The sequence below is a fragment of the Mesoflavibacter sp. CH_XMU1422-2 genome (assembly GCF_037029245.1).
GTDB lineage: Bacteria > Bacteroidota > Bacteroidia > Flavobacteriales > Flavobacteriaceae > Mesoflavibacter > Mesoflavibacter zeaxanthinifaciens.
Window position 1 is genome coordinate 1 of the sequence record NZ_JAYMEE010000015.1, and the last position, 50642, is coordinate 50642.

The 50642-nt window shown below is 30.5% G+C and carries 47 protein-coding genes, 1 tRNA gene and 1 pseudogene; 16 read left to right on the forward strand and 33 right to left on the reverse strand.

The window, feature by feature from the left end; genetic code table 11:
• Positions 1 to 127: 127 nt before the first annotated feature.
• From WA340_RS03440 to WA340_RS03535, 20 genes are all read right to left on the reverse strand, one after another.
• Entirely contained in the window at positions 128 to 370 is a 243-nt protein-coding gene (locus WA340_RS03440) for a DUF6095 family protein (RefSeq protein WP_027879695.1), read from the reverse strand.
• Complete coding sequence (gene murQ, locus WA340_RS03445; RefSeq protein WP_336127280.1) at positions 360 to 1178, reverse strand: N-acetylmuramic acid 6-phosphate etherase; 819 nt, start codon at positions 1176 to 1178, stop codon at positions 360 to 362. The genes WA340_RS03440 and murQ overlap by 11 nt, the downstream gene beginning before the upstream one ends.
• 112 nt (positions 1179 to 1290) lie before the next feature.
• On the reverse strand, positions 1291 to 2103 hold the full coding sequence (locus WA340_RS03450; RefSeq protein ID WP_336127281.1) for a DUF4249 domain-containing protein: 813 nt from the start codon (positions 2101 to 2103) through the stop codon (positions 1291 to 1293).
• Positions 2103 to 4478: a TonB-dependent receptor gene (locus WA340_RS03455; RefSeq protein WP_336127282.1), complete on the reverse strand. Its 2376-nt coding sequence runs from the start codon at positions 4476 to 4478 to the stop codon at positions 2103 to 2105. The genes WA340_RS03450 and WA340_RS03455 overlap by 1 nt, the downstream gene beginning before the upstream one ends.
• 79 nt (positions 4479 to 4557) lie before the next feature.
• The gene (locus tag WA340_RS03460; RefSeq protein ID WP_336127283.1) at positions 4558 to 6783 is read right to left on the reverse strand and encodes an NADP-dependent isocitrate dehydrogenase; all 2226 of its coding nucleotides are present in this window, start codon (positions 6781 to 6783) and stop codon (positions 4558 to 4560) included.
• A gap of 154 nt (positions 6784 to 6937) precedes the next feature.
• Positions 6938 to 7510 carry a pentapeptide repeat-containing protein gene (locus tag WA340_RS03465; RefSeq protein WP_336127284.1) on the reverse strand — a complete coding sequence of 191 codons (573 nt, stop codon included), beginning with the start codon at positions 7508 to 7510 and terminating at the stop codon, positions 6938 to 6940.
• Between the two features lie 675 nt (positions 7511 to 8185).
• Positions 8186 to 8536, reverse strand: a complete 351-nt coding sequence (gene rplS / locus WA340_RS03470) for a 50S ribosomal protein L19 (protein ID WP_336127285.1) — start codon at positions 8534 to 8536, stop codon at positions 8186 to 8188.
• A gap of 195 nt (positions 8537 to 8731) precedes the next feature.
• A complete protein-coding gene (gene trmD / locus WA340_RS03475; protein WP_336127286.1) occupies positions 8732 to 9409 on the reverse strand; it encodes a tRNA (guanosine(37)-N1)-methyltransferase TrmD in 678 nt (225 codons plus the stop codon).
• Between the two features lie 127 nt (positions 9410 to 9536).
• Positions 9537 to 9671, reverse strand: coding sequence for a hypothetical protein (locus WA340_RS03480; protein ID WP_304145493.1), 135 nt, complete (start codon positions 9669 to 9671; stop codon positions 9537 to 9539).
• Between the two features lie 111 nt (positions 9672 to 9782).
• Positions 9783 to 10763 (reverse strand): Gfo/Idh/MocA family protein, encoded by a 981-nt coding sequence (locus WA340_RS03485; RefSeq protein WP_336127287.1) that lies wholly within the window; start codon positions 10761 to 10763, stop codon positions 9783 to 9785.
• A complete protein-coding gene (locus WA340_RS03490; protein WP_336127288.1) occupies positions 10756 to 12456 on the reverse strand; it encodes a sodium:solute symporter in 1701 nt (566 codons plus the stop codon). The genes WA340_RS03485 and WA340_RS03490 overlap by 8 nt, the downstream gene beginning before the upstream one ends.
• A 110-nt stretch (positions 12457 to 12566) precedes the next feature.
• Positions 12567 to 13460, reverse strand: coding sequence for a carboxypeptidase-like regulatory domain-containing protein (locus WA340_RS03495; RefSeq protein ID WP_336127289.1), 894 nt, complete (start codon positions 13458 to 13460; stop codon positions 12567 to 12569).
• 42 nt (positions 13461 to 13502) lie between these two features.
• Positions 13503 to 16031, reverse strand: coding sequence for a PIG-L family deacetylase (locus WA340_RS03500; RefSeq protein WP_336127290.1), 2529 nt, complete (start codon positions 16029 to 16031; stop codon positions 13503 to 13505).
• Positions 16032 to 16299: 268 nt separating this feature from the next.
• Complete coding sequence (gene corA / locus WA340_RS03505; RefSeq protein ID WP_336127291.1) at positions 16300 to 17379, reverse strand: magnesium/cobalt transporter CorA; 1080 nt, start codon at positions 17377 to 17379, stop codon at positions 16300 to 16302.
• A 2-nt stretch (positions 17380 to 17381) separates the two neighbouring features.
• On the reverse strand, positions 17382 to 17909 hold the full coding sequence (locus WA340_RS03510; protein WP_336127292.1) for a mechanosensitive ion channel domain-containing protein: 528 nt from the start codon (positions 17907 to 17909) through the stop codon (positions 17382 to 17384).
• A gap of 40 nt (positions 17910 to 17949) precedes the next feature.
• Positions 17950 to 18852, reverse strand: a complete 903-nt coding sequence (locus WA340_RS03515; RefSeq protein ID WP_336127293.1) for a septum formation inhibitor Maf — start codon at positions 18850 to 18852, stop codon at positions 17950 to 17952.
• A gap of 33 nt (positions 18853 to 18885) precedes the next feature.
• A complete protein-coding gene (locus tag WA340_RS03520; RefSeq protein ID WP_304145477.1) occupies positions 18886 to 19479 on the reverse strand; it encodes a Maf family nucleotide pyrophosphatase in 594 nt (197 codons plus the stop codon).
• A 2-nt stretch (positions 19480 to 19481) separates the two neighbouring features.
• Positions 19482 to 20390, reverse strand: a complete 909-nt coding sequence (locus tag WA340_RS03525; protein WP_223076467.1) for a geranylgeranylglycerol-phosphate geranylgeranyltransferase — start codon at positions 20388 to 20390, stop codon at positions 19482 to 19484.
• 44 nt (positions 20391 to 20434) lie between these two features.
• Positions 20435 to 20965 carry a KdsC family phosphatase gene (locus WA340_RS03530; protein WP_106678714.1) on the reverse strand — a complete coding sequence of 177 codons (531 nt, stop codon included), beginning with the start codon at positions 20963 to 20965 and terminating at the stop codon, positions 20435 to 20437.
• Positions 20955 to 21716, reverse strand: coding sequence for a Rossmann-like and DUF2520 domain-containing protein (locus WA340_RS03535; RefSeq protein WP_336127294.1), 762 nt, complete (start codon positions 21714 to 21716; stop codon positions 20955 to 20957). The genes WA340_RS03530 and WA340_RS03535 overlap by 11 nt, the downstream gene beginning before the upstream one ends.
• 59 nt (positions 21717 to 21775) lie before the next feature.
• Between WA340_RS03535 and WA340_RS03540 the strand changes: the two genes are divergently transcribed.
• The 3 genes from WA340_RS03540 (at position 21776) to mscL (ending at position 26294) form a co-directional block, all read left to right on the forward strand.
• Positions 21776 to 22183: a group III truncated hemoglobin gene (locus tag WA340_RS03540; protein ID WP_336127295.1), complete on the forward strand. Its 408-nt coding sequence runs from the start codon at positions 21776 to 21778 to the stop codon at positions 22181 to 22183.
• 75 nt (positions 22184 to 22258) lie between these two features.
• Positions 22259 to 25471: a cytochrome c biogenesis protein CcsA gene (gene ccsA, locus WA340_RS03545; RefSeq protein WP_336127296.1), complete on the forward strand. Its 3213-nt coding sequence runs from the start codon at positions 22259 to 22261 to the stop codon at positions 25469 to 25471.
• A gap of 364 nt (positions 25472 to 25835) precedes the next feature.
• On the forward strand, positions 25836 to 26294 hold the full coding sequence (gene mscL / locus WA340_RS03550) for a large conductance mechanosensitive channel protein MscL (protein ID WP_336127297.1): 459 nt from the start codon (positions 25836 to 25838) through the stop codon (positions 26292 to 26294).
• A 27-nt stretch (positions 26295 to 26321) separates the two neighbouring features.
• Here mscL and WA340_RS03555 read toward each other — a convergent pair whose 3' ends face one another.
• The gene (locus WA340_RS03555; protein ID WP_336127298.1) at positions 26322 to 26693 is read right to left on the reverse strand and encodes a hypothetical protein; all 372 of its coding nucleotides are present in this window, start codon (positions 26691 to 26693) and stop codon (positions 26322 to 26324) included.
• 142 nt (positions 26694 to 26835) lie between these two features.
• Between WA340_RS03555 and WA340_RS03560 the strand changes: the two genes are divergently transcribed.
• The 4 genes from WA340_RS03560 to WA340_RS03575 all read left to right on the forward strand — a co-directional run bounded on the left by WA340_RS03560 (position 26836) and on the right by WA340_RS03575 (position 29763).
• Complete coding sequence (locus tag WA340_RS03560; RefSeq protein ID WP_336127300.1) at positions 26836 to 27990, forward strand: trans-sulfuration enzyme family protein; 1155 nt, start codon at positions 26836 to 26838, stop codon at positions 27988 to 27990.
• 4 nt (positions 27991 to 27994) lie between these two features.
• Positions 27995 to 28885, forward strand: coding sequence for a 23S rRNA (adenine(1618)-N(6))-methyltransferase RlmF (rlmF, locus tag WA340_RS03565; RefSeq protein ID WP_336127301.1), 891 nt, complete (start codon positions 27995 to 27997; stop codon positions 28883 to 28885).
• Between the two features lie 4 nt (positions 28886 to 28889).
• On the forward strand, positions 28890 to 29606 hold the full coding sequence (bshB1, locus tag WA340_RS03570; RefSeq protein ID WP_304145455.1) for a bacillithiol biosynthesis deacetylase BshB1: 717 nt from the start codon (positions 28890 to 28892) through the stop codon (positions 29604 to 29606).
• An 81-nt stretch (positions 29607 to 29687) separates the two neighbouring features.
• A tRNA-His gene (locus WA340_RS03575) sits at positions 29688 to 29763 on the forward strand.
• Between the two features lie 46 nt (positions 29764 to 29809).
• Here the strand turns inward: WA340_RS03575 and WA340_RS03580 are convergent.
• From WA340_RS03580 to WA340_RS03600, 5 genes are all read right to left on the reverse strand, one after another.
• Positions 29810 to 30262: a hypothetical protein gene (locus tag WA340_RS03580; protein WP_304145453.1), complete on the reverse strand. Its 453-nt coding sequence runs from the start codon at positions 30260 to 30262 to the stop codon at positions 29810 to 29812.
• A 135-nt stretch (positions 30263 to 30397) separates the two neighbouring features.
• Positions 30398 to 31957 (reverse strand): M28 family metallopeptidase, encoded by a 1560-nt coding sequence (locus WA340_RS03585; protein ID WP_336127302.1) that lies wholly within the window; start codon positions 31955 to 31957, stop codon positions 30398 to 30400.
• 95 nt (positions 31958 to 32052) lie between these two features.
• The gene (locus tag WA340_RS03590) at positions 32053 to 33087 is read right to left on the reverse strand and encodes a M28 family metallopeptidase (RefSeq protein ID WP_336127303.1); all 1035 of its coding nucleotides are present in this window, start codon (positions 33085 to 33087) and stop codon (positions 32053 to 32055) included.
• A gap of 160 nt (positions 33088 to 33247) precedes the next feature.
• Positions 33248 to 33580 (reverse strand): FUSC family protein, encoded by a 333-nt coding sequence (locus WA340_RS03595; protein WP_336127304.1) that lies wholly within the window; start codon positions 33578 to 33580, stop codon positions 33248 to 33250.
• 3 nt (positions 33581 to 33583) lie between these two features.
• On the reverse strand, positions 33584 to 34375 hold the full coding sequence (locus WA340_RS03600; RefSeq protein WP_027879728.1) for a DUF3108 domain-containing protein: 792 nt from the start codon (positions 34373 to 34375) through the stop codon (positions 33584 to 33586).
• Between the two features lie 132 nt (positions 34376 to 34507).
• Here WA340_RS03600 and WA340_RS03605 point away from each other — a divergent pair, with 132 nt between their 5' ends.
• The 4 genes and pseudogenes from WA340_RS03605 to WA340_RS03620 all read left to right on the forward strand — a co-directional run bounded on the left by WA340_RS03605 (position 34508) and on the right by WA340_RS03620 (position 38299).
• Positions 34508 to 34900, forward strand: a complete 393-nt coding sequence (locus WA340_RS03605; RefSeq protein WP_336127305.1) for an HYC_CC_PP family protein — start codon at positions 34508 to 34510, stop codon at positions 34898 to 34900.
• Positions 34901 to 34966: 66 nt separating this feature from the next.
• Positions 34967 to 35692, forward strand: a complete 726-nt coding sequence (locus WA340_RS03610) for a heavy metal translocating P-type ATPase (RefSeq protein ID WP_336127306.1) — start codon at positions 34967 to 34969, stop codon at positions 35690 to 35692.
• A gap of 1 nt (position 35693) precedes the next feature.
• Positions 35694 to 37930 (forward strand): annotated as a pseudogene (locus WA340_RS03615) (TonB-dependent receptor).
• A gap of 12 nt (positions 37931 to 37942) precedes the next feature.
• Complete coding sequence (locus WA340_RS03620; RefSeq protein WP_304145439.1) at positions 37943 to 38299, forward strand: heavy-metal-associated domain-containing protein; 357 nt, start codon at positions 37943 to 37945, stop codon at positions 38297 to 38299.
• Positions 38300 to 38345: 46 nt separating this feature from the next.
• Here the strand turns inward: WA340_RS03620 and WA340_RS03625 are convergent, their stop codons facing one another.
• Entirely contained in the window at positions 38346 to 39740 is a 1395-nt protein-coding gene (locus WA340_RS03625) for a TlpA family protein disulfide reductase (RefSeq protein WP_336127307.1), read from the reverse strand.
• A gap of 191 nt (positions 39741 to 39931) precedes the next feature.
• Between WA340_RS03625 and WA340_RS03630 the strand changes: the two genes are divergently transcribed.
• A complete protein-coding gene (locus WA340_RS03630; RefSeq protein ID WP_336127308.1) occupies positions 39932 to 41551 on the forward strand; it encodes an ABC-F family ATP-binding cassette domain-containing protein in 1620 nt (539 codons plus the stop codon).
• 9 nt (positions 41552 to 41560) lie between these two features.
• On the opposite strand, the gene WA340_RS03635 is transcribed toward WA340_RS03630, so the two are convergent.
• On the reverse strand, positions 41561 to 42562 hold the full coding sequence (locus tag WA340_RS03635; RefSeq protein WP_336127309.1) for a hypothetical protein: 1002 nt from the start codon (positions 42560 to 42562) through the stop codon (positions 41561 to 41563).
• A gap of 168 nt (positions 42563 to 42730) precedes the next feature.
• Here WA340_RS03635 and WA340_RS03640 point away from each other — a divergent pair, with 168 nt between their 5' ends.
• Positions 42731 to 43309 (forward strand): fasciclin domain-containing protein, encoded by a 579-nt coding sequence (locus WA340_RS03640; protein WP_223076485.1) that lies wholly within the window; start codon positions 42731 to 42733, stop codon positions 43307 to 43309.
• Positions 43310 to 43379: 70 nt separating this feature from the next.
• Here WA340_RS03640 and WA340_RS03645 read toward each other — a convergent pair whose 3' ends face one another.
• The 5 genes from WA340_RS03645 to pheT form a co-directional block, all read right to left on the reverse strand.
• On the reverse strand, positions 43380 to 43607 hold the full coding sequence (locus WA340_RS03645) for a putative signal transducing protein (protein ID WP_027879736.1): 228 nt from the start codon (positions 43605 to 43607) through the stop codon (positions 43380 to 43382).
• A 50-nt stretch (positions 43608 to 43657) separates the two neighbouring features.
• The gene (locus WA340_RS03650) at positions 43658 to 44374 is read right to left on the reverse strand and encodes a hypothetical protein (RefSeq protein WP_304145430.1); all 717 of its coding nucleotides are present in this window, start codon (positions 44372 to 44374) and stop codon (positions 43658 to 43660) included.
• Between the two features lie 100 nt (positions 44375 to 44474).
• Positions 44475 to 44669 carry a hypothetical protein gene (locus tag WA340_RS03655; protein WP_304145427.1) on the reverse strand — a complete coding sequence of 65 codons (195 nt, stop codon included), beginning with the start codon at positions 44667 to 44669 and terminating at the stop codon, positions 44475 to 44477.
• Between the two features lie 12 nt (positions 44670 to 44681).
• A complete protein-coding gene (locus tag WA340_RS03660; protein ID WP_304145425.1) occupies positions 44682 to 45539 on the reverse strand; it encodes a phosphatase PAP2 family protein in 858 nt (285 codons plus the stop codon).
• A gap of 7 nt (positions 45540 to 45546) precedes the next feature.
• Positions 45547 to 47976 (reverse strand): phenylalanine--tRNA ligase subunit beta, encoded by a 2430-nt coding sequence (gene pheT, locus WA340_RS03665; protein WP_336127310.1) that lies wholly within the window; start codon positions 47974 to 47976, stop codon positions 45547 to 45549.
• A 289-nt stretch (positions 47977 to 48265) separates the two neighbouring features.
• Between pheT and WA340_RS03670 the strand changes: the two genes are divergently transcribed.
• From WA340_RS03670 to WA340_RS03680, 3 genes are all read left to right on the forward strand, one after another.
• The gene (locus WA340_RS03670; RefSeq protein ID WP_106678663.1) at positions 48266 to 48478 is read left to right on the forward strand and encodes a hypothetical protein; all 213 of its coding nucleotides are present in this window, start codon (positions 48266 to 48268) and stop codon (positions 48476 to 48478) included.
• A gap of 2 nt (positions 48479 to 48480) precedes the next feature.
• Complete coding sequence (locus WA340_RS03675; protein WP_336127312.1) at positions 48481 to 49236, forward strand: hypothetical protein; 756 nt, start codon at positions 48481 to 48483, stop codon at positions 49234 to 49236.
• An 88-nt stretch (positions 49237 to 49324) separates the two neighbouring features.
• Positions 49325 to 50530 carry a peroxiredoxin family protein gene (locus WA340_RS03680; protein WP_336127313.1) on the forward strand — a complete coding sequence of 402 codons (1206 nt, stop codon included), beginning with the start codon at positions 49325 to 49327 and terminating at the stop codon, positions 50528 to 50530.
• The last annotated feature ends 112 nt before the right edge of the window (positions 50531 to 50642 follow it).

Sequence of the window (50642 nt, forward strand, 5' to 3'; positions counted from 1 at the left end):
TAGCGCCGATGGTACTACATTGTGGGAGAGTAGGTCGTCGCCTTTTTTAAAGTCCTCAACATATTTTGTTGAGGACTTTTTTTTTGTTTGTTAGTTTTTGAAAAATTAAATGAAACTACGAAGTATACTACTTTGTTTTATTACTTTCGAAGAGACTTTTAAGAATAGTATTTATACCTTTAAAAGCAAAGTAAACAGCTAAAGAGCAAATTATTATTCCTAATATTAACAATACTATATAGAACGGTTTATCTTTATTACTTAGAATAAGGTATAAAAAAGAAGGTCCTATAAACATTAGTAATAGTGATAATCCTAATTGTTTTAACCCTTTTATTAATATTTCTTTATCTGTAGATTTAGTTTCCATTTTTATAGTTTTTTATAGCTTCTCTAACATTTCCATATTTTTTTAATATATTTTGAGCAGTTTCTCGATCTATATTAAGTTCAGATATTAGCATTTTTTCTCCTCTATCTACAAGTTTATTGTTACTTAGTTGCATATCGACCATTTTATTTCCTTTTACTTTTCCTAACTTAATCATTGTAGTAGTACTAATCATATTAAGTACAAGCTTTTGAGCTGTTCCTGCTTTCATGCGTGAACTACCTGTTACAAATTCTGGACCTACTATAACTTCTATTGGAAATTGTGCTGTATTACTAAGCGGACTATCTGAATTACATGTTATACATCCAGTAGTTATATTATGATTATTACAATTTTCTAAAGCTGATATTACATAAGGTGTTGTTCCTGATGCTGCTATACCAATAACTACATCTTTTTCGTTTATATTATGTTTTAATAAATCTTCCCAACCTTGTGTTGTAGAGTCCTCTGCAAACTCTACTGCTTTTCTAATAGCTAAATCTCCGCCAGCTATTAAACCTATAACTAAATCATATGACACACCAAATGTTGGCGGACATTCTGAAGCATCTACTATACCTAATCTACCGCTTGTTCCAGCACCGATATAAAATAATCTACCACCTTTTTTTAGTTTAATTACAATCTGTTCTACTAATTGTTCTATTTGAGGAATAGCTTTCTGTACTGCTAACGGTACAGTTTGATCTTCTTTATTAATGTTTGTGAGCAGTTGATTAATGCTCATCTTTTCTAAGTGATTATATTTAGAATCTTGTTCTGTGGTCTTTATAAATTTCATAGGTGTAAAGTTAGCTATTTTTGCGTTAGCGATAGTAGTGGTTAGCTTTTGGTGAGGCTTGCTTCGAACCAAAACTAGCAACGGATAGCGCGACCCTTGTGGTAACGCCCAATTAATTTATTGTATAATTGTATTGATAGGCTTGTGATACTCTAAAATAGCCTAAAGGGTAATTGTCTGGATTGGTAATATTTATACAATTACCTCTAACTGTTGCTGGTTGTGTTTCGAATGGGCCACCATCATTTTCTGAGGATTGTTGTAGTAACAGGAACATGAAATTATAATATTGTTCAGAAATTCCGTAGTTTTTAATGATTACTTTATCACCGGATTCTAAATCTTCTTCGGTGAAAAATGCAAAAATTTGATTTCCATCTGTAAACTCGTCATCATATACTTCGTAAGTAGGAATTACTGCTATATCTGTATCAAATTGATATAAATAAAAATTGGGCTCGTTAGCAGGATCATTATAATAGGCTTTTAACTCGATATCTTCTCCAGAAAAACCACCTTCATCATTTTGTTCTACATATTCTACAGGTGTTACAGATTTTAATTGTTCTGAACCAACATAAGTGTCTCCGTTATATTGGATTGTAAGTGTATATTCTTGGTTTATTTCAGGAATAAAATTTGTTGTTTTATATATACCAGTATCACCGTCCTCAGTAAAAATAAAAGTATTATTATTTTGATCTGTTACACTAACTATTGCATTATTAGCTGGTGGAATTTCTGTATCAAAAAATGGAGCAGACAATGTTAATTTTATATCTTGTTCATTACCTGTTGTGCCATCAAACCAGTTTAGTGAAGCGTCTATTACAAGTTTAGGTTCTGTTTCTGGTAAGTTAATGTCTACAACTTCTTCACAGTTAAAAAGTAATAAAAGGGCACTTATATATATAAATTTTTTCATTAGAATTTAAAGTTATAGGTTACTGAAGGTATAATACCAAAAAGTGAAAATTTTGTAGCTTCATTAATTCCGGTTATTCTATTTTCTGAAAAACTTACTGAAGCAGCGTTGTAACGATTGTATGCATTATAAATACTAAAAGTCCAATAGTTTTGCCAACCTTTTGTCTTGTTAGGTTTTGGTGTATAATTTGCAGATATATCTAAACGATGATACGTTGGTAATCTGTTAGAATTACGATTACCGTAATTGGGTATTGTTAAACCTGCGTATTGATACTGAGATACAGGATATGTTGTAGGTTGTCCTGTTTGAAGAACAAAATTGGCATTAAAAGTCCATTTTTTATTCAATTCGTAATTACTAGTTATTGAAATATCATGAGTTTTATCAAATGCAGTATTGTACCAATTTCCGTTATTTATACCTAGCTCTTCAGCTGTTCTTCCTGTTGTTTGTTGTTCTGATTTTGATAAAGTATAGGCTATCCAACCTTCTAATTTTCCGACATTTTTTTTAAAAAGAATTTCTAATCCATAAGCTCTTGCTTTTCCGTTTAAAATAACTTGTTCAATTGCATTATTAGCTATCAAATTTGCGCCGTCTATATAATCGATTCTATTTTTTATTGTTTTATAAAAACTTTCTACTTCTAAGGAGTAATCGTTATTATTAAAACTTTTAAAATATCCTACAGCTATTTGGTCTAGCAGTTGTGGTTTTACATATTTACCACTTGGAGTCCATACGTCTAAAGGTGTTGGAGAACTAGTGTTTGATAACAAGTGTAAATACTGTGTCATACGATTATAACTTGCTTTTATAGAACTATTTTTGTTTAATTGATATGCAACTGAAAATCTTGGTTCTAAATTAAAAAAGGATTTTATAACATCACTTCTGTTATAGTTTTCTGTACCTATTGGTTCTGCCTTTTCATAAATCTGTAAATCTTCATTAAAAATTACAGGTTGATCGTTTTCATAAATGTTTAATTCATCTTGACCTAAACGTAAAAAAGAACTTAGCCTTAGTCCATAATTAATAGATAGTTTATCAGATAGTTTATGCTCTGCATCTAAATAAATAGCATTTTCAAATGCATATTTATCTATTAGTTTGAAAGGATTTATTCCTGAAGTTGGTGTAGAAGGTTCAATTTCTCCTGGATTAAACTTATAATATATACTGTTTAAACCATATTGAAGTTTGAAATTATTAGAAATATAATGTTTAAAATCATATTTAAAGTTAAAATTTCTAATTCCTGAATCCCAATCAAATTCAACAAAATTAAGCTTTAATCCATAATAGTAATCAGAATATATTAATGACATATTTGAGAATAACTTATCAGAAAACAAGTGATTCCATCTAAAGTTTAAAACCGTATTACCGTAGGTGTTATCAAAACTATCTGCAATTCTAAATACATCACGACCAAAGTATCCGGATAAATAGATATTATTTTTATCATTTAGTTTGTAGCTTAATTTGGTGTTTAAATCATAAAAGTAAGCCACGTTATCAATATCAAAAAGTGGTAAAAATAAGTGAGCATAACTACTACGTCCACCAAAAAGAAAAGAACCTTTGTCTTTTTTTAATGGTCCTTCTGCTAATAATCTACTAGCAACTAAACCAATACCTCCATTTGCATGAAACTCTTTACTATTTCCTTCCTTTTGATAAATATCTAAAACAGAAGAAACACGTCCACCGTAGCGTGATGGTATTCCTCCTTTATATAGTTTTAAATCTTTAATAGCATCAGGATTAAAAACAGAAAATAACCCGAATAAATGTGAAGAATTAAAAACAGTAGCTTCGTCTAATAAAATTAAGTTTTGGTCCGCAGCGCCACCACGTACGTTAAATCCAGAACTACCTTCTCCAGCGTTAGTGACACCAGGTAATAAAGTAATTGCTTTGATAACATCAGGTTCTCCTAAAACTACTGGTATTTTTTTTATTGTAGAAGCTTTTAACACATTAACACTCATTTGTGGTTTTCTTATGTTTAGTCGCTCTACATTTTCTGTAATCACAACTTCTTCTAAGCTTTCAACAGATTCAGTTAAACTGAAGTTTTTAGTAATATCTTCATTAAGATTGATAGTTTCTGAAGTTTCTGCATAACCTAAATAAGAAATAATCACATTATAATTACCTTTTGGTAACGTGATAGAGAAGAAGCCATACTCGTTGGTGGTTGTACCAGTGTTTAATTCAGGAATAATAACATTTACACTAATTAAAGACTCGTTAGTATTATTGTCAGTTATTTTTCCACTTAACGTGAATTTTTCTTGAGAGAAAGCAGATAAGGATAATTGAATAAAAATTGCTATGGTTAGGATTAGCTTAGAATTCATTTCAATTTTTAGTTTAAAAGTAAAGAAAAAGCTCCTGTAAAAGGAGCTTTTAACAATTTATTAATTTGAGAAGAATGAATTAAATTTCTTTCAAAATATTATTAAATAAGTCAATTGGTCGCATAGCTTGGTCTGCTAATTCGTCTGTTGGCTCATAGTAACCACCAATATCAACAGATTTACCTTGTATATCATTTAAAGCTTTAATAATTGTTTTTTCTTCTGCTTTAAAAGTTAAGGCAACTGGCTCAAACTGTGCTTTTAAACTTGCGTCTTTATTTTGGTTTGCCAATGCTTCTGCCCAATACATTGCTAAGTAAAAATGACTACCACGGTTATCAATTTCACCAGCTTTTCTAGAAGGACCTTTTTTGTTTTCTAATAGTTTTTCGGTAGCAACGTCTAACGCATCACCTAAAACTTTTGCCTTAGGATTGTTGTTAACTTCACTAAAGTGATCTAAAGAAACAGCAAGTGCTAAAAATTCACCTAAACTATCCCAGCGTAAGTGGTTTTCTTTTTCAAATTGTTGAACGTGTTTTGGTGCAGATCCACCAGCTCCTGTTTCAAATAATCCACCACCATTCATTAATGGTACGATAGATAACATTTTAGCAGAAGTACCAAGTTCTAAAATTGGGAATAAATCTGTTAAGTAATCACGTAATACGTTACCTGTTACAGAAATTGTATCTTCTCCAGCTTTTACTCTTTTTAAAGTAAACTCTGTTGCTTTGATTGGTGAAAGAATATGAATTTCTAACCCATCTGTATCGTGATCTTTTAAGTAAGTATTTACTTTTTTGATTAATTCTGCATCATGAGCTCTGTTTTCGTCTAACCAGAAAACTGCTGGCCAACCAGTAGTTCTTGCACGTGTTACAGCTAATTTTACCCAGTCTTGAATAGGTAAGTCTTTTACTTGACAAGCTCTCCAAATATCTCCAGCTTCTACATCATGAGATGTTAAAACGTTTCCGTCTGTGTCAACGATTTCAACTTTACCATCTGTAGACATTTCAAAAGTTTTGTCATGAGAACCGTATTCTTCTGCTTTTTGAGCCATTAAACCTACGTTTGGTACTGTACCCATTGTTGTTGGGTCAAATGCACCGTGCTCTTTACAAAAGTTTATAGTAGCAGTGTAAACTCCAGCATAGCTACTATCTGGGATTACAGCTTTAGTATCTTGTTGCTTTCCTTCTTTATTCCACATTTGTCCAGAAGTACGTATCATTGCAGGCATAGACGCATCAATAATAACATCACTTGGCACGTGTAAGTTAGTGATACCTCTATCACTATCTACCATTGCTAAATCTGGATTGTTTTTATAAGCAGTTTCAATATCTTCTAAAATAGCGTTTTGTTCTGCTTCTGGTAATTCTTGTAAATTACTGATTAAGTTTCCAAAACCATTATTTACATCAACACCAATTTTTTCAAAAGTTTCAGCGTACTTAGTAAAAACATCTTTAAAGAATACGCGTACAGCATGACCAAAGATAATTGGGTCAGAAACTTTCATCATTGTTGCTTTCATGTGTAAAGAAAACAATACGCCTTGCTCTTTAGCATCTTTTACTTGCTCTTCTAAAAAGGCTAATAATGCTTTTTTACTCATTACTGTTGCATCTATAATCTCGCCTTCTAAAAGGTTTAAATTATCTTTTAAAACAGTAACGTTACCGTTGTTGTCTGTATGTTGAATTTTTACAGTTGTAGCCTTGTCTACAGTTACAGATTGCTCGTTGTGTGCAAAATCGCCATGAGACATTGTAGCTACATGAGATTTAGAATCTTTAGACCATGCACCCATAGAATGTGGGTTTTTCTTTGCATAGTTTTTTACAGCTTTTGGTGCACGTCTATCAGAGTTTCCTTCACGTAAAACCGGGTTTACAGCACTACCTTTTATTTTGTCGTAGCGTTGTTTAGCGTCTTTTTCAGCATCAGTTGTTGCTTCTTCAGGATAATCTGGTACAGCATACCCTTTTGCTTGTAACTCTTTAATAGCAGCTGTTAACTGAGGAATTGAAGCGCTAATATTTGGTAATTTTATAATATTAGCTTGAGGTGTTTTTGCTAAATCTCCTAAAAACGCTAAGTCGTCAGATACACGTTGTTCTTCTGTTAATACATCAGGAAAAACAGCTAAAATCCTAGCTGCTAAAGAGATGTCTCTTGTTTCAATCTCTACACCAGAAGAGGCGGTAAAAGATTTTACAATTGGTAAAAAAGAACGCGTGGCTAAAGCAGGCGCTTCATCTGTAATTGTATATATAATTTTTGGTGAATTTGACATATAATTAAATTGAATGTTAGTTATTTTTTTAGCTTGACGAATATACGAAAAACAAGAGGTTTTTTAAAGTGAAATCTGCTTCTAAATGATTTATTACAACGATGTAGTTTAGAAGATTAGATTATTGCGAATTTGATAAAATATGAAAGAAATTTTAAGAAATTATAATTTTGTAAGTGTCTAAAAGTCCAGAAATTTGATCTTTAGAAAATTTAGCACCTTTAATTTTGTTACGTTCAGGGTTAATACTGTAATTTATTGCACTAAAAAGGTTAGCTTGTTCTAAGTTAGTTTGCTCAAAAACAGCATTTTTTAAATCGCAGTTATCAAAATTAGTTTTAGAAAAATTAGCTTCGGTAAAATCTACTTGATCACAGATACAGTTTTTTAAATTACCTGATATCAACTTGATTTTATAAAATGAAGAAAAGTTTAAAACACAATCGGTAAAACTTGCCGAAAATAATAGCTGATTACAATCTGAAAATAAAACACCAAGCATTTTACTGTTTAAAAACGCTACATCTTTAAAAGTAGCATCTTTCACTTTAATATTACTTAGATTACAATCTTCAAAATTACAGTCTAAAAAACTAAAAGCCGATAGAAAACAGCCTTCAAAATTACAGTTTATAAATGTGCAGTTATCATATTCAGCTCTTTCTAATGCTTGAGAAGTAAAATCTTTGTTTTTATAAATTTTGTCTGCAATAAGGGGTAGAGGCATTGTGTTTTTTATTTATAGCTGAAAGATAAGAAACCTACAAAAAACAAAAGCCATAACATAATAGAATTAACTATTGTTGCTATGGCTTTTTTGAATTAACACTTTGGCGACGACTTATTTAACTTTCGTTAAATCAATCCAAAACTTACGTTTTACATCTTTTCGGTTCACGCACTTGTTAAATCAATAGTACATTTGGGTAACTTTCAAAATGTATTGACCTGTTACAAAATGTACATAGTAATTGTTTTTTTTGATGTTTTACTGTTTTAATTTCAATTTTCATGAAATTACTGTCGTAAAACATTGCTTTGTTCTTCTTAAAGTTGCTTTCGCTTCTTTAGATTACTTAAAACTTTCAATTTTACTAGTTGCTTTCTGCTTTCACATAAAACACTTTTTAAAATCTCATGATTTTTACAATCTACACGACTACACATGTAATTTTCAAAACCTCAAAAAACAATACAACTAAATCAAATTCAATTTTATTGAAACCAATATAACTATTGTTATTAATTGTTTTACTAAAGTATATCTTTTTTGGAAGTTTACAAACTTTTTAACTAATTATATATCAACTATTTATGAACCGTAGTTATTAACAAAAGTTAATAACTAAAAAAGCCTAAACAATTAAGTTTAGGCTTTTTAAATATGTTTAGAAGTGTTAGATTATCTTCTAGCTTCTTTAATTCTTGCTCTTTTACCAGTAAGACCTCTAAAGTAAAAGATTCTAGCACGACGTACTTTACCTCTTTTGTTAACTTCAATTTTTTGTAAGGCTGGTAAGTTAATTGGGAAGATACGCTCTACACCAACTGTTCCTGACATTTTTCTAATTGTAAAAGTTTCTGAAGTACCAGTACCTCTTCTTTGTAATACTACACCTCTAAAGAACTGAGTTCTTACTTTTTCTCCTTCTCTAATTTCGTAGTAAACTGTAATTGTGTCACCAGCTGAAAATTCTGGTAAGTCTTTTCTTGTTACAAATTCGTCTTGTACAAATTTTATTAAAGATTCCATCTTTATTTATGTTTAAGTGTTTGATTCAGAACAACATTCACGTATTTCGCCAGAGGTTAATCCGAAATTGGGTGCAAATATAAGCAAAAAGTTAATTGGTAAAAGTAAAAGTTTAAAAAATGTTTGTTGACGAAGACGGTTTTAAGTCATCGATACCTTTTGTTTGTACTTCACAAAGTACTCGAACAGACCAAATTATTCATCTAGTAAATCTGGTCTTCTTTCTCTTGTGCGTTTATAAGCTTGTTCTTCTCGCCATTTTTCAATTTTTGGAAAATTACCGCTAAATAATACTTCTGGTACTTTATGTCCGTTGTAATCTCGAGGTCTTGTATAAATTGGTGGCGCTAATAAATTATCTTGAAAACTGTCTGTTAACGCCGATGTTTCGTTACCTAAAACACCTGGTATTAATCGTATTACAGCATCGCAAAGTACAGCAGCACCAAGTTCTCCGCCAGATAGTACATAATCGCCAATAGATATTTCTTTAGTTACAAACATATCGCGTACGCGTTGGTCTACACCTTTATAATGTCCGCAAAGGATAATGATATTTTCTTTTAAAGATAATGTATTGGCAATACCTTGATTTAAGGTTTCGCCATCTGGTGTCATATAAATAACCTCGTCATAGTGACGCTGCGATTTTAATTTGCTTATACATTTATCTATAGGTTCTATAAGCATAACCATACCTGCGCCACCACCAAATTGATAATCGTCAATGGTTTTGTAGTTATCTGTAGTATAATCTCTTAAATTATGAAAATGTACTTCTACCAAATCTGCTTCTATAGCACGTTTTAAAATGGATGCTTCAAACGGACTTTTAAGTAACTCTGGTAAAACAGTGATGATATCTATTCTCATGGCTTTGCTAAAATAGGTAGCAAAGATATTCTAAAAATTCAATACATCAATCCATTTTAAAAGATACATGATTAAAAAGGTAAACGCTGCACTAACAAAAATGGTGCTTTGCCAAAAGTAAAGTTTGTTATTCCAAAGGTGAAGCCATTTTTCGCCAAACGAAGTTTTGACATAACTTTTTAAGAATACAGAATACAGAATACGCAAAACCTATTGCCGAAAAGATGACTAAAGCTAGTATTACAATTAAAGATTTTTCCATAACTGAAACTTTAATTAGTTACGATAATTCTGTAACTAGTTTGTACTAAGTTACTTTAAAAGCTTAACAATTTCAAATATATTTTAAAAACTAAGAGTTTTGAATGAAGAATTATTGATAACTCAACCCAATTTGTGCTTTAATTAAGTCTAATAAATCAATTAATTCGGTGCTTTTTTGAAAACTCATAATTGGACTTTCTTTTATATTAGTTCTGATTAATTGATTAAAATGCTCTGTTTCAAAATTGTAACCAATAGAGTTGTAGTTAAAATCAAGTGTTTTTTCTTCACCGTTATTAGATTTTAATGTTACTGTTGTTGGCTCATGAAACCTTGAGTTTATTTTAATTACACCAGTTTCGCAGGTAAAAATTGCTTCTGTGTTAGTTTTTTCAACTAAAGTAGATTTTAAACGGGCAATTGCTTCATCATAATAAAAAATCATATTACAAGTAGCGTCTGCACCGTTATCAAAAAAAGTAGCTTTTGCTTCGGTCTTTTTAGGAATACCAAGTGTTGTAAGTGCACAAAATATTGGGTAAATACCAATATCTAAAAGACTACCGCCACCAAGAGTTTTATTGTATACTCTTCCAGAAGGATCTAAACTAGCTTTAAAACCAAAATCGGCTTCAAGCTTTAATATATTTCCAAAGTGTTTTTGTTCTAATAATTCTAAAACCTTTTGATAATGTGGTAAGAAGTATGTCCATAAAGCTTCCATTAGAAGCGTATTGTTTTCTTTGGCAACACTTATCATGTTCTCTACTTCAAAACGGTTTAAAGCTAATGGTTTTTCACAAAGTACAGGAATGTTGTTTTGTAAACACATAAGTGTATTTTCTTTGTGTAGACTATGTGGTGTAGCAATGTATATGGCATCTATTTTAGAGTCACTTAACAATTCTTCATAATTACCATACGCCATTGTGGCTTGGTGTTTTTTAGCAAAGGTTTCTGCTTTTTCTAATATTCTTGAAGCTACTGCATAAATCTTGCTATTGCTTACTTTTTGCATATCTGTCGCAAATTTTTCAGCAATTTTTCCAAGACCTATAATTCCCCAATGTATGGTTTGTTCTTTATGCATAATTCATTTCATTTTTCATTAAATACTGAATGACAAAAGCGATAACCATAACAATTAAGCAGCCAACAAAGTTTAACCATAAAAATGGCAAGTTGATAATTTCAAATTGATTTAAAAAGAATAAACCAATGACTAAAACTTGTGTGATTAATGCTGCAATAAACACAGCGTTTGCTTTAATAAATTTGAAGAAAAACGCTAATAAGAAGATACCAAGAACATTACCGTAAAAAATAGAACCGATAATGTTAACTAACTGAATTAAATTTTCGGCAAGATTGGCAACGCAGGCTACGCCAATTGCTAAAATTCCCCAAAGTAAAGTAAAGCCTTTAGAGGCTTTAACCATATCGTTTTCAGATTTTTCTCCAACACGTTGTTTGTATAAATCTATGGTTGTTGTACTTGCTAAAGCGTTAAGTTCGCTAGCGGTACTAGACATTGCTGCGCTTAAAATTACCGCTAATAATAATCCGATTAATCCTTTTGGTAAATTGTTTAATATAAAGTGAATAAATACGTAATCCTTATCATTACTTTCTACTTTTAAATTCTTTGATTCACCAGCTTTTTCAATTAATTTTTGTGCTTGGCTTCTTAAAACATCACTTTTAGTGTTATATTCTGAAATAGTTTTGGCAGTTACATTATTTTCAGTTTTTACATAATTGAAAATAGCTTGTTGTTTTTCAGCAAATAATTCGTTTTGTTGCTTTTGAAGCGTTTGATAGTCTTGAGAATATTCGCTGTTTAAAACGACTTCGGTTGCTGTTGGATTAAAATTTATAGGCGATTCGTTAAACTGATAAAACACAAAAACCATTACACCAACTAGCAGAATAAAAAACTGCATTGGCACTTTTAAAAGTCCGTTAAATAGTAAACCTAATTGCATTTCTTTTACAGATTTACCAGATAAATAGCGTTGTACTTGGCTTTGATCGGTCCCAAAATAAGATAACATTAAAAAGGTACCGCCAATTAATCCACTCCAAACGGTGTATCTGTTATTTAAATCGAAAGAAAAGTCTAAAACATCCATTTTACCGCTTGCACCAGCTATTTGAAGCGCTTTAGAAAAAGTAATATCATTAGGAAGTTGATTAATAATTAAAACAAACGCAATAATCATTCCTGTAAAAATCACAACCATTTGGTGTTTTTGAGTAACGTTTACAGCTTTTGTTCCGCCAGAAACAGTGTAAATAATTACCAAAACGCCAATGATAATGTTTAGGAGTAGTAAATTCCAACCTAAAACAGCCGATAGAATAATTGCAGGAGCAAAAATGGTAATTCCTGCAGCTAAACCACGTTGAATTAAAAATAAGATAGCAGTAAGTGTTCTGGTTTTTTTATCAAAACGGTTTTCTAAAAACTCATAAGCCGTATAGACTTTTAATCTGTGATATAACGGGATAAACACCATACAAATCACGACCATTGCAATAGGCAATCCAAAGTAAAATTGGACAAATCCCATACCCGAATGGAATGCTTGTCCAGGCGTACTTAAAAACGTAATTGCGCTGGCTTGTGTAGCCATAACCGATAAACCTATTGTCCACCAAGGTGTTGTATTACCACCTTTTAAGTAATCTTGTACATTTTTACTGCCTTTAGTTTGGTACGTACCATAAATAACTATGATTAGTAATGTACTTATTAAAATAATCCAATCTAATGTTTGCATTTTTTAAAAATATAACGTGATTAAATAAAAAGCGATTAAGTATAAAATATTAGCCAATAGTACTAAGGTGTACATTGGTTTCCATTGGTATTTTGGTTGGTTTTGCATTTTTAGTTTGTTAATGTTAAAGAAACAGCAAGTTCACTGTATTTATCTTTATAATTTTTTATAGATTGATTGGTGTTTTTAAATGTTTTCATCCATTTGCCTCGATAAACCATAGCATATTTATTAGTGTCTTTAGCAACAGCACCAAACATAGGTTCAAAAGCAGTGTTCTTTTTCTTTATTCCTTTTGAGGTGTAAAAATACTCTCTTTTATTAGACTCAATTATTAACCATTCAATTACAACGATTAATCCTTTTTTAGGAAATCTAATATTTAAATCTGAAATATCAATAATTGTTGTTTTCTTTCCCTTTTTTACTGAAGAGATTATGTTTTTGTCATAAACAGAATTTCCGATAAAATTTAAACTGTCGTATTCGTACAATCTAATATTGAATTTTGCATTTTCGATTTCTGAATTTGTTAAAAAAGCAAATTCCTTTATAAAAGGTGTGTCTGAGTATTTATCTTCATTAGGAAAATATTTTCCAACCATCCATGGTGTTTTACCTGAACCATAATAAAAATGAATTTTTGATTTTTTGAATTTATCAATAACTATTTTTTTAGACTCTTTCTTTTTAGTTAAAACAACTTCTTCTAAAACTGTAGTTTCAGGTTTAAGATAAATTATGTTTTTTATTTGGCTAATTTGAACTGTTTCTCTTTTGTATCCAATAGCAGAAAAAACTATGTTTTTTGTTGAATCGGTTTCATTTATAATAAATTCGCCATAATCATTAGATGTAGTCCCGTTATTTTCATTTTCAACCCAAATGTTAACATAGGGAATAGTTTTAGAAGTAATGCTATCTATAACAATAGCTTTTGTTTGACTAAATCCAACATTTGTTTTAAGAACAAAAAAGAATAATATTAAAATGCTATTTTTCATTTAAAATGTTTTTGAACTCTAGACTGCATTCGAGGTGACGCTTTAATCCTTAAACTGTTCTTTATTATCTAAATTGTCTTTTCCAATACTTAGAATATTAGCAAATAATCTGTACGCTCCAGAAACACCAGCAGGAAATTCTCTAAAAAAGCTAAGACCTGTATAAATATAATAGCCTTTACCGTGTTTTGCGACTAACAAACTACCTTGTTTTTCGGTTTCGCCTTTATCGTGCATGGATAGAATAGGTGTAAATTTGTTAGACCATTGGTTTGGAAAATATAAACCGCGTTCTTGCGTCCAGCCTTCAAAATCTGCTTTTGTAATTTGATTTGGATAATTTAAAACTGGATGATTTTTTGCTAAAAGTGTAACTTCTGCATTCTCATCAGTAACACGATCTCTGGACACTTTTAACTCAAAAGGAGATAAGTTGTCCACTTTTAGACCGCGATTTGTATTGTATTGCACAATCATATTGCCACCATTTTCTACAAAATCGAATAAAATTTGCTGTTTAAATTTAAGTTCGTCTAAGATGTTATACGCTCTAATACCAACAACTACAGCATCAAAAGCGCTTAATCTTTCAGTAGTGATATCTTCTGGTTTTAAAACCATTACATTGTAACCAATTTGTCTTAAGCTTTCTGGTACAGCATCGCCTGCACCTTCAATATACGCAATGTTTTCGCCTCGTTTTTTAATATCTAAACGTACTACTTTGCTTTCGCTTGGAAGCACAACGGTTTGATAAGGAATGTGTTCGTAATCAATTTCAACTAATTCTCTGGTGTAAACGTCTTCACCAACATGAACCATTGGCGTTATTAATCCTTCGTTTTGATTTTTTGGAGGAATAACCGTAAACGTCAACGTTTGTGTTTCACCTTTATATTTAATATCTATGTTTTGCTTTTCAGGATAAACAGACCAATTGTTTGGATGCGCTATTTGAACAAAACCGTTTAAATTATCACGACCAGCTTTTACAATTACCGAAATGTCTTTTTGTTGATCTGTATCAAAAATGATGACTTTTTCTGAAATTTTTGCTGATGCTTCAGGAATGATTTCAAACGGACGATATAATTCGCCTTTATCTGGTTTAGAGTACCTGTAAACAATAGGTTTAGTTACAGAAAACGGTTGATTATTAATCGTTAAGTTAAAAGTAACGCTTATTGGTCTTGGTGTTTCTGGCTTTCCTATTAGATTTTTATCTTCAACTTTATACATGCCTAAAGTTCCTTTTTTATTCAACCAATACGGTGAAGACGGTTGCATATCTTTAGGAATAGTAAGTGATTGTTCTAAATTTTGTTTGTCATTATTTTTTAAAGAAAGTGCTTTTAAAGTCGCGATTTTGTCTGTAGAAATGTGATAAGACACTAACTCCATATTAATTGGGCTACGGTTAACAGCTTCAAGATTTATGGTAATGGTTTCGCCAGGCGATGCGGTTGGTGTACTAGCAGATGCTTCTAAATATAGACCTAAACAAGCTTCAATTATAGCGTCAATTTCTTGAGTTTTATAGTTTTTCCAATATTCATTATCTAATTGTTGGATTAACTGTCTTGCTAATAATAAGTCTTTAACGTGTGTTGAAGGATTTTCAAAATTGAAATTTGTCTCAACTTTCTTTAAAATGTCACCAATAGTTTTTCCGCCTTTCACACGATTCCAGCTTGTGTCTATTCCTTCAAAAAGGTTGGTTTTGTCTTTTGGTAAATCGCCATTAATAAGTTCGATATATTCGGTTTGTGATCCACGTTGCGTTAAAGCACCAAACCCTTGACATAAATGTTTACTTCTAGAAAGTGCAGCAATCTCGTTATTAGATAACCCTTTTGAAGGGTAATATACGCCAATATCAAAATTTAAAAGTTTGCTTTTGTCTGCTTTTTCAAAGTTTTCTTGGCTTCCATAAAACCACCAGCTGGTATTAAAAAATTGGCGTTTTGGTTGCCAAGTTCCGTATGTTTTAGCTTGTTCTGGATATATGTTTGGGTTGTTTGCCAAATCAAAAGCTTCTACGCTTAACATAGCAGAAGTTGTGTGATGACCGTGAGTTGTGCCAGGTGTACGATGATCAAAACGGTTAATGATAATATCTGGTTTAAACTGTCTTATGGCTAAAACAACATCGTTTAACACTTGGTCTTTGTTCCAAATATCTAAAGTTTCTTCAGGATGTTTTGAGTAACCAAAATCGTTTGCTCTACTAAAACGTTGCTCGCCACCATCTACGCTTCTTGCGGCTAATAATTCTTGTGTACGTATAACACCTAATAATTCTCTAATTTCTGGACCGATAAGATTTTGTCCGCCATCACCACGAGTTAAAGATAGGTAAGCTGTACGTGCTTTTGCTTGGTTAGACATGTAGGAAATTAGACGTGTATTCTCATCATCCGGATGAGCTGCTACATAAAGAACTGTACCTAAAAAGTTAAGTTTTTTTACAGCATCATGAATTTGAGATGCGTTAAGTTTTTTTGGTTGTTGTGCTTGTAAAGGCAGAGCCAAAACAAAAATAAATAGGAGCGAAGCTAGTTTTTTTAGCATTTTTAAGGTTAATTATGTTTGAGGTAAATATACATAATAGCCTTAGCGGAATAGCTGTTTTAAGCCTTTTTTAACGTTATTTTTAGGATGTGAATTATAAGAAGTGAAGCTAATTTTTATTTCTATAATTTATTTTCTTTTTGACACGAATTGTCACAAATCATTTACGTTTGCTAACTGCTAACTGCTAACTGCTAACTGCTAACTGCTAACTGCTAACTGCTAACTGCTAACTGCTAACTGCTAACTGCTAACTGCTAATTGCTAACTACAGCCACTTTTTACGTTTAAAGTAGTACAACATGGCTAAGAAAATAAGAATCATAACAGCCCAAACTATATGATAACCATACTTGTATTGTAGCTCTGGCATGTTAACAAAATTCATCCCGTAGATACCAGCAATAAAGGTTAATGGAATAAAAATGGTAGCGATAATGGTTAACACCTTCATGACTTCGTTCATTTTATTGCTAATAGTTGTCATGTACATATCCATTAAACTCCAAATCATTTCGCGATAAATATCTAAGTTTTCTGTGACTTGTATAATATGGTCGTAAACATCTCTAAAAAAGTGTGTTGTCTGTTCTTCAATTAAACTATTTGGGTCTTTTTCTATGCGACCAATAATTTCGCGAAGCGGAAAAATAGCGCGTCGTACTTTTAAAACTTCACGCTTTAAATTTTGTATTTGCTGAGAGATTTCTTCTTGAGAAATTCCATTAAAAAGATCGTCTTCAAGGTCTTCAATTTTATTACCCATAGTTTCTATAATGGCATAATAATGATCTACGATAGCATCTATTAAGGCATACAATAAATAGTCTGCACCTTCTGTACGAATACGTCCTTTTTTGTGTCTTATACGATCTCTTACATTTTCAAAAACATCACCTTCGGCTTCTTGAAAAGTCAATACATAGTTTTTGCCTAGTACAAAACTTACTTGTTCAGATATAATAGTTTCATTATCATCGTAATACATCATTTTTAAAACAATGAAGATGTAATTTTTATACTCGTCAATTTTTGGACGTTGGGATGTGTTTACAATATCCTCTAATAGTAATGGATGAAGTTGATAGTAACTACCTATGGTTTCTATCTCGTTAATATTATTTAATCCGTTAAGGTTAACCCATGTTACAGACTCTGTATCTTTAAAAACAAACGCTTCTTCTATGTTAGAAAGGTCTTTTTCGTGTATGTCGTTATCGGTATAATCAAAAGAATGAAGATGTAATTTTACGTCTTCTTTTTTCCCTGTGTATACCAATGCGCCAGGTATTTGACCTAAATGCTTTTTATAGTTTTGTGTGCGTTTTTTTTGTTTGTTTTTTGCCATAATTAATGGAAATCTCCAAAGTCTTCAATTGCGTCTTTCTGAACTAAAGTTACAGCTTTTTGCAGAATTAAATTGTTAGGATACGTCACCAAATCTCCATTATCTAATCTTAGATGAAGCTGAAACGCACGAATATCTTCAATAATACCTTCTAAAGGCGAATCTTTATCGTGGATTTTTATTTTGTCTCCAACTTTATAAGGAAACGAAAAAAACATGATTATTCCAGAAGTAATATTACTTAAAATTGACCAAATGGCAAATAAACCAATACCAATAACAGCAAAAACCGAAGAGAAAAGTAGTGTTAAGTTCTCTAACGTAGCGCCAAAAATGTAAGAAAGAAATAGTAAAAATATTAGAATTAGAGTAAAGGTAGAATATCTAGAAATTAATCCAATTCTAGCATCGTTTATACCGCTTTTTTGACCTATTTTTTTTATTGAAACTTTTAAAATAGATCTTATGATTATAAATATAATTAGAAGGACTAGTGTTTTTAAGATTTCGTCTTGTAAATGCTCAAACATATATTAAAATTTTGGTAAATATAGATTTTAAACTGAATTGTTAATCTAGTTGCAATGTTTTTCTTAACGATAAATCCTTATTACTATTTTGATTCCAATATGCGGTATTTATAGTTTTAAGTTTTGTCGCTTTTGTGGTTAATCCGTCTATAGTTTCTTCCCAACTTGTAATGGTAAAAGGGAAATTGTTTTCGAAATTAATAATTAGGGTTTTGTTTAATTCTTTAATAGAAAGCGTGTATTTTCCTTCTGAAATCTCCGCGAAAGCGTTATAAGCTTTTAAAGGTTTGTGTTTTAAACGAATGTATTCTAAACTTGGAATAATTTTAAAATCACCAATAGGAAGACTGTTTGGGTCAATACGAAGTTGCGTCCAAATTTCGTTTTCCAAAACAGTTTTTTCTAAGTTGAAATTTTGATCTGCTTCACCTTCAAAATAAGAATGTGATGTAATTTCAAATTGGTCTCTGTTGTTAATTTGTGTGTAAACTTGTCCGCACCATTCTTGTATAGAAGCACTTACTTTTAAAGCGTGTTGGTTGTTTGCAACGGGATAAAATGTGCTTTGCATAATGCTGTACGGATAAATACCAGTATTGAATTTTTTTGTGGCATTTAACTTTAAAACGTTTATGTTTTTTGGGTTTTTCTGGTCTGCTTTTACTTGTGCTTTTGGTAAAAAAGGTTCGGTGACGTAGACTAAAACAGCTTTTCCATTTCGTAATTCGCCATAGCGTGCTTGTTCTAAGGTATAGGAAGTGATTTCGGCTTTACTAGCATACCAATAATCTTTAAATTGTTGGTTAGGTTTATAGGCTGGCGGTAGCTTTTTTTCTTCTTTTTTAGTTGTAATTTTTTTAGGTGAATCTGTAGTTTGTTTTTGTTCTTTGCAAGCAAAAATAAAAATACAAAAAAGTAGAATTGTGGTTAATTTTAATTGCATGATTGTAAGAAATTGTAGTATAAATTTACAATCTTAAAACTCTTCTGCAATGGTATTTAACGTTTTGTAAACAAGATGAGTTGGCATACCAACAACGTTAAAAAACGAGCCTTCAATACTGGTTACGCCAATTTGTCCAATCCATTCTTGTATACCATAAGCGCCAGCTTTGTCTAAAGGCGAGTAGGTTTTAATGTAATGCCAAATCTCTTCATCTGTAAACGCTTTAAACGTCACTTTTGTAGTTGCATTTACCGTTTTTTGAAAGATTTTTGTACGTACACATACAGATGTAATCACTTCGTGCGTATTATCACTTAAAGATTTAAGCATAGCAAATGCTTCGTCGTTGTTTCTAGGTTTGCCTAATGCTACGCCTTTATGCCAAACAATGGTATCGCTGGTTACTAGTATTTCATGTTCTTTAAGTTCGTCTAAAAAAGGTAAAGACTTTAATTGCGCAAGATAGTCGCTAATTTCAAAATGCATTAAGCGATTAGGGTAATCTTCTTTAGTGTCTTTTAATCGGACTTCAAAATCTAATCCTAAATCTCTAAAAAACTGTTGTCTTCTTGGTGATCCAGAAGCTAATATTATATGTCTGTCTTTTAGTTTTTCTTTCAGCATAATTATATGATAAAATAGTACACGACCATAGATAGCATGCCTAATAACATTACGACTTTTAATAATCTGCTAATCAATTTGAAATCCTTTTTGTTTTCAGCAGAAAACAATTTTATAGCAATATAGATTAAAGGCGCTATCACAGCAATTAAAAAGTAAATAATGGCTATGGTCTGCATATAAAGATACGCATTTAAGTAATAGGCTAATATTAAAATGGAAGCAATAGTTAACCCAAAAGCAATTTTTGAAGCTCTATTTTTACCTAAGACTATAGGTAAAGTTTTCATCTGCGCGTTGTAATCGCCATCAATATCTTGGATATCTTTTACAATTTCTCTAATAAATGTAATTAAAAATGCAAAAACAGCGTAATCTACAATAACTTCAAACATCGAAGATTGTATAAACTTGTTTTGCATATTTATGGTAGGTAGTAAATCGAAAATACCAACAACAATTAGACTTAATGCTACAAGACCACTTATTACAATGTTACCAACAAGTAGCATTGGTTTTAAAAAGGAAGCATAAATGTAAAGTAGTGCGGCAATGACTACAAAAATGCCAAAAAAGGTACTTCTGTTAACATCGTTAGCTAGGTAAAACCCAGTAACAACGCCAATAAAAGTAAATGCCATATAATAATTATAGGCTTTATCTTTTGCAATGGTTTTTCCTACTATTTGCTTGTTAGGTTTATTAATTGCGTCTGTTTCTACATCAAAAATATCGTTAATAATATAACCGCCAGCAGCGATACATACGGTTGAAATAACCAAAATGATAAATTGAAAAGTACTAAGCGTTGTATCTACATTAAAAGCAGGAAACATAGCATATTTTATAAGTACTTGTACTAATGCAATTAAAATTAAGTTTTTATATCTAATTAGGTTGATAATATTCACTAGTTGTTGGTTTTTTAGTTTTTTGTTATTCTAATTTTGTCGAATTAAAATGTTTGGGCATCAAAATCGCTGTCCCATTTCCCTTGAACTTTTAATACTTGTTGTATAACATCTCTTACGCAACCTTCGCCGCCTAATTTATGTGATACATAATTACATATGTCTTTAACTTCTGGTACTGCGTCTTGTGGACAAGTAGCTAATCCTACTTGTTTAAGTACTGGGACATCTGGTATATCGTCTCCCATATACAACACATTTTCTGCATTGATGTTATTATTGCTAATATATTCGTTATACTGAGTTAATTTTTGATGAGCGCCCAAATAAACATCTTTAATACCCAAATGTTGTAAGCGCAATCTAACACCTTCGTTTGTCCCTCCAGATATAATACAAATATTAAATCCATGATTAAGTGCTTGTTTAATTGCATAACCATCTTTAACATTCATATGTCTTATCATTTCGCCAGAAGTAGTTATAGTAACCATTCCGTTAGTTAAAACGCCATCTACATCAAAAATAAAGGTGTTGATTTGGTGTAAGTATTCTTTGTAGCTTTTATCTTCCATTATGTGTTTTTTTTATAGATGAGGTCATTAGTTTATAAATAGCTTCATGATGCTCATTATCTAATAATTTTAAATGTCTTTTTATTGTTTTTTTGTCGTTACGTTTAGCTGGACCAGTTTGTGCCTTGTATGGCGAAACGTCTTGAACTTTTTTAGCAGTTTCGGTAATTAATGGTTTTAAAATATCAAATTCTGCACCATGGTGTTCTGTTATTTCATGTGCAACCCTATACAATTGATTAGTGAAATTATTTACAAAAACAGCAGCTAAATGTAAAGCAGGTCTTTGATCTGGATTAACTTTGTAGGTTTGACAGCCTAACGTTTCTCCGACAGATTTTAAAAGTTTAAAATCTTGTTTTCTTAATGTTTCAATACAAATTGGTACCGTTGTAAAGTCTAAAGCAACATTTTTACTAAAAGTTTGCAACGGATAGAAAACACCGCGATAGTGTTTTTTATCAATATCATATAAACTAGCACTTCCAGAAGTATGAACAACTAAACGCTTTTCAAAAGGAAGGTTGTTGCTTAAAGTTTCAATTGCATCATCGCTTACGCAAATAATATATAAATCAGCATCAACTAATTCGTTTAAATTATCGGTAATATTAACTTCATTTTTGTATAATGAAATATTGTTTAAAGTACGATTATACCATTGTATAACGCTAATGTTATTAGTAGCAGAAATTGCTTTATATAAATGAGTGGCTACATTTCCTGCGCCAAGCAAAACTATTTTTATCATGGTGTAAAAATAATAAGAAAATATCTATAAAAAACGGACATTAACGTATCTTTGTTATAATGATTAAAGACGATATAAATACACGAGAAGATGTTGCTTTGTTAGTAGATCAATTTTACAAAAAAGTAAGAGCAAACGCTATTTTGGGACCAATTTTTAATCAAGCTATTACCAATTGGGATCAACATTTAGATCACTTAACCACGTTTTGGGAAAGTAGCTTGTTTATGGGGAAACCTTTAAAGAAAAAATATACAGGAAACCCATTAGAAGTGCACGTAAAAGTAGATAAAGCAAATAATAATAGTATTACAGAACATCATTTTGGTATTTGGTTAAACCTTTGGTTTGAAACTATAGAACACTTATTTGCAGGTGAAAATGCAGAGTTAGCTAAACGAAGAGCAAGAAAAATGGGTACATTTATCCATCTTAAAATTTTTGAAGCAAGGCAACAAAACAGTTAAACTTTTTAACTATTTAAACTGATTTTAAACCAACAAAAATAACTATCTTTGCACGAGCAAAAAAAGGCTTTACCTATGCAAAATAAATTGGGCAAGATTCTATTCTCAACACGATTAACAGCTATATTATTTATTGTATTTGCCATCGCTATGGCTACTGGTACATTTTTAGATGCCAAAATGGATACATCTCCAACACCTTACACGCGTAATTTAATTTATAATGCATGGTGGTTTGAAGCCATAATGGTACTTTTTGTGGTTAACTTTATAGGTAATATTTCAAGATACAGGTTGTTACGTAAAGAAAAATGGGCAACACTTTTATTACATCTAGCATTTATATTAATTATAGTAGGTGCAGGAATAACAAGATATTACAGTTTTGAAGGTATGATGCCTATACGTGAAGGAGAAACTAGCAACGCATTTCTTTCTCAAAAAACATACATCACAGCATATATTGATGGTGATTATATGATTGATGGCGTACCTCAACGTCTACCAATAGAAGAAGAAGTTGATTTTTCTGGTAGAATGAAAAATAGTTTCAGTCTAAATACAGCTTATAATAATCAACCGGTAAGTATTGAGTTAGTCGAGTTTATTAAAGGTGCAGAAGAAACAATTATCCCAAATGAAAATGGCGAAAATTATTTAAAAATAGTAGAAGCAGGTCAAGGCGCACCACACAATCATTTCTTAAAAGAAGGCGAAGTACAAAGTATACATAATGTGCTTTTTGCATTAAACAAACCAACAGATGGTGCTATTAATTTAACAAAGTCTGAAAACGGAATTACAATTAATTCTCCTTTTGATGGCGAATATTTGCAAATGGCAACAATGAGCCAAGGAAAACTTGTTAAAGACAGTATTCAACCATTTATGTTACGTTCGCGTTACATTATTGGAGACATGCAATTTGTAGTTCCAAATCCAATAATTAAAGGAGAAATAGGCGTTGGTAAAAAATCTCAATTATTAAAATTTGATGAAGATGGTGTTATACTAGATGTTACTGCAAACGGAAAAACCAAACGTGTTGGTTTAATTGGTGGACAAGGAACAAACAATCCTTTCAAAAAAATTACGATTGATAATTTAGATATTAACCTAAAATACGGCGCAAAAGTCTACAAATTACCATTTAGTGTAAAGCTGAATGATTTTATCGCTCAAAAATATCCAGGGACACAAAACTCTTATCAAACCTTTGAAAGTAAAGTGACCATTTTTGATAAAGAAGAAGGCGATTTTGACTATCATATTTACATGAATCACGTTTTAGATCATAAAGGTTATCGTTTCTTCCAAGCTGGTTTTGATCCAGATGAAAAAGGAACAAAACTGTCAGTAAATCATGATTTTTGGGGAACTTGGGTAACCTACATTGGTTATTTCTTATTATACATAGGTTTGATGGCGATTATGTTTGATAAAAACTCACGTTTTGGAGATTTAAAAAGACTTTTAGAAAAAGTAAAAGCTAAAAAAGCAGAACTTTTAACTATATTTTTCTTGTGTTTCGCTTTAAGCGGAATAGCTCAAAACGACCATGATCACACAGAAGACGATGGTCATGATCATCAAGTTACGGTACCAAAAACACCATCAAAAAGGCAAATAGATTCTATTTTAAAGGCAAATGTAGCACCAAAATCTCACGCCGAAGAATTTGCAAAGTTAGTTTTACAAGATTTAGATGGTCGTATGATGCCTATAGATACCTATGCTTCAGAATTACTTAGAAAATTAAGTAAATACGAAGCTTATGAAGGTATGACTGCCAATCAACTCTTCTTAAGCATTCAAGAAAGTCCGATGTTGTGGTATAACGTGCCAATTATTTATATAAAACCACGTAAAGGAGATTCGATACGTAGTATTATAGGTATTAGTAAAGACCAAAATTATGCTAAGTTATTAGATTTCTTTGGAGACGATTTTAACTACAAATTAGATAGACAATTAGAAGAAGCTTATGAAACGCAAGTAAAAACAGCTATTCAAAAAGAGTTTATAGAGGTTAATAATCGTGTTAATTTATTAAGTAATGCGATAGAAGGTAGATCGTTAAAGATTTTTCCTGTACCTAACGATGACAATAACACTTGGATTTCTCCATTCGAATATAAAAATGAAGGTTATAATCAAAAAATCCAAGACTCAACCTACGGAAGTTTTATAAACGCCGGATTTGATTGGTATTTATATAGCTTAAATGAAGCTAAAAAAACAGGAGATTTCTCCCAGCCAGAAAAACTATTAAAAGCTTTTAAAACCTCTCAATCTAAAGTAGGAGCCGAGGTAATGCCAAGCGAATCTAAGATAAATGCAGAAATACTTTACAATAAATACGATGTATTTAAAAAATTATTTATTTACTATTTAACAGCAGGAATTTTATTGTTAGCCTTATTAATATGGCAAATTTTTAAAATAGATAGCAAATGGTTAAAGACAAGTATTAAAGTATTTAAAGTCGTAATAATAATACTTTTTGTTATCCATACACTAGGCTTAATTGCAAGATGGTATATTTCTGGTCATGCACCATGGAGTAATGGTTACGAGTCTATGATTTATGTGGCTTGGGCAACCATGTTTTTTGGTTTAGGATTTGGAAGAAAAAGCGAGCTAACTATTGCAGCAACTTCCTTTGTAGTTTCAATATTATTAATGGTAGCGCATCTAAGTTGGATGGATCCTGCAATAGCAAACTTACAACCGGTATTAAATAGTTATTGGTTAAAAATACATGTAGCAGTCATTGTTGCTAGTTATGGTCCGTTTACGCTAGGCTTTATAATTGGTTTAGTAAGTTTATTCTTAATGGCATTTACTAATAAAAATAATAAAACCAAGCTAGATTTAAGTATTAAAGAATTAACTTATATAAATGAAATGGCTTTAACCGTTGGTCTAATAATGCTTACTATTGGTAACTTTTTAGGTGGTCAATGGGCTAATGAAAGTTGGGGAAGATATTGGGGATGGGACCCAAAAGAAACCTGGGCTTTGATAAGTATAATGATATATGCATTTGTAATACATATGAGATTAATACCAGGCTTAAGAGGAAGATGGACATTTAATTTATGGTCTGTAGTTTCTATTGGAAGTATTATTTTTACTTATTTTGGTGTAAACTTCTATTTATCCGGATTACATTCTTATCAATCTGGACAAGATATTAGCTTAATTTATATTGGTGTATCAGCTATTTTAATTGCAATTTTAGGTGTTTTCTCTTACAGAAAATATATCAAGTTTTATAAAAAGTAAGTTTTTAATTACTTTCTAAGAAAATATTGACTAACTTGATACAAATTATAAATTGTTAATTTTTAGTGGAATATATTAAAAAGTTAGGTTGGGGTAACATATTTATGTTAATTCTTTGTCTAGCAATCATTATAGTAGCCGAATACTTATTTCTTAACGGATATCAACTTCATGGAATATTTATTGGGCTTTGGGCACCAATGCTTATTGGTATATTGATTTTTATAAAGCTTATAAACGATGGGAAATAATATTGTATTTTGGTTTTCTATTATAGTATTTATATTAGTGATTTTATGGGCTTTTTTCATGCTAAGAGCTTATAATAAAACCCGAAAAAAATAACTTCGCGTTAAATATTTAGATGAAATTTTTAAAAGAATTTAAAGAGTTTGCCGTAAAAGGCAATATGATGGATATGGCTGTAGGTATTATTATTGGTGCCTCATTTAATAAAGTGATAGATGTTTTAGTAAAAAAAATATTTATGCCACCATTGTCACTAATGACAGATGGATTAAACTATCAAGATAAACGTTATATGTTAAGAGAAGCTATTATTAATGAAAATGGAGAAGTAACTACACAGGAAGTTGCTATTTATTACGGCGAGTTATTTGAAGCTTTTTTAGATTTTCTAATTGTTGGACTAACTGTCTTTTTAGTTGTTAAAGCAATGAATAAGTTAAGAGCCAAGTCCCATGATACAAAAGATAAAACTGTAACAACACCAAAAGACATAGAGTTGCTTAGCAAACTTTCAGATTTAATGGAAGAACAAAACAAACTCCTTAAATCTAAAGCAGATATAAGTTCAAAATAAATAAGCCTGTTTTAAACAGGCTTTATGTTATAGTTTAATAAGGTTTTTATCTAAATTAAGATCATCTAAAATTTTATTTGTAAAACTATAATGACCTTTTGTCGTAATAATTTTAAATCGGCTGTTTTTCATTCTTGAAACTACATCAATCAAACGCCATTTGGTTTTTAAAAGATTAGGTTTTTTACTTTTAATACCAAGCTCAAAATAATATTTCCTACTTCGTTTAAAAGCAGTTATATCTGGTGTGACCGTGACCTCTCCATTCTTTTTGGTAAAAGAATTTGGCGTATCATAACCATCAAGGTCTGCTTTAATGTTTTCAAAACCTAAATATTCTAGGTGATTAATAGATTGTTCTAAAATGTCCGTATGTTCTTGCTTATCAATTGTTACCATAACCCATAGTATACAAAAAGTAGATGTTTTTTTAGGTTAAAGAAGTGTTAAAACCAGTATAAAGTCAGTTTATAAATCTATAATTATCAATGTTAAAGATGCATATTTTTGTATTTTAGTTTTTTAAAAATTGCAATATAAAATGAAACATAAAAACTTAGGGTTAAACACTATTTGTTCTCACGTCGGAGAAGTAGAAGATAAACAATTTAAAGGCGCAGTTTCGCCTATATTCTTATCTTCTTCATATGAGTTTATGGATGTAGACGTAAAACGCTATCCAAGATATTTTAATACGCCAAACCAAGAATATTTATCCAAAAAAATAGCAGCTTTAGAGCATACTGAGACAGCAATGATATTTGGTTCTGGTATGGCAGCTATTAGTCATATGTTTTTAGCATTTTTAAAAGCAGGAGATCATATTGTGGTACAAAACACAATTTATGGAGGCACAACAAATTTTATAAGAGAAGAATTTCCTAAGTTAAATATAGAATTTACTTTTACAGATGGTTATCAAGTAGAAGACTTTGAAGCAGCAATACAACCAAACACGAAGTTAATTCATATAGAAACACCTTCAAATCCATTATTAACAATTACAGATATTAAAGCTATAGCCAAATTAGGGAAAGAAAAAGGTATTGTTACTAGTATTGATAATACATTTGCAAGTCCCGTAAATCAAAATCCAGCAGATTTTGGTATCGATTTAATTATGCACTCTGCAACTAAATATTTTGGCGGACATAGTGATACCTGTGCAGGTGCAATTGCAGGAAGCAAAATACACATGGATCGTATATGGAATGTCTCTAAAAACCTTGGTGGTAGTCTTAGTGACTTTACGGTTTGGATGTTAGAACGTAGTATGAAAACCATGGGACTACGTGTTAAAGCACAATCTAAAAACGCTTTAAAAATGGCTAAATGGTTAAATAAGTTAGATGAAGTTAAACAGGTTAATTATCCTGGTTTAAAAGATCATCTAGAGCATAAATTGGCTAAGTCACAAATGAAAGATTTTGGAGGTATGTTATCTTTTGAATTGAAAGATCATTTAGACGCAGAAGCTTTTCAAAAAGCATTACAATTAATTAAACCATCAATGAGTCTTGCAGGTGTAGAAAGCACTATGTTATCTCCAGCGCAAACATCACACTCTTTACTAACACCAGAGCAGAGGAAGCAATTGGGTATTAGTGATGGTTTAATACGCTTTTCTGTAGGGATAGAAAATACTAAAGATCTAAAAGCAGACATAAAACAAGCTTTAAAAAATATCAAAAAGTAACATTTTGAAATCTGTTAAAGGACATACAAATAATTATAATTTTGAAGTTTTAATAGATAACTACCCTAAACTTCAACCATTTGTTTTAAAAAACAAATACGGTAATTTAACTATAAATTTTTCTGAAGCTAAAGCAGTTAGAGCGTTAAATACGGCTATATTAAAAGCTAATTATGGTATTAATTATTGGAACTTTGATGACAATAATCTAACACCACCAATACCAAGTCGTGTTGCATATATTAACCTTTTAAAAGATTTATTACTAAGTAGTAATTTAGTTGGAAACGTAAAGGTTTTAGATATTGGTACTGGTGCAAATTGTATTTATCCGTTACTTGGTCAATCAATTTATAATTGGCAGTTTGTTGGGACAGATGTAAATAAAAATTCGATAAAACAAGCTGAAAAAATTATAGCAGAAAACAAATTAGAGGATGAGGTATCAATAAGATTTCAGAGCAATCCTAATCAAATATTTCAAGGTATTTTGACTAAAACAGATACCTTCACCTTAACTATGTGTAATCCGCCTTTTTATAAAGATGAAACTGAAGCAAATTCAGCCACATTAAAAAAGTTAAAAGGATTAAATCAAGACACAAATAGTATAAACAGAAACTTTTCTGGAATATCAAATGAATTGTGGTATAAAGGTGGAGAAAAAGCATTTTTACACAATTATTTATACGAAAGTAGCTTGTTTAAAAATAAGTGCTTTTGGTATACAACATTAGTTGCTAATAAATACAATATAAAATCAATGTATGCGTCTTTAGATAAATTAGGAGCAAAAATTATAAAAACTTTACCAATTAATATTGGTCAAAAAAAGAGTAGAGTAGTAGCTTGGACTTTTTTAAATGAAGACCAACAAAAACAGTGGAATAAATAACATAATGAAAGTAGATATATTAGCATTTGGGGCACATCCAGATGATGTAGAGTTAGGCGCAGGAGCAACCATAGCAAAAGAAGTAGCAAATGGTAAAACAGTAGTTATAGTAGATTTAACTAAAGGAGAACTTGGTACACGTGGTACAGAACACACACGTAAAGCAGAAGCCGAAGACGCAAAAAACATACTAGGTGTCGCAGCAAGAGAAAATTTAGGCTTTGCCGATGGTTTTTTTACTAATGATAAGCAACACCAGTTAGAAGTCATAAAAATGATACGCAAATATCAACCAGAAATAGTGTTATGTAATGCTGTAGATGATAGGCACATAGATCATGGTAAAGGAAGTAAATTGGTTAGTGATGCGTGTTTTTTAAGTGGATTATTAAAAATTGAAACAGAAATAGAAGGAAAGCCGCAAGAAAAATGGAGACCAAAACAGGTTTACCATTACATACAATGGAAGCATATAGAACCAGATTTTGTTGTAGACGTTTCAGATTTTATTGATATAAAAATGAAAAGTGTCTTAGCTTATAAAACACAATTTTATAATCCAGACAGTAATGAGCCTCAAACACCAATTTCTAGTAAAAATTTTACAGATAGTATTATTTATAGAGCAAGAGATTTAGGGCGTTTAATTAATAGTGAATACGCAGAAGGTTTTACAGTTGAGCGGTTTGCAGCAGTAAATAGTCTTTTTGATTTAAAATAGTATAAAAATTATTTAAAAATCTTTTGTGATATTTAGTAAATAAACTACATTTGCACACGCATTTTAATATGCGTTATACACGGTGGTTGTAGCTCAGTTGGTTAGAGCGCCTGATTGTGGTTCAGGAGGTCGTCGGTTCGAGACCGATCTTCCACCCAAAAGTAAAAAGCCTTTCATTTTTTGAAAGGCTTTTTTTGTAAGCTTTATTTGAAAAATTTTTCTTTTAATACTTTATAACCATTCCAATTACAAGTATCATCTTTTCTTACTATACTTTTATCGTTATTTAACTTAAACGTAAAAGAGTTTACTGTTGTGCAGCCTCTTTTTGTGTTGTTTATATTTATTAACTGTGTTTCAAATTCAATTAAATAATCAATTTCTGTTGGTTTTATGATTGTTGATTTTTTAATATCGTTGCTTAAAAGTGTAGCTGTAAGAGTTTTGTCTAAATATTTAAATTCTAAAGTTTCTGAATGTTGATTAAAACAACCATAGGATTGATATGTTATACTTAATTGATCTCCTTCTTTTAAATTTTTAAAAAAAAGGGATTGATTTTCTTCTTGTTTAATAGTCTTTAAGTCTAAAGAAGCTGATGTATAATATATGTTTGTGTAAGATAAAAGGATACTAAATAAGAGTAAGAATTTCATTTTAAAAAATTTTAATTACTCTAAATAAAAAATAATCTACCTTTTATCAAAAGCGTAATGAGTAAACGTTACGTTTTATTGAGTAAAAGATAGATTATTAATGGTTAAAGTTATTTTACTTAGTAGTAGTTGTATTTATTCTGCTTTATCTACAACTATTCTTTGGTCACGGTTAGCTAATTCCCAAGCTGTATAAAATACTAAACGCGCTCTATTCTCTAATAGATCATAATTAATTTTTTCTACAGTATCGCTTGGTCTGTGATAATCGTCATGTGTACCGTTAAAATAGAATATAACCGGAATGTTGTTTTTTGCAAAGTTGTAGTGGTCACTTCTGTAGTAAAAACGGTTTGGATCGTTTTCATCATTATAAGTGTAATCTAATTCTATATTAGTGTACTTACTGTTTACTTCTTCAGAAATATTATGTAATTCTGTACTTAATTTATCACTTCCGATTAAGTAAACATAATTTCTGTCACCTTCACGTTTTGGGTCAATACGCCCAATCATATCTATATTTAAATCTGCAACGGTTTGATCTAAAGGAAAAATAGGATCCATATCTGCATAATAGCTACTACCTAATAAGCCTTTTTCTTCTCCCGTAACATTTAAAAATATAATAGAGCGTTTAGGTCCATGACCATCTTTTTTAGCTTTAGCAAAAGCTTCGGCTATTTCTAAAACTGCAACAGTACCAGAACCATCATCGTCTGCACCGTTATTAATTTCGCCATCATGATTACCAATATGGTCTAAATGTGCAGAGATTACAATGTACTCGTTTGGTTTTTCTGTACCTTCAATAAACGCAACAACGTTGTTTCCGTTTAAAGCTTCAGATTTGTTAGTGTAATCTATAGCAATATTTGTATTGTAAGTTTTGTTAGTAAACGCATTGTCTATTGCTGTGTCTGTATTTAAAATAGCTTTTGCAGCTGCATCATTTAATAACATATAATACATATTATTGTCATTACCACTTAATACCATACGACCGCTAGAACTACCGTAACGTCTTGCAGCCATACCAAAAATATTTGGGTTGTAGTATAGTACTGCTTTAGCGCCTTTTTCTTTAGCAATATCACGTTTTGTAGCAAATTCTTGTCTTAGGTTAGACCATTTAGTAGCTTCTTCTGTACCAGAGATTAGGTAAGTGCCATCTTCGTTTTTAGGTTCTCCAGAACGTATAAAAACGACTTTACCAGAAACATCAATATTTTTATAATTAGAGTAATTGTCGGTCTCTATACCATAACCTAAATCAATAACTTGGTTTGCAGAAAATTGACTTGTTGGCATTGCTGTGATAGATACAATGTCTTCTAAGTTTTTTAATGCAGTACCATTCGCAGTTAAAGTTACATCTGGAGCTGCTAGTTTTTCTAGTGGTACTTTTTGAAAATAATCATTGTTTCCTTTGGCAGCAGGAACACCATAAGTCATGTAGTGGGCTTTTAAAAAGTTTACTGCTTTTTCTTCACCTTCTGTACCTGTTTCTCGTCCATTAAATTCATCTGATGCATATTCATAAAGAAGAGTTTTTAACTCGGCTTCAGTAATTGTTTCGGCATAAGTTGTTGGACTAACTTCTTTTTGAGTTGTTTTTTGTTCTGCTTGTTTTTGTTGACTACCACAAGCAGCAAGTAGTAAGCTAAAGCTAGCAATAGATAATAATGATTTCATATGTATTTGTTTTAAGAGCTATAATTGCCTCTCAAAAATAACACAAAATTCTAGTTTGAAGGTCTAAGATTTAATAATTAAGAAGAATTTAGTTGTTAAATATCACTGTTATGTAATAGGAATTCTTCTTTATGCGCTAAGTACCATGCTGTAGAAAAAATAAGTTTAGTACGCTTAGCTAATAAGTTAAAATTAATTTTATCTGCAGTATCAGAAGGTTTATGGTAATCTTCGTGAGTACCATTAAAGTAGAAGATTACAGGAATATTTTCTTGAGCAAAATTATAATGATCTGATCTGTAATAGTATCGGTTAGCATCGTCTTTTTGATTAAACGTATAATCTAATTCTATGTTTGTTGAGGTAGAATTTACCTTTTCTGAAATAAAATGAAGCTCTTTACTAATTCTGTCAGAACCAATTAAGTATATATAATTTGGATTGTTTTTATGTTTATCATCTACACGTCCAATCATATCAATATTAAGATCTGCAATGGTGTTTTCTAAAGGAAAAAGCGGATTTTGTGTGTAGTATAAAGAGCCTTGTAAGCCAATTTCCTCTGCAGTAAGGTGTAAAAATAATATACTTCTTCTTGGTGAAATCCCATTACGTTCTGCTTCTTTAAAAGCTTGTGCTATTTGTAGCATGGCAACAGTACCAGATCCGTTATCGTCAGCACCATTATTAATCTGTCCATCAGTTACCCCTAAATGGTCGTAATGTGCAGAGATAATTAATACTTCTTCAGGTTTTTCTTTACCTTTTATGAAGGCTACAACATTTTCTGAAGCATTATATTGTTTTGGAAGAAATGACTTTGGTATATATTGAAAATACGTTGAATCATTACCAGGTAATATTTTTTCTTTGACATAAAAATCTTTAATGTAGTTTGCAGCTAACTTTTGACCTTTGCTTCCAACTTCTCTACCATTAAAAGAGTCTGAAGCTATGTTATAAATTTGAGTTTTAAATTCTTCTACAGTAATTGTTTTTGCATATTTACTAATTGTTGCAGAATCTTTTATAACAATAGAATCCTTAAGATTATTTATTTTAGTTGAATATTTAGAGGTTGTACAAGAACCGACTAAGGATAGTGCAGAGATTATTAAAAGCGATTTCATTATCAAGATGAATATTTGGTCGGTAAAGATATGTTTATTTGTTTCAAAAATAAATGTTTTTCTTTTCAAAATTTATCAAAACACATTAATTATCAGTATAATAAAAAAGAGGAATCTTAAAATAAGATTCCTCTTTTTTGATTAGATACGATTTAATCTGTTATTCTAGATCTATATCTAAATCTTCAAGTTCTTCTAAAGCTTTTTCTTCATTTTCTTTTTCACGTTGCTCAAGTTCTTCTGTGTTACCAACTTCTTGAACTGTAAAAACAGTTTTATAAGTAGATAATCCTAAAGCTATTATTACTAATAAAAAAGAAACCTGTACAACATGCGTAGATTGGTTGTCTTTTCTTGATTTTATAAAGGATATAATACCAAACACTAACGCTAAAATTGCTGGTATAAAAGCTAATTTAAATAAAGGTAATATAGCTAAGATAATTGCTAAAATAGCACAAACTAAAGATAATATTAAGGTTACTTTTTTCATAATTTAATTTTTTAAGCCAGTTGCAGATTTAATTTTTAATTCTCCACTTCCAACCGCTATTTTAAATTTAGCATAAACAGGTATTTTATTCTCATCTGCAGTAAGCCATATAATATTAGCGTTACTTCCTTTTAAAACATTATTATTAGTAACGTTTATGGCTATTTTATAACATTCTTTTCTACCAATAGCAGTGTTAATAGTTTCTTTACCTAAAAGTTTAAAGCTACATTTAACTTCTTTATTATCAAATAAAACTGTAAAGGTATCACTAGCTCCAACAGGTGCTTTGTGTATGTCTAAAGTTCTTAATTTGTATAAAGTAGAAACTATATCTCTTGTACCTGGCTTAATTTTTATAGTATTATTTCTGTCCCAAAAACCAGAAGCAAAGTTTTTAGATTTTTTTCTAATTAAACTAGAAACTGTGTTAGTTTTATAACTGTACTTGTACTTTACAAATTTATAATAGCCACCTTCACTAATATCTCTTTGGTATAAATATGGAGCTACAGTTTTTGGGTTAACATAGCTTTCGTATAAATCTCTAATTTTAAAAAAACTATCAAAATTAGAATATGTTGTTGCTGAACATTTTAAACGATATAGTGTAGTTCCGCTTGTATTTACAGCGCTTGTTTCCATTTTAACTTCGGCTATATCTGTTAAAATACCAGACATATTATAAGCTGCTGAAAATGTTAGTTTTTCACCTGCTTTAAAAGCATTATTATTTTGAGCAAAAGAAGCACAGGATAATAATAAAACAGTAATAGTTGTAAAAAGATGTTTCATAGGTTGTTTATTATAATTTCAAAGATATAATATAACACGAATTGTGCCGAATATTAATCTACAATATTTTAAAGACATGTTAAACCAAATGTTAAACGCTTAGTAAGTCATTTTATTTTGTAAATTTGCATCGTGAAACTAAAAATTTTACATAGCGTCTTTTCAGTATTAATGGCATTTTTAGTGCTGTTCTCTACATTATCTTTTACTGTAGAAAAGCATTATTGTGGTGATCGTTTGGTAGACTCAGCAGTATTTTCTAAAGTAAAAAAATGTTCTGATGTTATTGAAATGCCAAAATCATGTTGTAAAGACGATGTAGAAATAATTAAGGGACAAGACAAGCTTAAAGTTACTAAGTTTGAAGACTTAGATATAAGTAAGCAAATTGTGTTTACAGCGTTTGTTTATAATTTCTTTTTGTATAAAGAAAGTTTGCCAAAGCAAACTGTTCCGCATCAATTTTATTCACCACCAAATCTAGTTATAGATTTACAGCAACTTCACGATGTTTATATAATTTGATTTACAATTTTCTTAAATAACTCCGCTTTTGCGGAATTAAATATTGTACAATTAAATTAAAAAATCATGACACACATATATAACGTTATAGGAATGACCTGTAATGGTTGTAAAGCATCTGTTGAAAAAGCTTTACAAAGTTTAGATTATGTAACAGATGTTTCGGTAGACTTAGAAAATACCGAAGTAGAAATAAGCATGTCTAAACACATTTCAATAAATACTTTACAAGACGCATTGTCTAGTAAATATACTATTAATAAGAAAAGTAAAGAGAACAACGTTTTTGATTCAGTTTCTAAAGAAAAAGAATCACAAATAAGACAGTTATTTCCACTATTTTTAATCTTTGGATATATTATTGCTGCCTCATATTTACTAAATAGAAATAGGTTTGATGTTTCAAACTTTATGCTAGATTTTATGGGGATTTTTTATATCGTATTTAGCTTTTTTAAGTTTTTAGATTTAAAAGGTTTTCCTGAAAGTTTTAAAATGTATGACCCATTAGCTAAAGCTTTTCCTGCTTATGGTTGGATTTACCCTTTTATAGAACTTATTTTAGGGGTAATGTTTTTAATGCGAATAGAAATTTCTATAGCATTAATAGTTACACTAATAATTTTAGGCATTACAACTGTTGGTGTAACAAAATCTTTATTGGACAAAAAAGCAATACAATGTGCTTGTTTGGGTACTGCTTTAAAATTACCAATGACCAAAGCTACATTTATAGAAAATTCCATTATGATTATAATGGCAATAGTAATGTTAATTGAAATTTATGGGTAATATGAAAAAGCTATTTGTATTACTATTTTGCTTTTTACCATTAACCATTTTTGCACAAAACCAACTTAAGGGTTATGTGTATGAAGCAAATGAAGAACAAAAAGAAAACCCTTTACCTGGCGCTAATCTAGTTTGGTTAAACACAACAGTAGGAACATCTACAGAGTTTGACGGCAGCTTTAGTTTACCTTTAAGTAAAACTTCTAATCAATTAGTGATTAGTTATGTTGGTTTTAAAACAGATACGATAACAGTAAACTCTAGTAAAACGTTAAAACACTGGTTAGAACCTACAACAAATTTAGATGAAGTGGTTTTAGACTCTAAAGTTAAATCTACTTCAAGGTCTTATATACAATCAGAAAACATACAATATGTAAGTAGTGATAAGTTATTAAAAGCTGCATGTTGTAATTTGTCCGAAAGTTTTGAAACTAACCCATCTATAGACGTTAACTTTAGTGATGCAGTAACAGGAACTAAGCAAATTAAAATGTTAGGTATATCAAGTCCTTATATTTTAATTGCTACCGAAAATATTCCATCAGTTCGTGGTGCTTCTCAAGCTTACGGATTAAGCTTTATTCCAGGGAATGGGTAGAAAGTATACAAATAACAAAAGGAGCAGGAAGTGTTGTCAATGGGTACGAGAGTATTTCGGGACAGATTAATGCCGAATTGCAAAAACCAATGACAGATGATAAAGTGTTTGTTAACATGTACGCAGCAACAAGCGAAAGGCTAGAACTTAATACACATTTTAACACAAATGTTTCTAAAAACATTAGTACAGGTCTTTATATACATGGTAATACGAATCAAGAAGAGCATGATCGAAATGACGATGGATTTTTGGATATGCCAAAGTTTAATCAAATTAACTTGATGAATCGTTGGCAGTATACTAATACTCAAAAGGGTATTGTTACTTTTTTAAACCTTAAGTATTTAGATGATTATAAGCAATCAGGACAAATAAACTTTAATCCAGATACAGACAAATTAACAACTAATAACTGGGGAAGCGAAATAGATACTAAACGTTACGAAGTTTCGGGTAAATTTGGGTATGTAAATGCAGATCTACCTTGGCAAAGTTTAGGTATTCAAATGGCATTAAGTAATCACCAACAAGATTCTTACTTTGGTTTAAATGAATATAATATAGAACACACAAGTGTATATTCTAACGTTATTTATAACTCGATAATAAGTGACTCTAGACATAAAATAAAAACAGGTGTAAATTTTACGTATGATAATTATGATGAGTTTGCATTAAATACAAATTATGATAGGGTAGAGCGTAGCTTTGGTGGTTTTTTTGAGTATTCTTTTGATAACTTAAAAAAACTTAACCTTACTGCAGGATTACGTTTTGATACGCATAATTTATTAGGCGAATTTATTACACCACGTTTTCACCTAAGATATTCTCCTTGGAGTAAATCTGCTTTTAGAGCCTCTTTTGGTCGCGGTAAACGTAGCGCTAATATTTTTACAGAAAACCAGAACTTATTTGCGTCTTCAAGACAGTTTTCAATTTTAAATAATAATGGACCAATTTATGGTTTAGATCCTGAAATTGCATGGAATTATGGTGTTTCATATCTACAAGGTTTTAATCTTTTTGGAAGAAAAGCAGATGTAACTTTTGATTTTTATAGAACAGATTTTAAAAACCAAGTGGTTGTAGATTTAGAAAATGCTCAAGCTGTTAGTTTTTATAATTTACAAGGTAGTAGTTACGCAAATAGTTTTCAAGTTGAAGTAAACTACGAAGCATTTAATAACTTCGATTTAAGAACAGCATATAAATATTACGATGTTAAAACCGACTACCAAACGGGTAAATTATCAAAACCATTAACACCAAAACATCGTTTTTTTGCTAATGCAGGATATAAAACAGAATTAAAAAACCAAAGTCAATGGAAGTTTGATGCTACTTTTAATTGGTTAGGAGAACAACGATTTTCTTCAACAATAGATAACCCAATCCAATATCAATTAAATAAATTTACTCCAACAGTAGCTACATTAAACAAGCAAGTTACTAAAGTGTTTTCATCTAAATTTGAAATATACTTAGGAGGAGAAAATATAACAAATGTAAAACAAGATAATCCTATAGTTAGTGCAAATGACCCTTTTGGAACAGCATTTTATACTAATTTTGTGTACGGTCCAATTTTTGGAAGCATGTACTATACAGGATTACGATATAAATTAAATTAAAAATAGACTACAATGAAAAAATTATTGATTTTATTAATTATGACAGTTGCTACAACTACGTTTGCTCAAAATAAAAATAAAAGAGCTTCTTTAGAAGTAGATGGTATTTGCGGTATGTGTAAAGCACGAATAGAAAAAGCATGTTACCAAACTAAAGGCGTAAAAAGTGCTAATTGGAATGTAGAAACACACGAATTAAAGCTAATTTACGATGAGCGTAAAACAAATTTAGATAGCATTAAAAAAAGTGTAGTATCTGTAGGACACGATACAAAAACGCTAAAAGCAACAGAAGAAGCTTATAACTCTGTACACGCATGTTGCAGGTATAGAGATATTGATGTACAAAATGATCATAAGAAAGACTAATAAAAAAAAGCCTGCTAATAAGCAGGCTTTTTTTTATAATTATAATTTACTTATTAATCAAGGCTAATAATTCGTTTTCAAATTTGATGTCAAACATATTACCTTTAGGATTAACAATATTACCTTTTTTATCCACTAAAAATACTTTGTTAATAGGACTTATAGCTAATAATTCTACAGCTTTTTTAGGCGATTTAAAATGATACTCATTAACAAATGGTAAACGGTTACGCTGTAAAATATCTGCTTGTTCTCTTGTACTAATGTTATTTACATTTATAGCAATAAATTCTATTTCAGGGTATTTTTTACTTAATTCTGCAGCTTTTAGATGTACATCTTTTAAGTGGTATCTGTAGCGCTTAGATACATCCCAAAAGTATATAACACTAGGTTTCTCTATTATTCTCTTAATAGATAAAAACTCATCATTTTTATTTATTACTGTTACATCAGGTAATTTGTTACCAGGCTTTAATCTTTTGTATGTGTTAACAAGCTTGCTAGCCTTAACTATTTGATCATTATTAGTGCTTTTCTTTTTAAATAAATTTAAAAGCGTCTCGTAATCTTTATCATTTTCAGATCCATTAATAAATTTAACCATGTTATAGTAAAGCAGTCTATTTTTAATAAATGTGTCATTTATTTTATCGCTTATAAGATTAAACTTATCTATGTTATACTCTAAAGACTTATTATTATAGGTACTATCTTCAGAGTGTTTAAAATGTTGTTGTAGAGCTAGATTATTAAAGTGTACTCTTAAAAAAGATACGTAAGGTCTGTACTCTCTTAATAAATTACTATTGTAGTCTATATCTTTTCTGTAGCTGTAAAAATTTTCAGGTAGTTCGTTAAAAATTTGTTCTTCGTTTTCTCTGTAATTTATAAAAGGATACGCTTCTTTACTATAATAATAATTATAATCAATCTTAGCTTTTGCTAAAGTGTTAAAAATCTCAGTAGTTTCGTTTTTTTCATTAAAACTTTTAAGCTTTTCTAGTTTTTGATTTCTAATTTCATCTAACTTTTCTTCAAATTCATCAGGCTCTAATTGACTAATTTTTAAGACAGAATCTTGTAGTTTGTCGTTTAGAAGAAATAAATCAATTAAAAAGTTATTTTCTTTTTCGCCAATACCGGTAAACACTAAAGATTCATCAAATTCAATAGTATTTAACCTAAACATCAAACTATCATTGGGTTGTATAAGTACAGATTGAAATTCTTTACCGTCATAAAACCTAAAAAGACCAGGCTCAAAGTTTTTAAAAATATAAGAAAAACGGTTGTTTTGATCTAAGTAAACGCTGTCTAAAACTTTGTTTTCTTTAAGTATTACAATAAAGTTAGAATTTGGGTTAATAATTTCGCCTCCAAAAAAAGCATTACCATCTAGGCTAGCCTTTTTATCCTTTTCGCAAGAAAAAAAACTCAAAGATATTGCTAAAAAAAAGTATACGAATTTATAATTCATTATATATTAAGGGCTTATTATCTATATATCAACAAAAATATGTTTTGCAATATATTCATAATGTTAATGCGTTGTTAAAACTTATAATAAGGCAATATATAGTGTTTTTTGATACTAATTTTCTACTTTTGCAAAAAATTAAATTATAGCTTATGTTATCAGTATCTAATTTATCTGTTCAATTTGGTAAACGTATTCTTTTTGATGAGGTAAATACCACTTTTAATAACGGAAACTGCTACGGAATTATCGGAGCCAACGGTGCAGGAAAATCGACATTCCTTAAAATATTATCTGGAAAGATGGAGCCAACTTCTGGACATGTTAGTTTAGAAGCCGGTAAACGTATGTCGGTCTTAGAACAAAACCACAATAAGCATGATGAAGATACAGTCTTAGACACTGTTTTAAAAGGAAATAAACCTTTATACAAAATTAAAACAGAAATAGACGCACTTTATGCAGATTATACTGATGAAAATGCTGAAAAAATAGGAGAGCTTCAAGTACAATTTGAAGAGATGAATGGTTGGAATGCAGATAGTGATGCTGCAGCTATGTTATCTAACTTAGGTATTAAAGAAGATTTACATTATACCTTAATGGCAGATTTAGATGGTAAGCAAAAAGTACGTGTATTATTAGCACAAGCATTATTTGGTAATCCTGATGTGTTAATCATGGATGAGCCTACTAACGATCTAGATTACGAAACTATAACTTGGTTAGAAAACTTCTTAGCAAACTACGATAACTGTGTAATTGTTGTATCTCACGACCGTCACTTTTTAGACGCTGTTTGTACACATATTAGTGATATTGACTTCGGAAAAATAAACCACTTTTCTGGTAACTATACGTTCTGGTATGAGTCTTCACAATTAGCAGCAAGACAACGTGCACAACAAAACAAAAAAGCAGAAGAGAAGAAAAAAGAATTAGAAGAGTTTATTCGTCGTTTCTCTGCTAACGTTGCAAAAAGTAAGCAAGCTACATCAAGAAAGAAAATGATTGATAAGCTTAATGTGGACGAAATAAAGCCAACATCAAGACGTTATCCAGCTATTATTTTTGAACGCGAGCGTGAAGCTGGTGATCAAATATTAAATGTTGAAGGTTTAGCAGCATCTTTAGATGGCGAAGTACTATTTAAAAACATAGATTTAAATCTTCAAAAAGGAGATAAAGTTGTTGTGTTTTCAAGAGACTCTCGTGCAACAACAGCATTTTATGAAATATTAAACGGTAACCAAAAGGCAGATGCTGGCGAATTTTCTTGGGGAATAACCACAACACAATCTTACTTACCATTAGATAACAGTAAGTTTTTTGAAAACGACTTAACGCTAGTAGATTGGTTACGTCAATGGGCAAAAACAGAAGAAGAAAGAGAAGAAGTACATATTAGAGGTTTCTTAGGAAAAATGATTTTTTCTGGAGAAGAAGCACTTAAAAAATCTAATGTACTATCTGGAGGAGAAAAAGTACGTTGTATGCTATCAAGAATGATGATGATTAGAGCTAACGTGTTAATGCTAGACGAACCTACAAACCACTTAGACTTAGAAAGTATTACAGCATTTAATAACTCTTTAAAGAAATTTAAAGGAACTGTACTTTTTACGACTCACGATCATGAGTTTGCTCAAACTGTAGCAAATAGAGTAGTAGAACTTACACCAAATGGAGTAATTGATAGATATACTACTTTTGACGAGTATATGGAAGATAAAAAGATTAAAGAGCAGCGTGATAAAATGTATGCTAAATAGTTTTCATAATTATAAGCTACAATTCCCATTTTGTAAATCTTCAATAGTAGGATTATATAAATTATTATTTGTATCTATACTAGCTATGTTAGCTACATTTATGGCACAATAATTATTGAGATTATTATTATTAGAGATAAATAATGAAGCATTCTGTAAATTTTCTAATCCATTAAGATTAGTTAAACTAGGATTATTATTAATTGAAACTCCGGATCCATAATAATCGAGTTGAACGTTTTGTAAATTTTCATTATCTCCTATAAATATATTTCCTGTTGAATCTGTATAATTAATAGGAGGTAAGTTAGTAGCTAAATCATTATTATCGAAAAAAAATGAAAATGTAAAGCTTATATTTTGAACAGTAGAAAAATCAACTAAAGAATTATTACCAGTAATATCAAAAAATGTCACTTCACCGCTTAAACCAGAAAACCCAGAGATGTTTGTTAGGTTTTCATTATTTCTTAGTTCAAAAAGATATGTGACTTCTGTTAGACTAGTTAATCCATTTACTTCTGTTAAAAGAGGATTGCCACTAATTTCAAAGACAGAAATTTTTTTCGAAATATTATTTAATCCGTTAACACTTTGCAATTGTTGGTTGCCAATAATTTTTAAGAATGTATTTTCATCAGAAAAGTTCAAGTCATTCAATCCATTAATAGATGTTAAGTTGGTGTTTAGAAATGATAAATCTCCCTTAATCCATTTTATAGATTCTAATCCATCAACATTTTGTATTTGATTTCCTACAAATTGCATACTTCCTGTAACTCTATCATATTCTTCTAATGCAAAAGCATCAACTTCTGATTGACTAGTAAAGCCAATATTACCATAGTATACTTTTTCTACTTGACTGTTTGTATTAGAGTTAGAGTTTGAGTTATAAGAGTTTGAGTTATTGCTATTATCATCAGAATTGGTAGAGCAACCAATTAAAAAGAATAACATTAATAAAGTAAATAAATAAGGGTTTATTATTACTGTTTTAAATTTTTTCATTCTTATTAGTTTTTATCAAAGATATTTTTTTTAAAACAAATATTCAATCTATTAAAAATATCTTCTTAACATTTTTTGTTAATTCTCTGTTAAATTGAAAAAATATAAAACCAAGCAAAACTTAACTGCGTAGATAGACTGAACATAAAAACCAAAAATCAATTTATTATGAAAACAGAAAAATTATCAAAAATCGTATTAGGGCTTAGTTTATTCTTTGTGACTTCTTTAGGATTTGCTCAAAACAAAATGATGAAAGAAGATACAAAAATGGTTGGTGGAGCAGCAATGTATCCTTCTAAAAATATTGTAGAAAATGCGGTAAACTCTAAAGATCATACAACTTTAGTAGCAGCAGTAAAAGCAGCAGGTTTAGTTGAAGTTTTACAAAGTGAAGGACCATTTACTGTATTTGCACCAACAAACGCAGCATTTGATAAATTACCAGAAGGAACAGTAGCAACTTTAGTAAAACCAGAAAATAAAGAACAATTACAAACTATTTTAAAGTATCATGTTGTTTCAGGAAAGTGGAATGCTAAAGCTTTTGCTAAATTAATTAAAAAAGGCGATGGTAAAGCAATGATTAAAACTGTTTCAGGAGGAACATTAACTGCTTGGACAAAAGGAAATGACGTTTATGTAACCGATGAAAACGGAAACTCAGCTAAAGTAACTATTGCAGATGTAAATCAATCTAATGGTGTAATACATGTTGTAGATACTGTATTATTACCAAAGTCATAATAAACCGTGTAAATGCTATTTGAATTAGTGTTAAAAGCCTCTTCGTTTTGAAGAGGCTTTTTTCTTTTAATTATATCTCGCTTTTAATAGCATCAACAACTGTTTTAGCTTTTTCAAGTTCGGTTTCATGTACATAAATATCTTGCAAGCTTGGTACAGGATTTGCAAAACCAGCCAGTCTTGCAGATTCGTCTTCATTTTTTACCACTGCATTAATACCAATATCTTCTAAGCGTTGTTGTATGCGTTGTGAGGTTAAAAAATCTCCAGTATAAATTTTTATATATTCAGTCTCCATAGTTTTTTAGTATTGATTTCTATTAAAGATACTAAAAATTATGCAATAAATTACTTACTGTATTTGTTATTCCAAATTGCAGAATTTACATTTTTTCCTTGAGAAATCGCATAGTAAATAACAATGCCAACTATAGATTTAAACATGAATAGAAACAATAAGAAAAAATAATTTGTGTAGTTGTTGTCTTGTGGTAAGTTATAATTAAAAAGATAGGTTAATGCAAAACTAACAATTAACGCAAAGATCAATAAGTTTTCATAACTTTTAAAAGGTAGCATACGCCATTTTCTTAATGGATTTAAATCATTTCCCCATTTATGTATTAAGTAATAGTAACCATTTCCTATAGGAGCAAATAATAAAGGATCATCAGGGTTTTCTAGCTTAAATAGTTTAGAAGGCGCCATGATTTTAAATCCGCTTAGTGTGATGTTGTGTTCTTTTTCTAAAGCTTTTATTTTATTAATGGCTTCTTGCGGAAATTCATTTTTAAAATACTTAGTATCTAAAAATCGAAGTCGGTAATCAATACACGTTTTTTTAATACTGTCTATATGAAAAATTTGATCACTTTTTAAAAGTTCTATATTAAACGAATTGCTAGTACTACTATTGGCAGATTTCAATTCATTTTCAATATTAATTTCTTTTTCATTTTCAGCATCAAAAATGGCTTGTACTTGTTTTAAAATGTCTGGTTGTGCTATTTGCTTAGATTGTTGCAGACGTAGTTTTTCTTCTATGTTTGTAGGGTTAAAAATCATAGCATTTATTTTTTAACCTAAAAATAAAACATACTTAGCTTAATTGCAAAGGTTTAACATTTAGAATATTAGAAAATGTGTTTTGTTTAACAAGTAATAATTATGGTTGTTTTGATTTTTTGTATCGGGATAAAATAAATATACCGTAGACTATAAAACCAACACCAAGTATAGCTCTAAAAGTGCTTACTTCATTAATAAAATATTTGTAGACTCTGTAAATGCCAAAAAATATAAAGAAAATACCTAGGATTAAACTAAAAGTGCTGTCTTGATTTTTAGAAATGTTTGACATGTTTAGTTTTTATTAGAAAGTACCAATAAGTCCAACTTTATTACCGCTGAACATAAAATTCCAAGAAATTTTATTTGAAGGTCTATTATGGTCTAAGTCAAACGCGTTTTTTTTCTTTAAAAACTTATCAATACTATCTACAACAATAATACTTAAAGCAGTGCTAAAAGCTATATCTGTAATCCAATGTGCGTCATCTACCAATCTTGACAAAGGTGGTATGGCACCAAAAGCATAAATTCCTGTTTTTACCCAAGGGTTTTTAAACTGTTTTGCAATTGCATGCGCCATAGTCACAGACAATACGGTATGACCAGAAGGGAAAGAATGAAATCCACCTTCTTTAGATAGTGGTTTAAAGTAAAATGCGCCTAAGTCTCTTCCTGGTCTAGCTCTTCCAAATGCATTTTTGGCTAAGGATTGCAAAAAACCAGATGTAATGGATGAGGATATAATTAAAACGCTAGTATATCTAACTTTTTCGTTTTTAGCAAAAAGACCATAACCGTATAGTCCTGCATTTGCCATAAAATAGTTTTGAGGACTACCAAAATACCAACCAACATCTCTGATTAATTTTGGGAATTTATCAGAATGTTTGTTAGCAAAATTATTAACACTTTCATCTGTTAAGGATAACAAAGCTGTACCTGCAATTAAACCTCCTAACTTAGTGTAATCCTTTTTTTTCCAGTAAATAGGTCTTGTAAAGGCGTGTTTTACACTCTGTAAGGTTGTATTTATATCATATTTTAAAAGACCAAGTGTAGATGTAGAGTCTTGATTAATTTTATACAGTTTATTTTGACTATTAACTGTATTGCTAATTAGCATAGCAATGCTAAAAACTATTAAAATATGATTTTTCATGAGCGTATTATCTTAATTCAGCGCCAAGTTCACTTTCAAAGTTGCTTTGTAGCTTTCTCATAATTTTATCTACAACCTTATCTGTAAGCGTTTTGTTTTCGTCTAAAAATGTAAAGCTTACTGCATAACTTTTTTTACCGTCAGGCAAGTTTTTACCTTGATAAACATCAAATAGGTTAATGTTTTTAAGTAATTTCTTTTCGGTTTTCTTAGCTATTTTAGTAATGCTTTCAAAGGTTACATTATTATCTAATAGCAAAGCAAAATCGCGTCTTACTTCTGGATACTTAGGTATTGGTGTAAACTTAATTTTGTTTCGTTTTGCTACAACTAAAATTGTGTCCCAATTAAAATCTGCATAAAACACATCTTGGGTAATATCAAACTGTTTAGTTATTTTACTTTTTAAAACTCCAAACTCAACTAAAGTATCACGTCCAATATTTAATTGTAAACCTTCGCTAAACACGTCATTTTTAGCTGTGCTTTCTTGATATCTATCAATACCTAATCTTGATAATATTGCGGCAACACTTCCTTTTAAATGGAAAAAGTTAGTCTTTTCTTGTGGTGTATGTGCCCAATTCTCTTCGTTTTTAAAGCCTGTTACAAATAAAGATAAGTGTTTATGTTCTTCTCTTGTACCGTTATAATTGTGATAGGTTTTACCAAATTCAAAAAACTTTAAATTGGCTTGTCTTCTATTTATGTTATAGCTTAAAGCTTCTAACCCTGAAAAAACTAAACTTTGACGCATTACGCCAAGATCTTGACTTAATGGGTTAAGCATTTGTATATTATGCTCTTCTTTTAACTGCTCGCTTAACTCTATGTATTTAGCGCTTGTTAAAGAATTAGCCATAATTTCGTACCAACCTTGTGAGGCTAATAAGTTACCAACAACGTTTTGTAATTTATAATCTTCAAAACGAGATGAATTTGATACAGAAGCATTCATCTTTGTGCTAATTTCTATATTGTTATATCCGTATACTCTTAATATTTCTTCAATAACATCTGCTTCTCTTGTAACGTCGTTACGATATGGCGGTATGATTAAACCTAAATTAGTTTCTGTAACACTATTTATTTTAATATCTAAAGATGCTAGTATAGATTTTACTTCTTCTTTAGGTATTTCTTGCCCTACAAGTTTTGTAATTTTATCAAAACTTAAAGTGACTTGAAAATCTTCAATTTTCTTTGGGTAAAAATCTAAAATATCACTAGTAATTTCTCCTCCAGCAAGTTCTAAAATTAATAAAGCCGCACGTTTTAAAGCGTATTTAGTAAGATTTGGATCAATACCACGTTCAAATCTAAAAGATGCATCGGTGTTTAATCCATGACGCTTAGCTGTTTTACGCACACTAACAGGATTAAAGTACGCGCTTTCTAAGAAGATGGCTGTTGTGTGTTCTGTTACACCACTATCGGCACCTCCAAAAACACCAGCAATACACATTGGTTTTTCTGCATCACAAATCATTAAATCGTCTTCATGTAACTCGCGTTCAACACCATCTAAAGTGGTAAATTTTGTTCCAGCTTCGCAAGTTTTAACTTCAACTTTATGTCCTGTTATTTTTGCAGCGTCAAAAGCGTGTAAAGGTTGTCCTAACTCGTGTAATACATAGTTAGTAGCGTCTACAATATTATTTATTGGTGCTAATCCAATAGCTTTTAATCTATTTTGTAACCAAGCAGGAGACTCTTCAACTTTTAGGCCAGATAAAGTTACACCGCAATAGCGTGGTGCTAAATCATAATCTTTTACATCTACATCTATTTTTAAAGTTCTGCTATCTACGTGGTAAGAACTTACACTAGGAGTAATAAGTTCTAAATTAATTCCTTTTTGTAATAAACCAGCTCTAAGATCTCTTGCAGTACCAAAATGGCTCATAGCATCTGCACGGTTTGGTGTTAAACCAATTTCAAAAACTTGATCATTTTCTACTTCAAAAAGCTCGGCGCAAGGTGTACCAACTATAGTATCTTCTGGTAATACCATAATACCGTCATGAGATTTACCTAAACCAAGTTCATCTTCTGCGCAAATCATTCCATGAGATTCTTCGCCTCTTATTTTACCTTTTTTAATAGTCCATGCTTCACCATCTTCAGTATACAAAGTCGTGCCGATAGTAGCTACAGGTACTTTTTGTCCAGCAGCAACATTTGGTGCGCCACAAACAATTTGTACAGGTTGTTCTTGTCCAATATTTACTGTAGTTACTTTAAGTTTATCTGCATTACTATGTTGTACGCAAGTTAAAACTTCGCCAACAACAACACCTTCTAAACCGCCTTTTACGCTTTGATAAAGGTCTAACCCTTCAACTTCAAGACCTAAATCTGTTAGTAATTCGCTAGTTTGTTCTGCTGTCCAATCGGTTTTTATAAACTGTTTTAGCCAGTTGTAAGAAATCTTCATGTATCTTCTAATTAAGAGCACAAATATAACAATACTTGCCAGCAATAGAAACGCCTAAAACGTTTTTTGTAAAAATTAAATTATAAGTTTTAAATTAAAGCAAATTAAAAGTTTTACTGAAGAAACTTCTTTGCTAATTTTTCATCTTAAGTTATTGATATTAAGTTTTTTATGTTATGTGTCGTTAAAAAATGTAGTTCAACTAAAAAACAGTGTTAAACCTCTAAATTGATAGTCTATTTAATTAGATGATACGTAATTTGAACAATGATTAATTAATTTCATAAAAATGAAAACAATATTTAGTATCGTATTTTTTATGCTTACTATTTCTTTAACATCATGTAGAGAAACAAAGACAGAAGACAATAATAATGTTGAAACCGCAGTAGATTCTATTCAATCTATAGAAGAAGAAACAGTAAAAATGGTTGAACAGTTAGACCAAGAAGCTAAAGATATAGACCAAGACTTGCAAGACTTAGAAAATTTAGATCAATAATTATGAAAATCTTACAACCACCTTTAATGCTTGTCTTTTTTATAGGATTAGCATCGCAACAGTTATTGGCGCAAAACAAATTAAATGAAGCCAACAACAAGATCGAGCAACAAAAAGAAATAGAAAGGGAGAAAACCTTACAAAAACATGGAGCAAATCGTAAAGATATTCAAGAAAAGCGTGAAGAAATAAAAGAAAAACATGCCAAAATGAAATCGCAACATAAAGCAGTGTATAGTCAAATGCAACAGCAGGCAGAAGCGATTAAAGAAAAAATGAAAGAAGCATCACCAGAAGAACGTAAAGCGTTACTGCAAGAATTAAAACAACTTCGTCAAGAAGAACATGAAGAGCTAAAAGAAACTCATAATTCTTATAAAAGAGAGTTAGAGGCACGTAAACAAATCTTAGAAGAGCAACGACAACAATCCGGAATAAGTCAAAAACAATTTGGTCTTAAACGTGCAGAGATAGCTAAACAACGTTTAAAAATAAGTCAGAAACATATAGAAAAGCGTCAAGAATTTGTTAGTAATAGCCAATCTAGGTTAGAATTAGCAAGGATAAAAACTAAACAGATGCTAGAAGACAAAAAGCTTACCCTTGAAGACGCAAAATCTAGGTTAGAAAAGATAAATAAGATTGAAGAACGCTTAAAACAACACGAATTAAAGATTAAAGAAGTAAAAGAAAAAGTAGCTTTAAAACGAATTGAAATAGCTAAACAAGAGCAAAAAATAGAACAAATAGAAGAGTAGTGCAGTCTTAATATTTACATAAAACTAAGGTGTTGTTTTGGCAACACCTTTTTTTGTGACTATTTTTACCACCTTAAACTCTTATAACATGCGTAAAATAACAATTCTACTAATAGCAGTGCTTATTTTTTCTTGTCAACAAGATACAACTGAGTTTTTATATTCAGGACTTTACAGAGCAGAACTAAAAATAAAAGACAACCTTAATCTACCATTTTTATTTAAAGTTAAAGATGCTAATACTTTAGAAATTTATAATGCAGAAGAAGTTATAACGGTAGATGAGATAAGCTACAAAAACGACTCAGTTTTTATACAAATGCCAGTATTTGAAAGCTACATAAAAGCAAAAGTAGAAAACAAAATAATTACAGGACATTTCATTACCGAAGGAAAAGATCGTAGCGTGCCATTTACAGCAAAACCAGAAAAAACACGATTTAACACCTCTAACTTGCCAAAAACTAATATATCTGGTAATTGGGAAACTACATTTAGCCCTAATTCAGATGATAGCTATAAAGCAAAAGGAATATTTAAACAAAACGGAAACACTGTAACAGGAACATTTAGAACTGAAACAGGTGATTATCGTTACTTAGATGGAGTAATTAGTGGTAACCAAATGCAATTATCAACATTTGATGGCTCACATGCATTTTTATTTACTGCAACCGTAACCGATAGTACATTAAACGGTACATTTTATTCTGGTAACCATTGGGAAGAACCTTTTATTGCTAAACGTAATGACGATTTTAAATTAGCAGATGCCAACACATTAACTTATTTAAAAGATGGTTATGAAACTTTAGAATTTACATTTCCTGATGAAAACGGAAACCAAATATCATTAACCGATGATAGATTTAAAAACAAAGTAGTAGTTGTACAAATTATGGGTACGTGGTGTCCAAATTGTTTAGATGAAAGTAATTACTATGCTCAATATTACAACAACAATAAAGATAAAGACATCGAATTTGTAGCGCTAGCTTTTGAATACGCAAAAACTGAAGAAGCAGCGTTTAAAAACATAAAACGCCTAAAAGACAGAGTAGGGATTAACTACCCAATTTTATTAGCGCAAACTGGTACAACTAGCAAAAGTAAAGCCAACGAAAAACTACCAATGCTTAATAATGTATTAAGTTATCCTACGTCTATTTTTATAGATAAAAATGGTAAAGTACGCAAGATACACACAGGTTTTAACGGTCCTGCAACTGGAGAAAAATTTAACGAGTTTAAAGAAGAGTTTACAACGTTTATGGATAAATTGTTAGCGGAATAGTAAGTGTTTTGGTTTTTTACTGCACTTTACGGTCTCGTATAACCGTCAGTTACGGGATTAAAGTTAATAATTTTCGGTTAAGAACTGGCGTTAGCAATTCCGAGTGGATTCG

What these genes read in the sequence shown, in the direction of transcription:
- WA340_RS03440 (WP_027879695.1), bottom strand. Translation starts at nt 370, where the DNA reads ATGGAAACTAAATCTACAGATAAAGAAATATTAATAAAAGGGTTAAAA.
- murQ (WP_336127280.1), bottom strand. Translation starts at nt 1,178, where the DNA reads ATGAAATTTATAAAGACCACAGAACAAGATTCTAAATATAATCACTTA.
- WA340_RS03450 (WP_336127281.1), bottom strand. Translation starts at nt 2,103, where the DNA reads ATGAAAAAATTTATATATATAAGTGCCCTTTTATTACTTTTTAACTGT.
- WA340_RS03455 (WP_336127282.1), bottom strand. Translation starts at nt 4,478, where the DNA reads ATGAATTCTAAGCTAATCCTAACCATAGCAATTTTTATTCAATTATCC.
- WA340_RS03460 (WP_336127283.1), bottom strand. Translation starts at nt 6,783, where the DNA reads ATGTCAAATTCACCAAAAATTATATATACAATTACAGATGAAGCGCCT.
- WA340_RS03465 (WP_336127284.1), bottom strand. Translation starts at nt 7,510, where the DNA reads ATGCCTCTACCCCTTATTGCAGACAAAATTTATAAAAACAAAGATTTT.
- rplS (WP_336127285.1), bottom strand. Translation starts at nt 8,536, where the DNA reads ATGGAATCTTTAATAAAATTTGTACAAGACGAATTTGTAACAAGAAAA.
- trmD (WP_336127286.1), bottom strand. Translation starts at nt 9,409, where the DNA reads ATGAGAATAGATATCATCACTGTTTTACCAGAGTTACTTAAAAGTCCG.
- WA340_RS03480 (WP_304145493.1), bottom strand. Translation starts at nt 9,671, where the DNA reads ATGGAAAAATCTTTAATTGTAATACTAGCTTTAGTCATCTTTTCGGCA.
- WA340_RS03485 (WP_336127287.1), bottom strand. Translation starts at nt 10,763, where the DNA reads ATGCATAAAGAACAAACCATACATTGGGGAATTATAGGTCTTGGAAAA.
- WA340_RS03490 (WP_336127288.1), bottom strand. Translation starts at nt 12,456, where the DNA reads ATGCAAACATTAGATTGGATTATTTTAATAAGTACATTACTAATCATA.
- WA340_RS03495 (WP_336127289.1), bottom strand. Translation starts at nt 13,460, where the DNA reads ATGAAAAATAGCATTTTAATATTATTCTTTTTTGTTCTTAAAACAAAT.
- WA340_RS03500 (WP_336127290.1), bottom strand. Translation starts at nt 16,031, where the DNA reads ATGCTAAAAAAACTAGCTTCGCTCCTATTTATTTTTGTTTTGGCTCTG.
- corA (WP_336127291.1), bottom strand. Translation starts at nt 17,379, where the DNA reads ATGGCAAAAAACAAACAAAAAAAACGCACACAAAACTATAAAAAGCAT.
- WA340_RS03510 (WP_336127292.1), bottom strand. Translation starts at nt 17,909, where the DNA reads ATGTTTGAGCATTTACAAGACGAAATCTTAAAAACACTAGTCCTTCTA.
- WA340_RS03515 (WP_336127293.1), bottom strand. Translation starts at nt 18,852, where the DNA reads ATGCAATTAAAATTAACCACAATTCTACTTTTTTGTATTTTTATTTTT.
- WA340_RS03520 (WP_304145477.1), bottom strand. Translation starts at nt 19,479, where the DNA reads ATGCTGAAAGAAAAACTAAAAGACAGACATATAATATTAGCTTCTGGA.
- WA340_RS03530 (WP_106678714.1), bottom strand. Translation starts at nt 20,965, where the DNA reads ATGGAAGATAAAAGCTACAAAGAATACTTACACCAAATCAACACCTTT.
- WA340_RS03535 (WP_336127294.1), bottom strand. Translation starts at nt 21,716, where the DNA reads ATGATAAAAATAGTTTTGCTTGGCGCAGGAAATGTAGCCACTCATTTA.
- WA340_RS03540 (WP_336127295.1), top strand. Translation starts at nt 21,776, where the DNA reads ATGATTAAAGACGATATAAATACACGAGAAGATGTTGCTTTGTTAGTA.
- ccsA (WP_336127296.1), top strand. Translation starts at nt 22,259, where the DNA reads ATGCAAAATAAATTGGGCAAGATTCTATTCTCAACACGATTAACAGCT.
- mscL (WP_336127297.1), top strand. Translation starts at nt 25,836, where the DNA reads ATGAAATTTTTAAAAGAATTTAAAGAGTTTGCCGTAAAAGGCAATATG.
- WA340_RS03555 (WP_336127298.1), bottom strand. Translation starts at nt 26,693, where the DNA reads ATGGTAACAATTGATAAGCAAGAACATACGGACATTTTAGAACAATCT.
- WA340_RS03560 (WP_336127300.1), top strand. Translation starts at nt 26,836, where the DNA reads ATGAAACATAAAAACTTAGGGTTAAACACTATTTGTTCTCACGTCGGA.
- bshB1 (WP_304145455.1), top strand. Translation starts at nt 28,890, where the DNA reads ATGAAAGTAGATATATTAGCATTTGGGGCACATCCAGATGATGTAGAG.
- WA340_RS03580 (WP_304145453.1), bottom strand. Translation starts at nt 30,262, where the DNA reads ATGAAATTCTTACTCTTATTTAGTATCCTTTTATCTTACACAAACATA.
- WA340_RS03585 (WP_336127302.1), bottom strand. Translation starts at nt 31,957, where the DNA reads ATGAAATCATTATTATCTATTGCTAGCTTTAGCTTACTACTTGCTGCT.
- WA340_RS03590 (WP_336127303.1), bottom strand. Translation starts at nt 33,087, where the DNA reads ATGAAATCGCTTTTAATAATCTCTGCACTATCCTTAGTCGGTTCTTGT.
- WA340_RS03595 (WP_336127304.1), bottom strand. Translation starts at nt 33,580, where the DNA reads ATGAAAAAAGTAACCTTAATATTATCTTTAGTTTGTGCTATTTTAGCA.
- WA340_RS03600 (WP_027879728.1), bottom strand. Translation starts at nt 34,375, where the DNA reads ATGAAACATCTTTTTACAACTATTACTGTTTTATTATTATCCTGTGCT.
- WA340_RS03610 (WP_336127306.1), top strand. Translation starts at nt 34,967, where the DNA reads ATGACACACATATATAACGTTATAGGAATGACCTGTAATGGTTGTAAA.
- WA340_RS03620 (WP_304145439.1), top strand. Translation starts at nt 37,943, where the DNA reads ATGAAAAAATTATTGATTTTATTAATTATGACAGTTGCTACAACTACG.
- WA340_RS03630 (WP_336127308.1), top strand. Translation starts at nt 39,932, where the DNA reads ATGTTATCAGTATCTAATTTATCTGTTCAATTTGGTAAACGTATTCTT.
- WA340_RS03635 (WP_336127309.1), bottom strand. Translation starts at nt 42,562, where the DNA reads ATGAAAAAATTTAAAACAGTAATAATAAACCCTTATTTATTTACTTTA.
- WA340_RS03640 (WP_223076485.1), top strand. Translation starts at nt 42,731, where the DNA reads ATGAAAACAGAAAAATTATCAAAAATCGTATTAGGGCTTAGTTTATTC.
- WA340_RS03645 (WP_027879736.1), bottom strand. Translation starts at nt 43,607, where the DNA reads ATGGAGACTGAATATATAAAAATTTATACTGGAGATTTTTTAACCTCA.
- WA340_RS03650 (WP_304145430.1), bottom strand. Translation starts at nt 44,374, where the DNA reads ATGATTTTTAACCCTACAAACATAGAAGAAAAACTACGTCTGCAACAA.
- WA340_RS03655 (WP_304145427.1), bottom strand. Translation starts at nt 44,669, where the DNA reads ATGTCAAACATTTCTAAAAATCAAGACAGCACTTTTAGTTTAATCCTA.
- WA340_RS03660 (WP_304145425.1), bottom strand. Translation starts at nt 45,539, where the DNA reads ATGAAAAATCATATTTTAATAGTTTTTAGCATTGCTATGCTAATTAGC.
- pheT (WP_336127310.1), bottom strand. Translation starts at nt 47,976, where the DNA reads ATGAAGATTTCTTACAACTGGCTAAAACAGTTTATAAAAACCGATTGG.
- WA340_RS03670 (WP_106678663.1), top strand. Translation starts at nt 48,266, where the DNA reads ATGAAAACAATATTTAGTATCGTATTTTTTATGCTTACTATTTCTTTA.
- WA340_RS03675 (WP_336127312.1), top strand. Translation starts at nt 48,481, where the DNA reads ATGAAAATCTTACAACCACCTTTAATGCTTGTCTTTTTTATAGGATTA.
- WA340_RS03680 (WP_336127313.1), top strand. Translation starts at nt 49,325, where the DNA reads ATGCGTAAAATAACAATTCTACTAATAGCAGTGCTTATTTTTTCTTGT.